General features: G+C 43.3%; 47 protein-coding genes (2 of these 47 running past the window's edge). 31 read left to right on the top strand and 16 right to left on the bottom strand.

What is annotated here, in order from left to right:
- The 12 genes from HUW51_RS19230 to HUW51_RS19180 all read left to right on the top strand — a co-directional run.
- Positions 1 to 147, top strand: the final stretch of a protein-coding gene (locus tag HUW51_RS19230; RefSeq protein ID WP_185271254.1) for a trimeric intracellular cation channel family protein. The gene continues 501 nt to the left of window position 1, outside the view; only the last 147 of its 648 coding nucleotides appear in the window; the start codon falls outside the window, past its left edge; it ends in the stop codon at positions 145 to 147.
- 37 nt (positions 148 to 184) lie between these two features.
- On the top strand, positions 185 to 655 hold the full coding sequence (locus HUW51_RS19225) for an SRPBCC family protein (protein ID WP_185271253.1): 471 nt from the start codon (positions 185 to 187) through the stop codon (positions 653 to 655).
- 178 nt (positions 656 to 833) lie between these two features.
- Complete coding sequence (locus tag HUW51_RS19220) at positions 834 to 1160, top strand: DMT family transporter (RefSeq protein WP_185271252.1); 327 nt, start codon at positions 834 to 836, stop codon at positions 1158 to 1160.
- Between the two features lie 92 nt (positions 1161 to 1252).
- Positions 1253 to 1768 (top strand): GNAT family N-acetyltransferase, encoded by a 516-nt coding sequence (locus HUW51_RS19215; RefSeq protein WP_185271251.1) that lies wholly within the window; start codon positions 1253 to 1255, stop codon positions 1766 to 1768.
- A 261-nt stretch (positions 1769 to 2029) separates the two neighbouring features.
- Positions 2030 to 3427: a DUF1593 domain-containing protein gene (locus HUW51_RS19210; protein ID WP_185271250.1), complete on the top strand. Its 1398-nt coding sequence runs from the start codon at positions 2030 to 2032 to the stop codon at positions 3425 to 3427.
- A 208-nt stretch (positions 3428 to 3635) separates the two neighbouring features.
- Entirely contained in the window at positions 3636 to 4211 is a 576-nt protein-coding gene (locus HUW51_RS19205) for a DUF4256 domain-containing protein (protein WP_185271249.1), read from the top strand.
- A 20-nt stretch (positions 4212 to 4231) separates the two neighbouring features.
- Positions 4232 to 4759 carry an AAA family ATPase gene (locus HUW51_RS19200; RefSeq protein ID WP_185271248.1) on the top strand — a complete coding sequence of 176 codons (528 nt, stop codon included), beginning with the start codon at positions 4232 to 4234 and terminating at the stop codon, positions 4757 to 4759.
- A gap of 214 nt (positions 4760 to 4973) precedes the next feature.
- The gene (locus HUW51_RS19195) at positions 4974 to 5795 is read left to right on the top strand and encodes an alpha/beta fold hydrolase (RefSeq protein WP_185271247.1); all 822 of its coding nucleotides are present in this window, start codon (positions 4974 to 4976) and stop codon (positions 5793 to 5795) included.
- A 115-nt stretch (positions 5796 to 5910) separates the two neighbouring features.
- Positions 5911 to 6267 carry a bleomycin resistance protein gene (locus tag HUW51_RS19190; protein WP_185271246.1) on the top strand — a complete coding sequence of 119 codons (357 nt, stop codon included), beginning with the start codon at positions 5911 to 5913 and terminating at the stop codon, positions 6265 to 6267.
- Positions 6268 to 6386: 119 nt separating this feature from the next.
- Positions 6387 to 6716, top strand: coding sequence for a hypothetical protein (locus tag HUW51_RS24640; protein WP_228466742.1), 330 nt, complete (start codon positions 6387 to 6389; stop codon positions 6714 to 6716).
- An 18-nt stretch (positions 6717 to 6734) separates the two neighbouring features.
- Positions 6735 to 7547, top strand: a complete 813-nt coding sequence (locus tag HUW51_RS19185) for a DUF3179 domain-containing (seleno)protein (protein WP_228466740.1) — start codon at positions 6735 to 6737, stop codon at positions 7545 to 7547.
- Between the two features lie 58 nt (positions 7548 to 7605).
- The gene (locus HUW51_RS19180) at positions 7606 to 8079 is read left to right on the top strand and encodes a GyrI-like domain-containing protein (protein ID WP_185271245.1); all 474 of its coding nucleotides are present in this window, start codon (positions 7606 to 7608) and stop codon (positions 8077 to 8079) included.
- Positions 8080 to 8231: 152 nt separating this feature from the next.
- On the opposite strand, the gene HUW51_RS19175 is transcribed toward HUW51_RS19180, so the two are convergent.
- Complete coding sequence (locus tag HUW51_RS19175; RefSeq protein WP_185271244.1) at positions 8232 to 9581, bottom strand: NAD(P)/FAD-dependent oxidoreductase; 1350 nt, start codon at positions 9579 to 9581, stop codon at positions 8232 to 8234.
- A gap of 591 nt (positions 9582 to 10172) precedes the next feature.
- Between HUW51_RS19175 and glgX the strand changes: the two genes are divergently transcribed.
- The 4 genes from glgX to HUW51_RS19155 all read left to right on the top strand — a co-directional run bounded on the left by glgX (position 10173) and on the right by HUW51_RS19155 (position 20169).
- Entirely contained in the window at positions 10173 to 12317 is a 2145-nt protein-coding gene (gene glgX / locus HUW51_RS19170; RefSeq protein WP_185271243.1) for a glycogen debranching protein GlgX, read from the top strand.
- 130 nt (positions 12318 to 12447) lie between these two features.
- Complete coding sequence (gene treZ, locus HUW51_RS19165; RefSeq protein WP_185271242.1) at positions 12448 to 14286, top strand: malto-oligosyltrehalose trehalohydrolase; 1839 nt, start codon at positions 12448 to 12450, stop codon at positions 14284 to 14286.
- Positions 14287 to 14552: 266 nt separating this feature from the next.
- Positions 14553 to 18776 (top strand): malto-oligosyltrehalose synthase, encoded by a 4224-nt coding sequence (gene treY / locus HUW51_RS19160; RefSeq protein WP_185271241.1) that lies wholly within the window; start codon positions 14553 to 14555, stop codon positions 18774 to 18776.
- A gap of 421 nt (positions 18777 to 19197) precedes the next feature.
- Entirely contained in the window at positions 19198 to 20169 is a 972-nt protein-coding gene (locus HUW51_RS19155) for an SMP-30/gluconolactonase/LRE family protein (RefSeq protein WP_185271240.1), read from the top strand.
- 76 nt (positions 20170 to 20245) lie between these two features.
- Here HUW51_RS19155 and HUW51_RS19150 read toward each other — a convergent pair whose 3' ends face one another.
- Entirely contained in the window at positions 20246 to 21238 is a 993-nt protein-coding gene (locus tag HUW51_RS19150; protein ID WP_185271239.1) for a hypothetical protein, read from the bottom strand.
- Positions 21195 to 21812 carry an RNA polymerase sigma factor gene (locus tag HUW51_RS19145; protein WP_185271238.1) on the bottom strand — a complete coding sequence of 206 codons (618 nt, stop codon included), beginning with the start codon at positions 21810 to 21812 and terminating at the stop codon, positions 21195 to 21197. The genes HUW51_RS19150 and HUW51_RS19145 overlap by 44 nt, the downstream gene beginning before the upstream one ends.
- A 281-nt stretch (positions 21813 to 22093) precedes the next feature.
- On the opposite strand from HUW51_RS19145, the gene HUW51_RS19140 reads away from it, so the two are divergent.
- Both HUW51_RS19140 and HUW51_RS19135 read left to right on the top strand, forming a co-directional pair.
- The gene (locus HUW51_RS19140) at positions 22094 to 23386 is read left to right on the top strand and encodes an amidohydrolase family protein (protein ID WP_185271237.1); all 1293 of its coding nucleotides are present in this window, start codon (positions 22094 to 22096) and stop codon (positions 23384 to 23386) included.
- A gap of 547 nt (positions 23387 to 23933) precedes the next feature.
- On the top strand, positions 23934 to 25529 hold the full coding sequence (locus HUW51_RS19135; protein ID WP_185271236.1) for a sensor histidine kinase: 1596 nt from the start codon (positions 23934 to 23936) through the stop codon (positions 25527 to 25529).
- 66 nt (positions 25530 to 25595) lie between these two features.
- Here the strand turns inward: HUW51_RS19135 and HUW51_RS19130 are convergent, their stop codons facing one another.
- Positions 25596 to 26918 (bottom strand): acetylxylan esterase, encoded by a 1323-nt coding sequence (locus HUW51_RS19130; RefSeq protein ID WP_185271235.1) that lies wholly within the window; start codon positions 26916 to 26918, stop codon positions 25596 to 25598.
- A gap of 453 nt (positions 26919 to 27371) precedes the next feature.
- On the opposite strand from HUW51_RS19130, the gene HUW51_RS19125 reads away from it, so the two are divergent.
- Entirely contained in the window at positions 27372 to 29312 is a 1941-nt protein-coding gene (locus tag HUW51_RS19125) for a PAS domain-containing sensor histidine kinase (protein WP_185271234.1), read from the top strand.
- A 289-nt stretch (positions 29313 to 29601) separates the two neighbouring features.
- On the opposite strand, the gene HUW51_RS19120 is transcribed toward HUW51_RS19125, so the two are convergent.
- Complete coding sequence (locus tag HUW51_RS19120; protein ID WP_185271233.1) at positions 29602 to 29829, bottom strand: hypothetical protein; 228 nt, start codon at positions 29827 to 29829, stop codon at positions 29602 to 29604.
- 71 nt (positions 29830 to 29900) lie between these two features.
- Here HUW51_RS19120 and HUW51_RS19115 point away from each other — a divergent pair, with 71 nt between their 5' ends.
- Positions 29901 to 31145, top strand: a complete 1245-nt coding sequence (locus HUW51_RS19115; protein WP_185271232.1) for a serpin family protein — start codon at positions 29901 to 29903, stop codon at positions 31143 to 31145.
- An 84-nt stretch (positions 31146 to 31229) separates the two neighbouring features.
- On the opposite strand, the gene HUW51_RS19110 is transcribed toward HUW51_RS19115, so the two are convergent.
- The gene (locus tag HUW51_RS19110) at positions 31230 to 31445 is read right to left on the bottom strand and encodes a hypothetical protein (RefSeq protein ID WP_185271231.1); all 216 of its coding nucleotides are present in this window, start codon (positions 31443 to 31445) and stop codon (positions 31230 to 31232) included.
- A 250-nt stretch (positions 31446 to 31695) separates the two neighbouring features.
- Here HUW51_RS19110 and HUW51_RS19105 point away from each other — a divergent pair, with 250 nt between their 5' ends.
- The 5 genes from HUW51_RS19105 to HUW51_RS19085 all read left to right on the top strand — a co-directional run bounded on the left by HUW51_RS19105 (position 31696) and on the right by HUW51_RS19085 (position 37612).
- Complete coding sequence (locus HUW51_RS19105) at positions 31696 to 32127, top strand: cupin domain-containing protein (protein WP_185271230.1); 432 nt, start codon at positions 31696 to 31698, stop codon at positions 32125 to 32127.
- Between the two features lie 526 nt (positions 32128 to 32653).
- A complete protein-coding gene (locus HUW51_RS19100) occupies positions 32654 to 33217 on the top strand; it encodes a hypothetical protein (protein ID WP_185271229.1) in 564 nt (187 codons plus the stop codon).
- Between the two features lie 342 nt (positions 33218 to 33559).
- Complete coding sequence (locus HUW51_RS19095; RefSeq protein ID WP_185271228.1) at positions 33560 to 33898, top strand: PadR family transcriptional regulator; 339 nt, start codon at positions 33560 to 33562, stop codon at positions 33896 to 33898.
- On the top strand, positions 33895 to 36573 hold the full coding sequence (locus tag HUW51_RS19090; protein ID WP_228466738.1) for an ABC transporter permease: 2679 nt from the start codon (positions 33895 to 33897) through the stop codon (positions 36571 to 36573). The genes HUW51_RS19095 and HUW51_RS19090 overlap by 4 nt, the downstream gene beginning before the upstream one ends.
- Positions 36574 to 37162: 589 nt before the next feature.
- Entirely contained in the window at positions 37163 to 37612 is a 450-nt protein-coding gene (locus HUW51_RS19085; protein ID WP_185271227.1) for a hypothetical protein, read from the top strand.
- A gap of 69 nt (positions 37613 to 37681) precedes the next feature.
- On the opposite strand, the gene ltrA is transcribed toward HUW51_RS19085, so the two are convergent.
- The gene (gene ltrA, locus HUW51_RS19080) at positions 37682 to 38998 is read right to left on the bottom strand and encodes a group II intron reverse transcriptase/maturase (protein ID WP_185269894.1); all 1317 of its coding nucleotides are present in this window, start codon (positions 38996 to 38998) and stop codon (positions 37682 to 37684) included.
- An 800-nt stretch (positions 38999 to 39798) separates the two neighbouring features.
- Here ltrA and HUW51_RS19075 point away from each other — a divergent pair.
- The 5 genes from HUW51_RS19075 to HUW51_RS19055 all read left to right on the top strand — a co-directional run bounded on the left by HUW51_RS19075 (position 39799) and on the right by HUW51_RS19055 (position 42702).
- Positions 39799 to 40215 (top strand): energy transducer TonB, encoded by a 417-nt coding sequence (locus HUW51_RS19075; RefSeq protein ID WP_185271226.1) that lies wholly within the window; start codon positions 39799 to 39801, stop codon positions 40213 to 40215.
- Positions 40216 to 40293: 78 nt separating this feature from the next.
- Positions 40294 to 40755 carry a hypothetical protein gene (locus HUW51_RS19070; RefSeq protein WP_185271225.1) on the top strand — a complete coding sequence of 154 codons (462 nt, stop codon included), beginning with the start codon at positions 40294 to 40296 and terminating at the stop codon, positions 40753 to 40755.
- Between the two features lie 86 nt (positions 40756 to 40841).
- A complete protein-coding gene (locus HUW51_RS19065) occupies positions 40842 to 41609 on the top strand; it encodes a hypothetical protein (RefSeq protein WP_185271224.1) in 768 nt (255 codons plus the stop codon).
- Between the two features lie 86 nt (positions 41610 to 41695).
- Complete coding sequence (gene imm9 / locus HUW51_RS19060; RefSeq protein ID WP_185271223.1) at positions 41696 to 42178, top strand: Imm9 family immunity protein; 483 nt, start codon at positions 41696 to 41698, stop codon at positions 42176 to 42178.
- A 116-nt stretch (positions 42179 to 42294) separates the two neighbouring features.
- Complete coding sequence (locus tag HUW51_RS19055) at positions 42295 to 42702, top strand: SMI1/KNR4 family protein (protein WP_185271222.1); 408 nt, start codon at positions 42295 to 42297, stop codon at positions 42700 to 42702.
- 225 nt (positions 42703 to 42927) lie between these two features.
- Here HUW51_RS19055 and HUW51_RS19050 read toward each other — a convergent pair whose 3' ends face one another.
- Positions 42928 to 43968, bottom strand: coding sequence for a sialidase family protein (locus HUW51_RS19050; protein WP_185271221.1), 1041 nt, complete (start codon positions 43966 to 43968; stop codon positions 42928 to 42930).
- A gap of 317 nt (positions 43969 to 44285) precedes the next feature.
- On the opposite strand from HUW51_RS19050, the gene HUW51_RS19045 reads away from it, so the two are divergent.
- Positions 44286 to 45926, top strand: a complete 1641-nt coding sequence (locus HUW51_RS19045) for a M28 family peptidase (protein WP_185271220.1) — start codon at positions 44286 to 44288, stop codon at positions 45924 to 45926.
- A 110-nt stretch (positions 45927 to 46036) separates the two neighbouring features.
- Here the strand turns inward: HUW51_RS19045 and HUW51_RS19040 are convergent, their stop codons facing one another.
- The 8 genes from HUW51_RS19040 to HUW51_RS19005 all read right to left on the bottom strand — a co-directional run.
- Positions 46037 to 46618 carry a DinB family protein gene (locus HUW51_RS19040; protein WP_185271219.1) on the bottom strand — a complete coding sequence of 194 codons (582 nt, stop codon included), beginning with the start codon at positions 46616 to 46618 and terminating at the stop codon, positions 46037 to 46039.
- Entirely contained in the window at positions 46602 to 47039 is a 438-nt protein-coding gene (locus HUW51_RS19035; RefSeq protein WP_185271218.1) for a DUF4345 domain-containing protein, read from the bottom strand. Before HUW51_RS19035 ends, HUW51_RS19040 begins: the two co-directional genes overlap by 17 nt.
- A 74-nt stretch (positions 47040 to 47113) precedes the next feature.
- A complete protein-coding gene (locus tag HUW51_RS19030; protein WP_185271217.1) occupies positions 47114 to 47698 on the bottom strand; it encodes a Crp/Fnr family transcriptional regulator in 585 nt (194 codons plus the stop codon).
- Between the two features lie 246 nt (positions 47699 to 47944).
- A complete protein-coding gene (locus HUW51_RS19025) occupies positions 47945 to 49219 on the bottom strand; it encodes a polysaccharide lyase (RefSeq protein ID WP_185271216.1) in 1275 nt (424 codons plus the stop codon).
- A gap of 1230 nt (positions 49220 to 50449) precedes the next feature.
- Positions 50450 to 52972: an IPT/TIG domain-containing protein gene (locus HUW51_RS19020; RefSeq protein WP_185271215.1), complete on the bottom strand. Its 2523-nt coding sequence runs from the start codon at positions 52970 to 52972 to the stop codon at positions 50450 to 50452.
- Between the two features lie 131 nt (positions 52973 to 53103).
- Complete coding sequence (locus HUW51_RS19015) at positions 53104 to 54831, bottom strand: protein phosphatase 2C domain-containing protein (protein WP_185271214.1); 1728 nt, start codon at positions 54829 to 54831, stop codon at positions 53104 to 53106.
- A gap of 16 nt (positions 54832 to 54847) precedes the next feature.
- Positions 54848 to 55828: a vWA domain-containing protein gene (locus HUW51_RS19010; protein ID WP_185271213.1), complete on the bottom strand. Its 981-nt coding sequence runs from the start codon at positions 55826 to 55828 to the stop codon at positions 54848 to 54850.
- Between the two features lie 169 nt (positions 55829 to 55997).
- Positions 55998 to 57671: the 3' portion of a contractile injection system tape measure protein gene (locus tag HUW51_RS19005; protein WP_185271212.1), read on the bottom strand. It continues 900 nt past the right edge of the window; only the last 1674 of its 2574 coding nucleotides appear in the window; its start codon lies beyond the right edge, outside the window; its stop codon occupies positions 55998 to 56000.

Below are 57671 nucleotides of genomic sequence, written 5' to 3'. Positions count from 1 at the left end.
TTTAAACTTCCGGTTGGTTTAACCGAATTAATGGCCGCGGTAACCATAATTGTAATCCGGGTAATTGCGCTTAAATTCCATATCCATTTACCGGTTTTAGGTTCTATTTCGCCCAAAGCAGAAAAAGCAGAAGATAAAGATAGGTAACTTATTTCCTTGCCTTTGGTTTAACCTTTCGCCCCTTATGAAAAACCACGATGTATTTGATTTAACCGCCACCATAGAAATTGCTAAAAACCCGGAAATAGTTTTTAAGTACCTGGCTGATTACACCAACGACTGTAAATGGCGTCAGGAAATTAACCGGGTAGAAATCAACATCGGTACGGTAGCCCCAGGAAGTTTAATTATCGAAGATTCTTTTTTGTCGCGGCGGGTGCCGCATTATATTTCTAAATTACAGTGTCAGGAATTTTGGGAAAACCACCGGATAGTAAGCGAAACCATTCAAGAAAACCTTTTCTGGGCCAAAAACACCCGGGTAGTAGAGCCACTTCCGAATAAGGCCATCAAAGTAACGTACCAACTGCAATTCGACCAAAGCATCGTAAAACATGGCCTGGGTTTTCAGTTGCCTAAAATCCTGGTAAAATTTTACACGCTGGTTACCATGAAAAAGTACTTACGCGTGCTCCGCAAAAACTTAGAAATTTAAAAAAACTACTATCGACCCCGGAAAATAAATTCGATTGCCGCAACTAAACAACTGATTTTAGAAAATTTACCCGCATAAGAGTAAGTCAAAACCGTACCGAAACTTAGAAAATGGCTTAGCCGATAGTATTTGTTATTTGCTGCTTCGGGATAAATCCTGAACTTTACTCAAAAAAAGCATGAACTGGATTATCTTAATTATTGCGGGCTTGTTTGAAGTTGCTTTTGCGTCTTGTTTAGGCAAAGCCAAAGAAACTACCGGCACCGAAATGTATGCGTGGTACGGCGGCTTTTTAGTTTCGCTTACCGCCAGCATGTTATTGCTCATGAAAGCCACCCAAACCTTACCCATCGGAACTGCTTACGCCGTCTGGACCGGCATTGGCGCCGTTGGTACGGCCATTATCGGTATTTTGGTTTTTAAAGAACCCGCGCATTTCTGGCGAATTTTCTTTTTAATTACTTTAATCGGCTCTATTATCGGCTTAAAGTCAGTTTCGCATTAACTGGTTTTTTATTTTTTAAAAATTTTAATTTTCGGCAGCCTTACCTGAGCCTTGCGTACGCTGCCACTTCCTCAAAACTCAAGTAAAATTTTATGGCACCCTATCAATTCCGCCAAGCCAACCCAACGGATTTGCCGCTAATCTGGGAAATTCTGCAACAAGCCATTATGCGCCGGAAAGCAGATGGCAGCAACCAATGGCAAGACGGCTACCCCAACCCGGCAGTTATTCAAAAAGACATTGAACAAGGCCATGGGTTTGTTTTAATCGAAAAAGATACTGTTGTTGGTTACAGCGCAGTAATAATTAACCACGAACCCGCCTATGCGGCCATCGAAGGTAAATGGCTGACAAATGCTGATTTTGTGGTGGTGCACCGGGTGGCCATCGCCGTGACGCATCTGGGTAAAGGCTTAGCTCAAAAAATATTGGAGTATGTAGCAGATTTTACCCGCCAAAACCACATCTATAGCATTAAAGCCGACACTAATTTTGACAATCCGGCCATGATAAAAGTTTTTGAAAAACTGGGCTATTCTTACTGCGGCGAAGTCTATTTCCGGGGTAGCCCCCGCAAAGCTTACGAAAAGGTTTTAACTTATAAATAATCTAAAATAGCCAGGATTGCCCCATACTTTCTATCGCATTCAGTAGCGCCCTTCTCCAGCGGCTCCTCATCAACTTTTACCGGTATAAAACCGGGCTGCAATATTATAAAAGGTAGCAGCCAATTCCCGGAGTAGAAACTAAGCTATTTTCTTCTATTTTCGGGTTTGCAAAGGCCGGCTTTAGGCGCTGCAGCCAGGGCGAACTTTGCTTTTAAACTAACTCCTGGGTTCTGGTAGTTTTATTTACTCACTCCAATAAACATGAATAAAATCTGCTTACTGTTTTTGCTTTTTTACGGAATTACGTCGTTTGGTCAGGCCCAAAATACCGGTTCCCGGCCCCGGGTTTTTGTTTTTACGGATGTAAATAACGAACCCGACGATGAAGAATCTCTGGTCCGGTTTTTAGTTTACAGTAACGAGTATGATATAGAAGGACTAGTGGCTCATACTTCTTGTTGGCTGAAAAAAGGAATTCGGGAAGACTTAATCCGGAAACAAGTGGCGGCTTACGGCTTGGTGCGCCCCAACTTAGCGAAACATGCCAGCGGCTTCCCCACCCAACAAGCTCTGGAAGCGGTAATCTCGTCGGGGCAGCCGGAATACGGGATGGCCGCTACGGGCAAAGGAAAATCTACGCCTGGTTCGCGGTTGTTAATAAAAGCGGCTCAAAAACAAGATAACCGGCCTTTATGGGTGCTGCTGTGGGGCGGGGCCAACACCTTAGCCCAAGCTTTACAAGATGCCCGCGAAGAACTATCGGCGGCCGAGCTAAACCAACTCATCGCCAAATTAAGAGTGTATTCCATCTCGGACCAAGACGATGCCGGGGCCTGGCTTCGCCAAGAATTTCCCGCTTTATTTTACATCGCCGATCCATCTAAACAAGATCATTTAAGCTATTATGCATCTACCTGGAACGGTATTTCCGGAGACCAGGAAAATAATACCGGCGTTAATTACTTTTTTAATTTAGTAGACAATTCCTGGTTAGAACAAAATATCAGTAAAAATCATGGTCCGCTCGGAGCGCTTTACCCGCCTTTAACGGTTATTATGGAAGGCGATACGCCGTCTTTTCTGGGGTTAATCAACAATGGTTTAGGTTGGGCCGAAAGTCCGGCTTTTGGAGGTTGGGGCGGTCGTTACCATTTGTATCAGCCCCACGGCGAAACCCGGCCTTTATGGACCAGCAATTTACTGAGTCGCGACACTTTTGAATACGAACCCGGCAAAAAGTTCACTTCAAACGGTACCACCATCTGGCGCTGGCGCGATCATTTTCAATATGATTTTGCTGCCCGCATGGACTGGTGCGTAGCCGATAGTTACAAAAAAGCCAATCATAACCCCAACTTGGTAGTAAATAACGACCAGACTAAAAAAGTGCTTTATATAAATGCCAGCGGCCGTAAAAAAATAACCTTATCGGCGGCGGGCACCAAAGACCCCGACGGTCAGCCAGTAAACCTGAAATGGTGGATTTATCCGGAAGCCGGAACCGTACAAAACGCCACTTTAACAATCACCCAGGGCGAAACTACCGAGGTAGATTTATCCGGGGTAAAAGGCTCCGGAACCGTGCACGTTATCTTACAAGGCAACGATAATGGCAGCCCTAATTTATACGCCTATCGTCGGGTCGTAATTACATTATAAGTTTAGATTGAAGAGAATTTTTAAATTTTTCATTTTCTGAAAGCACCAGATCTGTAAAATTTAACCTGGCTTTATTTGCTAAACCGGAATAAATTTTAAATTTTTAAAAATTGGCCATTTATCAAATTACTGCTTCTCCGGAATTATTGGTGATAATTAGCCAAATTATAGAAGTAGCGGTCAATTGTCCCTTAAAACCTATAAAACTATGATTAACCTAAACCCTGATGCTAAAGAGTTGTCGCTGGAACAACAGGAAGAACTGCTGCAAACTTTACAAGTGCGCTTTGAAAAAAACAAAAACCGCCATCCCGCTATAGCTTGGGCAGAGGTACAAGCCCGAATTGAAAATAAACCCGAAAAATTGTGGTCGCTGTACGCTATGGAAGAAACCGGCGGTGAACCGGACGTGGTGGGTTATGATGCCGAAGGACAAGAATATCTGTTTTACGATTGTTCCCCCGAAAGTCCCAAAGGCCGCCGCAGTTTGTGTTACGATTTAGCCAGTTGGGAATCCAGGAAGCAATTTAAACCCGAGAACAATGCTATGAATATGGCTGCTGAACTGGGCATTGAACTATTAACCGAAGAACAATACCGCGAATTACAGCAACTAGGCCATTTCGATACCAAAACCTCGAGTTGGATAAAAACCCCGGCTGCCATCCGAAAGTTAGGCGGTGCCTTGTTTTGTGATCGCCGGTACAACCAGGTTTTTGTATACCACAACGGCGCCGAATCGTATTACGCCGCTCGTGGCTTCCGGGGCTCTTTAAGAGTTTAAACTTAGTTTAAAGTGAATACATGGAAGAAGCCCGGAACCAAACCATTTACTTTATAACCGGTGCTTCGGGGGTGGGCAAAACCACGTTGGTGCACCTGCTCCGGGAGAAATACCATAACCAGCCGTGGTCGTTTTTTCATTTCGATTCCGGGGGTGTTCCGTCGCTGGCGCAAATGGAAAAAGAATACGGCTCGCCCGCGGCCTGGCAAAAAGCCAAAACCCTGGAGTGGATTCATTTACTGGTGCAGGATGGTGTTAGCACCAAAATCTTTATGGAAGGCCAAACCAATCCGCAGTTTATTCAGGAAGGATTTGCCCAACAAAATTTTAAAAATTTTAAAATTATTCTCCTGGACTGCCCCGCCCCAGAAGTAAAACAAAGGCTTACTATCCGGAGAAACCAACCCGAACTTTTTACCCCACACCTGGTAAACTGGCTTAACTACCTCCGTGCGCAGGCCCGCGAACAGCAAATCCCCATTATCGAAACCCAGCACCTGACGCCCCCACAACTCCTGGCTGCTTTCGAAAAAGTAATAGCGCTGTAAAGTTTACCAAAGTCTTGTCTCTACCCGCGTACTTAAAAAGGTTTCTTTAAAAAAAAACCATTTTCTAAGTACGCTGTTATTTTACCTGCTTGTTAACTCCATATAACTTATTATCATACAGTTGTAGCACCTGCTTAATTATTTCTTTATAATTACTCAGACTTACCATTTACTACCTTTACCCAATTTAAACGAACCTTATTATTTAAAAACTATGAGTAAAATAACCGTAGCCGACGGCACCGAAATTTTTTACAAAGACTGGGGTACCGGTCAACCTATATTTTTCCACCATGGCTGGCCTTTGTCCGGCGACGACTGGGATGCACAAATGATGTTTTTTCTGAATCAGGGCTACCGCGTAATTGCCCACGACCGCCGCGGACACGGCCGCTCCTCCCAAACGCCTAATGGCCACGACATGGATACCTATGCCGCCGACGTAGCCGAACTTACCAAAGCCCTGGATTTAAAAAATGCCATTCACGTGGGCCACTCCACGGGTGGCGGCGAGGTTATCCGCTACGTAGCCAAACATGGCCAAGGCCGGGTAGCCAAAGCCGTATTGATTAGTGCTGTTACGCCCATCATGGTGCAAACCGAAAATAATCCGGATGGTATTCCGCTTTCGGTTTTTGATGAGATTCGGGAAGGCACCGCAACCCGGCGGCCACAGTATTTTCAGGATTTTACCATGGCTTTTTACGGATTTAACCGCGAAGGAGCCCAAGTATCGCAGGGCATCCGGGACAACTGGTGGCGCCAGGGCATGATGGGTGCCGTAAAAGCCCACTACGATTGCGTAAAAGTATTCTCGGAAACTGATTTTACCGATGATTTAAAAAGCGTGGAAATTCCGGTATTGGTAATGCACGGCGAAGACGACCAGATAGTACCGTTTGAACTGACCGGCGCAAAAGCCGTGAAGTTGCTTAAAAATGGCAAGCTTATCTCATACCCCGGTTTTCCGCACGGCATGCCCACCACCGAAGCCGCTACCATCAACGCCGATTTGCTGGAATTTTTCCGGTCGTAGCTGTTACCCTTAGTTTCTTCTACCCTTTTGTAAAAGCTGTTGCTGTAACCGGCAACAGCTTTTATGTAAACACAATTTTTAAAAATTTTCGTTTTCGCCGAGTAAGCACCACAGCATGATTTCGAAAGTAATACCCAAACTGCCTTTTATTGATAAACAACAAACCCTTGCCTTTTACGTAGATCAATTAGGCTTTCAGTTGCAGTCTGATTACGGCGATTACCTGATTATCGACTTGCATGAAGTAGAACTGCATTTTTTTGCTTACCCAAACCTAGAACCCGCCAAATCTGATTTTATGATTTACCTGCGCGTAGATACCGCCATTGAAAAATTGTACCAGCAAATCCAAACAGCCGGCGTTCTCATACACCCGAATGGTTCGCTGAAACGGAAGCTCTGGCATCAAAAAGAATTTTCTGTTATCGACCCGAACGGCACTTTATTAACTTTTGGACAAGCTGCTGTTTAAGGGTAATATGGGTAACAAAACCTTGTAGAAACAAATCACAAATACGCTTAAATTTTTATTATATTTAAAAAGAACTAAGCCAAAACCGCTTAATGGATGCACCTCAGTAATTGTTGTTTATGAAAAAACTGTTTTACGCCAGCGTGCTGGGCTTCATCTTATTCGAAATTGCCAACATCTACTTTATTATGCCTATGCCGGGTAGTCAGCAGATGAACAGCATTGATTTGGCTTACCAGCTTTACTCCTGGCGTTGGTTCATCCGGGGCTTATTTTTGGCGGGCATGCTGGTTGGTTTCAGGAAAACGTGGTTGACTTACCGGTATTTTACCATATTCGCTTTAGTGGTGGTGGCGGGCATCGCGTACCTGGCAAATTTTAATATGGCCGCCGATGCAATGTTTTTACCAACCACCCATCTAACCATGGTGCCGGCCACTGCCAATTAAGTAAAATCCGAAAGGCTGGTGTTGGGAATTAGTGTTCAAAACCAGGCACGCGCTTACCCCATTCAATATTTAGGTTACCACCACCAGGTACTGGACTCAGTGAATAATAAACCCATTATGGTTACCTATTGCACGGTTTGCCGCTCGGGCCGCGTGTTTGAACCTATCGTAAACGGAAAACACGAACAATTCCGGCTCGTGGGTATGGATCATTTTAATGCTATGTTCGAAGATAAGACTACCGGCAGTTGGTGGCGCCAGGCTACCGGCGAAGCTATCGCGGGTAAACTAAAAGGTCAAAAACTGCCGGAAGTAGCCAGTGCGCAGGTAACATTAGCCGAATGGTTAAAGCTGTACCCCCAAAGTTTAATTATGCAACCCGACAAAACTTTTACCGCCGAGTACGATAGTTTAAGCAATTACGAAACTGGTAAACGCAAGGGCTCCCTTACTCGCCGCGATACATTGTCGTGGCAACCCAAGTCGTGGGTGGTGGGTGTAACCTTGGGTCCAGCCAGCAAAGCTTACGACTGGAATACCTTACGGAAAGAACGCATTATTTACGATGAGTTAGATCAAAAACCCATTGCCGTAATTTTGGGAGATGATGACCAGAGTTTTACTGCCTTGCAACGAACCAACAAAAATCAAAAATTTACTTTAACCGGTAATATCTTATATGATTCGTTTAATCAATACCATTTACTAGGCACTGCGCTTAACCCGGTAGTTCCTGCTTTACCTAAACTAAACGCTTACCAGGAGTATTGGCACAGTTGGCAATCTTTTCATCCGGAAACCAAAAAATACGAAGAAACTATATCCCGCTAAACCGGATATTGCCCGGCAACCTCGCCCAAAACAGATTTTTTAAAATTATTAATTTCAAATGTACCTCCGAAATGAATGGCTCCCGGAAAAGTTTATGCTGGAAAAATCCCGCCGAATGACTTTTTCAGAAAACCAAACCCCGGAACTATGGCGCTCCTTCATGCCCCTCCGGGGGCAAATTAAAAACAAAGCCAACGCTAATTTATATTCGGTGGAAGAATACGATCCTGGCTTTTTTGCCGCGTTCAACCCAAAAAAAGCTTTTATTAAATGGGCGGCTCAGGAAGTTGTTAGTTTATTGGATGTGCCCTCCGGTTTAGAAACTTTAATTATACCTGCCGGACTATACGCTGTTTTTCTACACCGCGGATCAGCCAGTACTGGTGCCGAAACCTACGCGTTTATTTTCAACCATTGGCTTCCTGCGTCCGGTTATCAATTAGACCAGCGGCCACATCTGGCAATTATGGGTGAAAAGTATAAAAACGAAGACCCTAATTCGGAAGAAGAAATTTGGATTCCGGTAAAATAGAAATTTTTAAAAATTAAATTCTTTGCAAGCGCCACACTGCGGTGCTATCAGATTTGATTACTTGCTGATTAATTGCATGGCCTAATTTGGAAAACTTGAGCTAGAGATTTATTAAACCTGATTCCAGCTAAAAATTTGAAATTTAAGCCCGATTAACCAACCGCCTTTTCTGTTACCGCTTCTACCGGAATGTTTTCTTTGGGTTTTCCCAGAATCAGGCGGATGCCTTTGTCGTAAGTAAAATAACTGCCAATCCAGTTAACCAGCACAAACAAGCGGTTCCGGAAACCAATAATGGAAATCAGGTGAATAAAAGCCCAGATAAACCAGGCAACAAACCCTTGGGTTTTAATTTCTTTTTTAAAAATTTTTAAATCCGCTACGGCCTGGTTGCGGCCAATGGTGGCCATGGCACCTTTATCGTGGTAATGAAAGGGGTGCAAAGGCTGGTTTTTTATTAGCCTTTTTAAATTTTCGCCGAGCAATTTGCCTTGCTGCATGGCGGGTTGCGCCAGCATGGGATGACCTTCAGGGTGATCCGGGGTAACTATCGCGGCAATATCGCCAATGGCAAAAATGTTCTGGTAACCGGTTATACGGTTGTATTCGTCGGTTTGCAGGCGGTTGCCGCGCAGTAAACTTTCTTTGCGCAGTCCGGCTATGGGCGCGCCAGTTACACCGGCTGCCCAGATTAAAGTTCGGGTAATTAAGGTATCGCCATTGTCCAGGGTTACGGTATAGCCATCGTATGCTTTTACCTTGCGGTTAAACAAAATTTTTACGCCGAAGCTTTCCAGGTATTCCCGGGCTTTCTGAGAAGCTTCCGCCGACATGCCTTTGAGCAACAAATCGCCGCTTTGAATCAAATGAATGTCCATTTTTATAAAATCCAACTCTTTGTAATCCCTCGGGAAAACGTGTTTGCGCAACTCACTCAATGCACCAGCGAGTTCTACGCCAGTAGGTCCGCCCCCCACGATTACGTAGTCCATTAAACTGTTTAGTTGCTCGTCGTCGTCTATTTGCAGTGCTTTTTCAAAATTGCTCAAAATAGTGTTGCGCAGCGCCAAAGCATCCTGAATGTTTTTAATGGAAATGGCGTTTTTCTGAATTACTTCGTCGCCGTAAAAATTAGTGGTAGCTCCGGTGGCAATTACCAAATAATCATAGCGCAGCAAACCAATCGACGTTTCTACCATTTGGTTTACCGTATCTACGGATTGCACTTCGGCCAGCCGGAAATAAAAATTCTGCTGCTCATCAAAAATTTTCCGGAAAGGGTAAATAATGGAATCGGCTTCTACGGCGGCGGTGCCCACCTGGTACAACAAAGGCTGAAACGTATGAAAATTTTGCTTATCAATTAAGATTACCTGCAGTTCGGTGCCGCGTAAAGCTTTTACCAATTCCAGGCCGGCAAAGCCGCCGCCCACAATTACTACCCGCGGTTGCCCCGTTTCGGCTATTTTGGCATTTCTTGAATTATCTATAATGGTAGCCATGCATGCGCTCAATTAAACTATTCTGCCTTGTTTCTTTTGTTTGTTTTCCAAAAAATGGGTACTGCTTTCTTTACTTCCAAGATGGGTTAAAAGTTTTGCTAAGTCATTTTACCCAGTACCGCGCTGGTTTACTCTTAATTTTTAAATATTTTAAGTTAGCCGCAGTTTTTGTTTATTAAGAATCAATGATTGGTTAAGACGCTTGTGCTCCGGTTTGCAGCCCGCTCATTTTTTAAAATTTAAATGAAAAGCCTTAATCAAGCTAGCTCCTACCTGTTGTAAGGTATAAAGTTAAAGCCGTATAAATACGCAATGTTCCTGAAAACGGCTCATTAAATACGGAATTTCACCGCTTTCGCTAAGCTTTGCCGTTGCCGGATTATATTTTACGTACAAGACGTATTTTAACGCCAATACTATTTTTTAGTAAGTTTTGGGTGTATTCTCTTGATCCTGAAGTGCTAAAACTTTATAGAGATACGCCGGTTACCGGACAGTTTGACCATTTTACAATTTTATACGTACACGCTTTCCAAGGTCTAATTTGTTCATCTAAACCAAAGCCGATATACTTATTTGTACTAACCATTTATGATTAAAAATCCTGTTGTGTATCCCGGAAAACCGTATCCTTTAGGTGCTACCTGGGACGGGGAAGGGGTTAATTTTGCCCTGTACGCCGAAAACGCCACCGGCGTGGAACTATGCTTATTCGATAACGATACCGATCCGTCGGAAAGTTTAATTATTTTAATTGCCGAACGCACCCACCAGGTGTGGCACGCGTATCTGCCCTGGGCTAAACCGGGCCAGTTGTATGGTTACCGGGTACACGGTCCTTTCGACCCGATGAATGGCCACCGTTTTAATCCGAATAAAGTTTTGATTGATCCGTACGCCAAAGCCATTTCGGGTACCATTCAGTGGCACGACGCCATGTTTGGTTACGATTTACACGCCGAAGATCAGGAAAACCGCGATTTAAGTTTTAACGATCAGGACAACGCCGCCTATATTCCCAAGTCGGTAGTAATTGATCCGGCTTTTAACTGGGACGGCGATGCGCCTCCGCGTACTCCGTACCATAAATCGATTATCTACGAAACCCACGTAAAGGGTTTTACCATGATGCACCCGGCCATTCCCGAAGAAATCCGGGGTACGTACGCAGCGCTGGTGCACCCGGTAACCATTCAATATCTAACATCCCTAGGCATTACGGCCATTGAGTTAATGCCGGTTCACCATTTCGTGAACGACAGTATTTTACAGGACAAAGGCTTATCGAACTACTGGGGCTACAATACCATCGGCTTTTTTGCACCGGATGTGCGCTACTCCAGCAGCGGCACCTTGGGCGAGCAGGTCTCCGAATTTAAAAATATGGTGAAGGAGTTCCACAAAGCCGGCATCGAGGTTATTCTGGATGTGGTTTACAACCATACCGCCGAAGGCAACCACTTAGGGCCAACTTTATCGTTCCGGGGGATAGACAATGCGGCGTATTACCGTTTAATCCAGGAAGATAAACGGTATTACATGGATTATACCGGCACGGGTAATACCTTAAACGCCATGCTACCCAGTGTGCTCCGTTTAATTATGGACAGTCTGCGGTATTGGATTACCGAAATGCACGTAGATGGTTTCCGGTTTGATTTGGCTTCGGCGTTGGCCCGGGAGCTGCACGACGTAGACCGCCTGGGTTCTTTCTTTGATATTATTCACCAGGACCCAGTTATTTCCCAAGTGAAATTAATTGCCGAACCCTGGGATATTGGCGAAGGCGGCTACCAGGTAGGTAAATTCCCGCCGGGCTGGACCGAGTGGAACGGCAAGTACCGCGACTGCATGCGCGATTTCTGGCGCGGCGAAAAAGCCATGTTGCCCGAATTTGCCAACCGTTTAACCGGCAGCTCCGATTTATACCTCGACGATTACCGCCGGCCTACCGCCAGCATTAACTTTATTACGGCCCACGACGGTTTTACCCTGAACGACCTGGTTTCTTATAACGAGAAACACAACATGGCCAACGGCGAAAACAACAACGACGGCGAAGATCATAACCGTTCCTGGAATTGCGGCGTGGAAGGACCAACGGATGATGAGTGGGTAAACACGCTCCGCAACCGGCAAAAACGCAACTTTTTAACAACTTTGTTTTTATCGCAAGGGGTACCCATGCTGGTAGCCGGCGATGAAATTAGCCGTACGCAAAACGGGAACAACAACGCGTATTGCCAGGATAACGAAATTTCGTGGCTCAACTGGGACAAAGCCGACGTGGAATTACTCAACTTTACCCGCAAGCTGATTCACCTGCGCAAAAACCACCCGATTTTCCGGCGGCGCCGTTGGTTCCAGGGCCAGCCTATTAAAGGTATAGGCGTGGAAGATATTGCCTGGTTTTTACCCGATGGTTCTGAAATGAACGAAGATCATTGGAACCAGGATTTTGCTAAATCATTAGCCGTTTACTTTAGCGGGGTTGGTTTGCACTCCAAAGGGCCTAAAGGCGAACACGTTTTCGACGATTCGTTCTACATTATTTTTAACGCCTCCGATATTCCCCTGGACTTTAAGTTACCGATTAAAAAATACGGCGATAAATGGACCAAAATTCTGGACACCAGCTTAAATCAGGTAGATGAACCTACCGACGTATATAAAGACGAAGACTTGGTTCATGTTGATTCACGTGCCATCGTGTTGTTACAACATCCGATTATTTAGTCCATAGTTGATGGTTCACAGAATACATCAAGGGGTACCTGGCTCAAAAATTTAAAATTTTAAATATTTACTCTAATCAGTTATATGTAGTCCATGGTCCGTCGACTATGGACTAGGAACTATCCATAAAATGAACGCAATATCTACCAATAAACGCTCATTGGGCGTTAACTTTACTCCTACCGGCGAAGCTTCCGTAGTGCTGTGGGCACCGCTTTTAGAAAGCGCCGACATCCGGGTGGCAGGTAAAAATAAAATACCGTTAAAAAAACAAGAATTTGGTTACTGGCAACTTACCACTACAGAGTTACAACCCGGCGACCAATATAAATTTGTCCTGAACAACGAGCAAGAGTTTCCGGACCCTGCTTCTTTATCGCAACTCGACGGCGTACACGGCAATTCCGAAGCTATAAATATTTCGGATTTTAACTGGACGGATAGCAACTGGAACAACCTGCCCTTAGCGGATTATATTTTATACGAACTGCACACCGGCACTTTCAGCCCAGAAGGTACTTTTGCCGGAATAGCCGAAAAACTGGATTACCTGAAATCGCTGGGAGTTAATGCCATTGAAATTATGCCAATTGCGCAATTCCCGGGTTCGCGTAACTGGGGCTACGATGGCGTTTTTCCGTATGCGGTACAAAATTCCTACGGCGGTGCCTGCGGTTTACAAACCCTGGTAGATCTTTGCCACCAGAAAGGTATTGCCGTGGTGCTGGATGTAGTATATAACCACATGGGTCCGGAGGGCAATTACCTGGGCGCTTATGGCCCGTACTTTACCGATAAATACAATACACCTTGGGGCAACGCTATTAACTTTGATGATGCCTGGTGCGACGGCGTGCGGCAATATTTCGCCGAGAACGTGCTGATGTGGTTCCGTGATTTTCACGTGGATGCCTTACGCCTAGATGCGGTGCACGCCATTAAAGATTTCAGTGCGGTACATATTCTGCGCGAAATTAAAATGCACGTAAACCAGCTCATGAAAGAAACCGGCCGCACGCACCACTTAATTGTAGAGCTGGATTTAAACGATCCTAAATTCATTAACCCCCTGGAAGAACAAGGCTTTGGGATGGATGCCCAATGGATTGATGAGTTTCACCATGCTTTGCGGGTAACTGCCACCGGCGAACGTACCGGCTATTATTCTGATTTTACCAGCATTAGTCATTTAGCCAAATCCTACCAGGACGCCTACGTTTACGATGGCCAGTATTCGCCCCACCGTTTTAAAAAGTTTGGTTTAAAAGCTCAGAACAACCCGGGTCAGCAGTTTATTGTGTTCTCGCAAAACCACGACCAGGTGGGCAACCGCATGTTGGGCGAACGTACCAGCCAATTGGTGAGTTTGGAAATGCAGAAGCTTATGGCGGGTGCCGTGTTGGTGAGTCCGTTTTTGCCGATGTTGTTTATGGGTGAAGAATTTGCGGAGCCGCACCCGTTTCTGTACTTCGTGAGCCACACCGATCCGGATTTAGTGGAAGCCGTACGCAAAGGCCGCAAAGCTGAATTCGCGGCTTTTCACGCCCTCGGCGAAGCGCCCGATCCGCAATCCGAAGAAACGTTTACTCAGTCGAAGCTGCAATGGGAGATCCTGAACCAGGAACCGCACCAAACCATGCTGCGGTACTACCAGGCATTGATTCAGTTGCGACAAAATACGCCGGCTTTAAAAAATTTAAACCGCCAAAACCTGGATGTGGTGAGCAACGAAGAAACCAAAACCTTGCTGCTGCACCGCTGGCACGAGAATCAGCACGTGTTATGTATCATGAATTTTACGCAGGAGGTACAACCGGTTACGCTCCCAACCTACGCCGATAACTGGCAAAAACTGTTTGATTCGGCCAGTCTGGAATGGAACGGACAAGCCGCCGCCCCAGATGCCATCTCCAGCGGAATTCCCGTTAATCTACAACCCGAGTCGCTGGTGATTTATCAGAACAGTTGACCCTTCCGCCTACGGCACCTTCCCTAAAAACAGGGAAGGAGATGCGGTTACTGGAGCAAATTAGAGGTAATGCTTATTTAAGCGTTAGAAAATTTTTAAAATTTGATTCAGCACACAATAGCATTTAGTTGACTAATTACCCAAAGTCAATTCTCATATAAAACAAATATCATATTAGTAATCAACTATTCTCAACGCCAAAAGCCGCATCTCCTCCCCTGTCTTTAGGGGAGGTGCCGCAGGCGGAGGGGTAAAATTTTAAAAAAATGCATAATCCTGTAGCTACTTACCGACTACAATTTCATAAAGAATTTACTTTTGCCGATTTTGAAGGTATTATTTCGTACCTGCAGAAACTGGGGGTAAGCACCATTTACGCTTCCCCGGTTCTGGAAGCGACACCCGGCAGTACGCATGGCTACGATGGCGTAAATCCGTACCACGTTAATCCGGAGATCGGCACCGAAGAGCAACTCCGGACCTTAAGCAAAAATTTAAAAGAACAAGGAATCAGTTGGCTGCAAGACATTGTGCCGAACCACATGGCTTTTCACTCGCATAACCCTTGGCTCATGGACGTGCTGGAAAAAGGCCCCCAATCGGCTTACGCCAAGTTCTTTGATATTACCCAGAACAGCGACACCATGAAAGGCCGCCTGATGGTGCCTTTTTTAGGCGCACCGCTGGAACAAGTGATTCAGAACAAAGAATTAAAAGTAGCCTACTCCGAAGAGCAACAACGTTTTGTGTTGCAGTACTACGACAGCGCTTACCCGCTGGGCTACCATTCCTACGAAACCATATTAACTTCCGGCGAACCTACACAGGCCATTCAGCAAGTTTTGGCCACGGTAGAACAACTGCATCAAACCGAAGATGCAACGGCTTATACGGCGGCGTTTTCGGATTTTCAGCAACAACTGGCCGGGCTCATGAAAAACGAAGCAGTAAAAGCTTCGGTGGAAAAATCGCTGGCCGAAATCAATAATAACCCGGAAAAACTGGCCCAAATTGCCGATGAGCAAGCCTACCGTTTATGCCATTGGCAGGAAACGGACCAGCACATTAACTACCGCCGTTTTTTCACGGTAAACGGGCTTATCTGTTTAAACATTCAGGATCCGGAAGTTTTCCAGACGTATCACCAGTACATTCAGGCTTTACGCGAAGAAGGTATTTTCCAGGGTTTACGCATCGACCACATCGACGGCCTGTACGACCCTACCGGGTATTTAGAGCAACTGCGGCAATCTACCGGCGAAGAAACCTACCTGATCGTGGAGAAAATTCTGGAACCCGGCGAAGACATTCCAAAAAACTGGCCCATCCAGGGTAACACCGGTTACGACTTTTTATCGCTGGTTAATAATTTGTTTACCCAGAAAAGCAGCGAAAAAGCTTTTACCGATTTTTACCACCAGTTGGTAGGTGAAGGTGCCGAAGTGCAGGAGCAAATTCACGAGAAAAAAGCCTATATCCTGGAGCATCACATGGCCGGCGAACTGGAAAACTTATACCAGTTATTCCGGGATTTAAACCTGCAGGATGATCCTGATTTAGAAGGTAAAAATGCCGAAATTTTAAAAAAAGTCATTGGCGAGTTTCTGGTGCAATGCCCGGTGTACCGTTTCTACGGCAATCAATTCCCGTTAAGCGAGGAAGAAGCCGCCGAATTGAGTAAGGTTTTTGAGCGCATCCGGAAAGGCAAATCCGAATTAAGTCCGGCGGTGGATATTCTGGAAAAGGTACTTTTGAATAAGCCGCAACAAGGCGATGAGGCTTACAACCAACGGGCGCAGCAATTCTACCAGCGCTGGATGCAGTTTAGCGGTCCGCTTATGGCGAAAGGCGTGGAAGATACGCTTATGTACACCTACAACCGCTTCGTGGGCCACAACGAAGTAGGCGATTCCCCGGAAGCTTTTGGGCACACCCCGGAAGAGTTTCACGCGCGCATGCAGGACCGGCAGAAGAACTGGCCTTTAACCATTAACGCTACCTCCACCCACGATACTAAACGCGGCGAAGACGTTCGCGCCCGCTTAAACGTGCTCACCGATTTACCCGAAGAATGGCTCCAGAAAGTGCAGGAATGGCAACAACTGACGCAGGACTTAATTAAAGAACATAAACCCGATGTAAACGATGCGTACTTTATCTTCCAGACTTTAGTGGGTGCCTACCCCATTCTGGCGGAAGAAGAAGCCAGCTTTGCGGACCGTTTACAAGAATATTTACAAAAAGCTTTACGCGAAGCCAAAATTAACTCCAACTGGACTACACCCGCTGAAGATTATGAACAAGCTACCAAAGATTTCGCGGTGGCTTTGCTGGATAAGCAATCTGGTTTCTGGCAGAGTTTTGAGCCGTTTTTTAAAAAAGTAGCCGATTTCGGGATTGTAAACTCGCTGGCTCAGGTACTGTTAAAATTTACCTGTCCCGGCATTCCCGATACGTACCAGGGAACCGAGTTGTGGGATCTAAGTCTCGTTGATCCCGACAACCGTCGGCCCGTGGATTATGAGCAACGCCTGAACTACCTCGAAGAACTCGATGCGTACGACCTGAACAAACAAGAAGCGCTCTGGACCGATTTATGGCAAAACCGCAACGATGCCCGCCTGAAACTCTGGCTTACCCGCAACTTGTTGCTGGAGCGTCGCAACAACGCCGATTTGTTTGCCAAAGGCAAGTACATACCTCTGGAAGTAACCGGTGAATATAAGGCTCACGTTTTTGCCTTTGCCCGCCAGCATTTGCGCACCTGGTACGTAGTAGCCGTGCCATTGCACTTAGCCGCCATCAGCTCCGGCGAAACGGTAGATTTATCTGCCATTGATTGGAAAGACACTAAAATTGTATTGCCGAAAGATGCTCCCGCCGATTGGCAAAACATGTTGCTCCGGACTTCGGGTAAATACGCCCACGAACTTCTGGTGCAGGATTTATTTAGCGTGTTGCCGGTATCGCTTTTAAAATTACAAGCCGTTAACGAACGTGGGGCTGGTATTTTGCTGCATATTACTTCGCTGCCGTCGCCGTTCGGTATTGGTGATTTAGGTCCTGAAGCGCGTAACTTTGCCAATGTCCTGAACCGAAGCAAGCAAAAATACTGGCAGTTGCTGCCGCTTAATCCTATTGAACAAGGTCAGGGTTATTCGCCATATTCTTCTATTTCGAGTAGAGCCGGTAATCCTTTGCTGATTAGTCCGGAGTTGCTGGCGAAAGAAGGATTGCTCCCGGATGTAGATCTGCAACAATACCACTTACCGCAAACCGGGTCGGTAGATTACCAGGAAGCACAACGCGTAAAAGATGAAATTCTGGACCTGGCCTGGCAAAATTTTAAAAATAATGATTTCCCGACTTTGCAGCGGCAGTTTCTGGATTATTGCCTCACCGAAGCTGCCTGGCTCGATGATTTTGCCTTGTACATGGTATTAAAAGCGCAAAATGGTGGTTCGGCCTGGTTCCAGTGGCCGGAGCAATTTAAGCAACGCGAACTGCAAGCCCTGGCCGATTTAACGGAGCAAAACCAGGAAACACTCGACAAAATTAAATGGGTACAGTTTATTTTCGCTAAACAATGGAAACGCCTGCGCACCTATTGCAATAACCGCGGCATCCAACTGTTCGGCGATATGCCTTTCTACATTTCCTACGACTCCGTAGATGTGTGGAGTAATCCTGAAATTTTTGCCGTGGATGAAGCAGGGAACATGACGGGCGTAGCCGGGGTTCCACCCGATGCTTTCAGCGACGATGGCCAGTTGTGGGGCATGCCTGTATTTCGTTGGGATGTTTTAAAAGAACGCGATTACGACTGGTGGGTAGGCCGCTTGCGCAAAAACATGGAGTTGTACGATCTGGTTCGGCTGGATCATTTCCGGGCTTTTGCCGATTACTGGGAAGTACCGGCCGGCGAAACTACCGCCCGCAATGGCGTGTGGCAACCCGGCCCGGGCGCTGATTTCTTTACCTACATGGAAAAAGAATTAGGCAGTTTGCCATTCGTGGCCGAAGACTTAGGCGAGATCAATGACCTGGTTTTAAAATTACGCGACGACTTTAACTTGCCAGGCATGAAAATACTGCAGTTTGCTTTCGGCGACGAAATGCCACAGAACGATTACATTCCGCACAACTACGCCCGTAACTTTATTGCCTACACCGGCACCCACGACAACAACACCGTGCTAGGCTGGTACCGCCAAGAAGGCCACAAGTACCATCAGCAAATCGAACACTATGTGGGCCGCGACCTGACTGAAGATGATATGTACTGGGTGATGAGCCGTTTAGCTTATGCTTCAGTGGCAAAAACTGCCATTCTGCCCCTGCAGGATTTGCTGGGCATCGACGAGCAAGGCCGCATGAATACGCCTGGCCAGGGCGAAGGAAACTGGGGCTGGCGCCTGTTACCCGGCCAGCTCACCCAAGAAGCAGAAAACGTCCTGAAAGAATGGACTTACCTCTATAACCGAACCTAGAATTAGAAATTTTTAAAAAGCCGCTTTTCTCCGTTAAAGGAAAGCGGCTTTTTTGTTGGTTTATATTAACGTGAGTTCGAGATAAGCCATTCTGCCTCATTTACGTTATCCTGGAAGGATCTAATCGACAGCCTATTAGTTAAATTCTTCCATGATTACTTAAATAGAAAGAAACTGACACTTACCTAAATACAAGTCACGGAAGTAAATCCGCGCCATAGTGAAAATGTTGGTTTATATTAGGATTACCCATACTACGGATTGAAAATCGGAAATCTTCTGGCTTTTTACTTGGAATCTTTTTAAGCCTTCAATAAAACCTGTCGCTTGTAATACAAATAGTTCATGCACAAATATTTTAAAATTACATACCTTTTAGCTTTATTGCGAAGTTAAAACAATCAGCCGCTAAACTTTTTGCATGAAACTAACCTTTAAATCAACTTTAGGCCTGTTGGGTACTTCGTTGGCAATAAGTTCTTTTATTATTTTTAATCCGGTTTATAAACCGGCTAACGGCAACACGGCAACTTCTTCCGGCACAACTACTACGGCCGATTCGGTAAACCATAAACTGTTTGCCCCCGGCGCCCAGGTTGAATTAATTGCCAAACAATTTAAGTTCACGGAAGGTCCTGCCGCCGATAAACAAGGCAACGTTTTTTTCACGGATCAACCGAACGATAAAATCTGGAAATACAGCACCGATGGGCAGCTAACTTTATTTATGGATAAAACTGGCCGCTCCAATGGCATGTACTTCGATAAAAAAGGCAACCTGCTTTCCTGCGCCGACGAGAATAATCAGATTTGGGCTATTAGTCCGGATAAAAAAGTAACGGTGCTCCTGAAAGATTTAGATGGAAAAAAGTTTAACGGCCCTAACGATTTGTGGGTGCACCCCAAAACCGGCACCATTTACTTTACCGATCCGTTTTACCCGCGCGATTACTGGACCCGCAAAACCCCTGAACTAGCCAAGCAAAACGTTTACTACTTACCTCAAGGCAAGCAAGAACCCGTTCTGGCCGATGATAACCTGGAACAACCCAACGGCATTATTGGCTCTGCGGATGGTAAAACCTTGTTCGTTGCCGACATTAAAGCCAATAAAACCTACAAATACCAGATAGCCCCGGATGGCAAATTAACTAACCGCCAATTATTCGTTGAACAAGGTTCCGACGGCATGACCCTGGACAGCCAAGGTAATTTGTATTTATGTGGCAAAGGAGTGACGGTATATTCCCCCGCTGGTCAAAAATTAGTACATATTCCCGTACCTGCCGGCTGGACGGCCAACGCTACTTTCGGCGGCAAAGATCGCAATATGCTTTTTATAACGGCCATGGAAGGCGTTTACAAACTACCAATGTTGGTGAAAGGCATCTAATTTAAAATTAAACATAAAAAAAGCGCTCGAGTTTTAAGTTTCCCGAGCGCTTTTTTTATAGTAAATTTTTAAATTTTTACCTTAACCGAAGCTTTAGGTGATTTCCCTTTTGGTCGTCGATGGCGATGAGAATATCCTGGCCTTGGCGGGTAATTTTAATATCGTCGGGGGTAAGTGGTAAAGCCGGATGGTCGCGGATAATAACTTCTTTAATTTGCGCATCGGTCATATTTTTAAAATCAGGAGTATTGGAGCCCGGGTTAAATTTCTTTTGCTCCCGGATGCGGGTGTGGCGTTTTCCGTCTTTTAATAGCAGGTCAAAGTTTTGATTACCCACCGGAACTTCGGGTAGTTTAGTTGTAACCAGGCGCTGACCATTGTCATCTTTTTTAATGGCAATATCCAGGTTGGTTAATCCTTGCTGTTTCAATTTGGCTTCTACGGCTTTCTTCAAATCAGCATCCGAAATGTTGGTTACATCCATTTCGATTTTCAGCATGTTTTCCAGGGCAGCTTCGTACAAAGGCTGTGAAGTTTTATGCGTAATTGGTAAAATTTTTAAATTTTGAATACCAATTAACTGTTGTAAACTTTGCTGGTAAGCTTGCAATTGATCTTTTTTTAAAGCAGGTAATGTAACCGTGTACTCCAAAACTAGGTTGCCATTGATATTTCTGCTTTCGGCCAGTAATTGTTCTTCTTTTAACCAAGGTAAGCCCGAAATAGCATTAATGGTGGCTTTATCCTGGGCATTTACCTGCCAGGTAAGCACCGATGCCACGGGCTCGTTTACTTCTACAGGGTAATTACAAGCGCCTACCATCGTAATAAAAAAAAGCACGGTATAAGCTACACGTACCGATGAACCAAATAAAAACAAACGTAACCAATGCGGCCACGAAATTACAGTGGCACCGACAGTTCGGGGCTGATTTTGGCGCACCCAAACAGCGGTTTTATTAAAAGTATCAGCGTAGTCGGTTTCCTGTAAAGTTTTAAAATAAGCGTCCATATCGGGTTCGGGTTTAGCGGCGGCCGGTGAAAAGGGCTGCCATTTTTTCGATTTCATGGGTAATTTCTTTAGTAGGGTTAATAATTTTTTCTTTGTTTTTTTCGGCCGTCAGAATTAAGTCTTTTAGCTTTTGGCGGGTGCGGCTTAACCGCGATTTTATGGCTGATAAACTTTTCTCTTCCTGAATTTCGGCAATATCCGCTATGGTAAAATCGCCCAGTTCAAAAAGCAGTAAAGCGGCTCGTTCTTTCGGCCGAAGTTTAGCTAGCGCTTCCAGCAAACGGGTGCGGCGCTCGTTGGTGGGCTCCTCTGTCCCCGGAAAAATAACGGGAAAGTCCGGCTGATCATTTTCTAATTCGAATGTATGATTGGTACTCTCCAGGGGCAGAAAACACCGCCAGAATTTTTGCCGGCACTGGCGGTAAAAGGCGCGGGTAATAATCTGGAAAAACCAGGCTTTAAATCGGGTGGGGTCGCGCAAACCCGGTAGCTTTTCCAGAGCCAATACCAGTGCCTGCTGCAACAAATCCTGGGCATCGTTCGGCTCGCGACACAAGGCGCGGCAATACTGCAAAGCACTGCGGTAATGCGGTTGCAGCAGGTTTAAAAATTCATCCGGAGTCTGGGGCATATTGCTTGCATGTTTAATTTGCTACTAAGAGCCAAAGCCATCAGGTAAGTCGCAGAATTTACAAAATTTTTTAAAATTTTGCTTTGGACTAATACCCGAATAATCTGGTTTTTCATTAAAGCTTTAGAAATTGAAAGAGCAATCCGGCTTGTTGATTTGATAAAAATTTCCCTTCGGAAGAAAGCTGATTAATCTGGTTTAGCTCCTAATTTTAAAAATTTAAAAATTCAGCTTTTCAATAATTCCCTGCTTATATTGCCAAACGCCTTTATTTTTAATAAATGAAAAAGTTTATTCTAGTCCTGGCTTTACTGGCCGGCAGCTTGACCAACTACGCGCAAAAAAGTACCGCTGGCTTTTATTTAATTAAAGCCGGCAAAATGTATGATGCTGAAACTAATACCTTTGTTACCGACCAGGAAATTTTAATTTCGGGTAATACTATTCAAGCAGTAGGCCCACGCCTGAAAGTACCCAAGAACGCCCAAATTCTGGATGCCCACAACGCTACTGTTACACCTGGCTTAATAGACGCGCACACGCATTTACTGTTTAAGCAAAAACAAAACGAAGGCCTGGAGGTAGGGTCTAAAATTCCGGAGGCGAAGCGGTTGCAGCAAGGCCAACAATTTGCCGATGCATTATTACGTACCGGCTTTACTACCCTCCGGGATTTGGGCAACTCTGGCCAATACCTCGATCAGGAATTACAAAAACAGTTAGCCCAGGACAAAAAGCCTACGCCCCGCCTCTACTTATCGGGTCCTATTTTGAGTCCACCGGGCGGGCAATTTTTTAAATTACCACCCGCCGACAGCTTTATAATTAAACAGGAATATTTAATTATAAAGAATAAAAAAGATGCATACCAGGCCGTGACTCAACAAGCCCAAAAAAAGGTGAACGTAATAAAAGTTTGTCTGGATACCGATTACCGCCAGATGGGTGCCGAAGAAATAAATGCCATTGTTGCCGCCGCCAAAGAAAAAAAATTACCGGTAACCGCCCATTCCACTTCCGATAAAACTGCCCGCTTGGCCGTACTAGCCGGTGTAAACGGTATCGAACACGGCTATAGCTTATCCGATAGCACCATTATGCTCATGGGCCAGCGTGGGGTTTACCTGGTTCCCACGGATGTGTCGCGGGAAAAAGCCATGCTGCTGGTAGCTGGCATTGGTCTGAAAGGAAAAGAAGCCGAAGATGCAGCTAATAACTTTTTACAAACGAACCACGACCGGATTAAAAAAGCGCGGCAATATAAAGTAATGCTGGTGGCCGGTTCTGATTTTTACTTCGATATGCCCAACCTTACCCGCGCCGAAGGCTCGAAGGATGTGTTAGTCGCTTACCTGGAAGCCGGATTAACCCCGGCCGAAGTATTGCAAACCGCCACCATAAACGCTGCCAAAGCCATAGGCAATGCTAATAAAACAGGAATTTTAAAAAAAGGCATGGCCGCCGATCTGGTAATCTTTAACGGCGATCTGGAGAAAAACTTTACCCAGGCGCTCAACGATGTGCAACTAATAATAAAAGACGGCCAAGTGGTTAAACCAGAAAATAAAGAATAAAGCATTCAACCTCTCGACTTAGTATTCCGCAGTATTTCGATTTTAGCCAATAATGATCTATTAAACCGGATACAGTTATTTTAAATTATTCTTTTTAACGTGAGTTCGAGAAAAGAAAAGAATACAGGGCTATTCATTCTTCAGAATGACCAAAATGAATAAGGAAAACCTAAAATGTACTTGCGTCGAACTCACGTTTTTTAAATAAAACCCACTTAGTTTTTAAATTTTTTATCCTGTTCGGTGTCTACGGCTGGTAGTATGGTAAATACAGAATTATTGAATCAACTTGCCCCGGGGTGCAGGTTAATTTTTAAAAATTCTAATTATTCTGAAGTATTTTACCGCGATTACAACAAAATATTGCTTGTTTAGCGGTAAACAGAAAAGATTTTCCGTTAAAAACGTATTTCCGAAGGAAAATAGTAGATTTATAAATACTACCCTGCCCCAGGTTGGACTAGTGTGGCCGGAAGATAACCGGTAATACGCTTTTCCATTCCTGAATTAGAATATTTATCACCTATGATATAGGTTCGTTCATTTTATGGAAGCAACTAAAATTGCCTTACAAAACCGATTACAATTACTTTCCATAATTTTAGCCTGGTTTGCCCTTGTTATTGCTGTTCTTAGTTTAACCGGTTGGTTTTTCCAGATAGAGTCCCTACGCAGTTCGTTTGGCGCAGCCGGCACCATGAAAGTAAATACCGCGTTATGTATTTTGGGCTGTAGTCTGTCCATTATAAGTTTACGACTCAAAAGAACCGGTATAACCCGCTTGCTGGCTATCCTGGTATTTCTGATCTGCCAAATTTCTATCTTGGAATATTTTTTAAACCAGAATTTAGGTATCGATCAGTTATTTTATACTGATGTAGTAACTGACCCCACCCTGGAACCGCCGGGCCGAATGTCGCTCCTGTCGGCTTGTAATATATATATTATAACTTTGGCGTTGGTAGCATTTACTTACCAGCGGTACGGTTTAGCCCAATTACTAGTAGCCTTCTTTTTTATTTTAACTTATGCCTCTTTTTTGGGCCATTTATACGGTATCACTCAGTTTTACCAGTTTGGGCGCTTTTCTACCATTGCGGGTCATACGGCTTTGGCTTTATTACTTTTAAACTTAAGTATACTGCTTTATTGCTCCGAGTCGGGTTGGATGAAAATATTTTCGAGTCCGTACATGGGGGGCAAGCTGGCCCGGACATCTTTTGGCTACTTTTTGCTAACCGTTCCGATTTTAATGGGATTTTACCTTTACGGATTAAACCAATGGAACTTTACACCTACCTCCAGCTTGGTTAGCTCCTTTCTGGTAATCTGTTTAATTACCCTGCCGATTGCTCATATTTTTCTAAACCGTTTGGATAAACTGGATGCGATTTTGCAAAAAACAAACAGTAATTTAAAACAAACCAACGCCGATTTAGCGGTACGCAACCAAGAGCTTACCAACATTAATCAAAGCCTCGATGATATTGTGTACATGGCGAGCCACGATTTAAAAGGCCCCATCAATAACCTGGAAGCTATTTTCCGGGAATTAAATGTGCTGATTAAGTCGCAATTGCCACCCGAAGATCAACAGCTAATTTTTTTTGGAGCCAATTCAGTTAATAATTTAAAAAAAACTATTCAGGATTTAACCCAGATCATACAATCGCAACAAATAGATACCCAGGAACCTGAGCGTATTCAGCTGGTACCGCTACTCACCGAAATTCAGGATGAATTACAATCTGAGATAAATGAATCGGCAGCTACTTTTTATTTAAATTTACAAACCGAATATGTTTTTTTCTCGCGCATCCACCTGCGCAGCATCTTTAGCAATTTAATTTCGAATGCCTTAAAATACCGCTCCCCCGAGCGAGCCCCCGAAATAAACATCAGCGCCGAACCTGTGCCGGGCGGCGTGCAATTGCGGATTGCAGATAACGGACTTGGATTAACTGAAGTGCAGCAAGCTAAATTATTTACGCTTTTTAAACGGTTTCATAACCACGTAGCAGGTAGCGGCATTGGCCTGTATTTAATAAAACGCACCATCGAGAACTACGGCGGGCAAATAGCGGTAACCAGTACAATAAATACCGGCACCGCTTTTACTATTTTTCTGCCGCAGCAAACTTAATTTTTAAATTTTGCCGCAATTTTAAAATCCTGATTTTATCTGGGGTTTTAAAATCTCGTTTTGAGTTTATTTTTTCTGCAATTTAGAATACAGCCAGGGATTGGTTTTCTCGTATTGCTCCGGGTAAGTCCAGTGGCCAGTTTCCAGGGCTAAGTACAATTCTTTGGGAGCCGTTATAACGTTATAGGCCGCGTACATGGAAGTGGGCGGACAGGTTTCGTCGTTAAAACCCCAGGAGTAATAGCCGGGCACTTTTACCAGCCGGGCAAAGTTTACCACATCGTAATACTTCGAGGTTTCAATTTTATCTTTTTTGCCGTTAAAGGTATAATTGTCTTTACTGAATAAATGCGGCCAACCGCCGGCGCGTTCGTGCAAATAACCGGTTAAATCGCTCAGGGCAGGATAATAAGCTACCAAATACTTCACGCGATTATCAAGGGCAGCGGTTACAATACTTAAAGCGCCCCCTTGGCTGCCCCCAGTCACGGCTAAGTTTTGCCCATCGAACTGCGGTAAGCTAAAAATAAAATCGTTGGCGCGCACGCAACCCAAATACACCCGTTTGTAATAATACTGGTCTTTATCATCGAGGCCGTGGGTCCAGTAATTACGCAGGGCACCGGCCATCAGATTGGTATACACACTCGGCTCCATAGTTACCGGTACCCCATGAATGCCAATTTCAAAAGTGATAAATCCTTTTTCGGCACCGGCAATATCGCCATTATACGGCCGGGCGCCTGCGCCGGGCACTTTTAAAATGGCCGGGTATTTTCCTTCTTTTTTAGGTACGCACAAGATACCGTACAGCCGGGTATTTAGGGCATAATTCTGTAGGTTTACGTGGTACACATTCACGGTTTCGGTGCAACGCTCGGGTAGTAAAGTCAGGCGGGCATCCAGGGGTATTTTAGCGGCCTCAGTTTTGGCTTTGTCCCAGAATGCCTGAAAATCGGCGGGTACGGTGGTGGTGGGTTCAATTTTTAAAGGCTCAAACCCGGCGGTTGCCAAACCTACATATTCTTTACCGTCTACGGTAGCGGTAGCGGTGCAGCGCAGAAAGCCGGGCTTTTTCATGGTTCCGGCTACTACTTCTTTGGTACCATTGGCCAGGGTTAGCGTTTCGGTTTTAGTAGCGGGCATTTTTTCAGGCATTACTTCGTACTTAAGCCGGGCACTTTTTAAAGGATTGCCGTTTTGCAATACGGTAATGGTAAATTTAACCGGCTCCCCGGTTTTGTACTGCCAGTTGCTGTGGTCGGGCGCCACCACCACTTTTATCATTTTTTCGGTAGGCTGGGCATGAGCCCCGGCGTACCCGATCAGCAACCAACAAAAAAGAAAAATTTTAAAAAAAGAACGCGAATAAGGTAAGGTTTTTAACATGTAAAGTAGCGGGTTTAAAAGTTTAAGCTTGAATTGGCAAAATTTTTTCTTTAGGATTCCGAAGAGATTTCCAGCGGTAAAAGATTACAACTTTCAGAAACAATTAAAAATAATTTTTAAAATTTCTTTTCGGGCAAGAGTAAACCCGGCGGAGACTACCAAAATTAAAAAATCAAATTTTGCTATTTAATAAACCCGTTTGCCAACAAGACTTTAGCGGAACTGCCAGAATTTGTTTTATTATAAGAAACATCCCGGAAAAGCTGTTTTGCGGGGTAAAAACAGGTTGTTAGCAAGAAACTTTATTAACCCAAATACGCTAAAAGGCTCAAATTAGGTATTTATTGCATATGCTAAAAAGCTGAATTAAGTATTAATTGGCTATTGTAATTCTTAAAACGGTTATATCTTTAAACCAAAACTTTTCCAGATTCAGTAAATTTCGTAGGTATAATGAAGGCAGAGACCGATAATTTTTCCGTATTAAATCCTGAAAACCTGACGAATGACAAATATAAAATACTGGTTAACAGCATCACCGATTACGCTATATTTTTATTAGATGCCACGGGCCACGTAATTACCTGGAACCCCGGCGCACAGCTTATAAAACAGTATAAACCGGAAGAAATAATAGGCAAGCACTTTTCTACTTTTTACACCCCCGATGCCAAAGCCAGCGATTACCCAGGCATGGAGCTGCGCGAAGCCCAACGTTTAGGTCGCTTTGAAGACGAAGGTTGGCGGGTGCGAAAAGATGGTTCCGTATTTTGGGCTAACGTAATTATTACGCCCATTTACGATGCGCAACATAAATTAATGGGCTTTTCTAAAATAACCCGTAATTTATCTCAAAGAAAAAAAGCCGAAGACGATTTATATAAGGCTTACGAAGAGTTAAAAGACAGCGAAGAACGTTTCCGGCTGTTGATAGAAGGCGTAACAGACTACGCTATTTTTATGCTCGATCCGGCGGGCAATGTGGCTACCTGGAACGAGGGTGCTCGTCGCATGAAAGGGTACGAAGCCAGCGAAATTATCGGTAAGTTTTTTTCAAAATTTTACAGCCAGGAGGCTGTACAGCAAGGGTATCCGGAGTACGAGCTAAGCCGGGCCAAAGCCGAAGGGCGATTCGAAGATGAGGGTTGGCGTTACCGCAAAGATGGTTCGGCTTTTTGGGCCAATACGATCTTAACGGCCATTTATAATCCGCGCAAGGAGCTTATTGGTTTTTCTAAAATTACCCGCGACTTAACCGAGAAGAAAAAACTGGAGCAGCAATTGTTCCGGATGAACGAAGACCTGAAAGAGAGCGAAGAAAAAAGCCGTTTGCTGATTAACAGCGTAAAAGATTATGCCATTCTGATGTTAAATCCGGATGGTATTATTGTGAGCTGGAACGTGGGCGCCGAACGCTTAAAAGGCTATAAAGCGCCAGAAATTATCGGCAAGCATTTTTCTATTTTTTACCCTACCGAAGCCATCCGGGAAGGATTTCCGAAGTTTGAATTAGCAAAAGCCCTGGAGAACGGTCATTTTGAGGACGAAGGCTGGCGCATTAAAAAAGACGGTACTGCCTTTTGGGCCAACGTAGTAATTACGCCCGTTTACAACGAAGCCCACCGTCTTTTGGGCTTTGCCAAAATAACCCGTGACTTAACCGAACGCCGCCGGAACGAAGATTTAATGCAGAAAAACAAAGAACTGGCCCGCATTAACAGCGACCTCGATAATTTTGTTTACACCGCTTCGCACGACCTGAAATCGCCGATTGTGAACCTGGAAGGCTTACTGTCGGCTTTAACCGAAGATTTAGGCACGGGAAAAGAGATGCACCAACAAATTCTGCGTTTAATGCACGGCTCCATTACTACCCTAAAAAAAGTAATTTCGGATTTGGGCGAGGTTAGTAAAATTCAACAGGAAAAAGAAATCAGCGAAAGTATTAACCTATTGGAGTTGCTGGATGAAATAAAAGAAAGTTTAAGCGAGGTAATTAAAGCCAGTAAAGCCGAAATACAAGCCCTGGATTTAGAATTTGAGGTAATTCAGTATTCCCGCAAAAACCTCAGGAGCATCTTATACAATCTGGTAAATAACGCTATTAAATACGCCTACCCCAACCGCCCGCCCGAGGTTAACATTAAAACTTTTATTAACCCGCACGGCGAATACGTGATTTCGGTAGCTGATAATGGCTTAGGTATTGCGGAAAGCCAAGTAGATAAAATATTCCAAATTTATAAAAGGGCCCACTCGCACGTAGAAGGCTCTGGTTTAGGTTTATATCTGGTTAAAAAAATTCTGGATAACTCCGGCGACCGAATTACCGTGGAAAGTGTCGTGGGAGAAGGTTCGGTATTTACAGTGTACCTCAATCAAAACCAGGAATAAGCTTAACTAGCTTTTAATCAATATAGATAACCAGATACTTAGTCCGAAGTACCTGAACAAATTAAAACCTCCATTCGCAACCACTGCTTTTGTAAAAAAACAAGCTCCTTCCTGCTTTTAGGAAGGGGCTTGTTTTTATCCCAATTTATCCATTCTGTTTAATCCAAATCGTATCAAAGAGCTTACATCATCTGCTTGATAATATGCTTATTATAAGGCGCTTAACATAGGCTTCATAGAATAACATCAAAGTCTGCTGTAGCAGCTACTTCTTTCTATCTGGCATTATTTACTTCTCTACTGATAGAGATTTCATCTTTCGAGCTGTAACGCTTTTGGTATTAGATAGCAATACCTTTGTCTTTAAAGCGCAGCCTGCTAAATTTAAAATTTTTAAAATTCCTTCAAGCAGGATAGAACGATATAAACTCGGGCATTCTTTGCCACCGGTTAGTGAAAAAAACAATCCGGGAGATTTTACTTTAGCCTGCAACCATTTCGGGAGCAGGTGGGTCATTTAACAAAAAAGAAAACCTAGCTGGATTGGGTTTACTCTTTACTTTCCCACAAAACGTAATTTTTAAAAATATGCATTTTCAAGCCGTTAAGTTTTTGTTTTTAGGAGCGGCTGGCGCCCTGCTTTTACTGAGTTCCTGCCAGAAAGAAATAGCTGCTCCTGGTGGCCCTAATACTCCGCCCCTGGTGCGACCGCTGGCGGCGCAGGAAGTAAAAATTGTAAACAGCGCCAATAACTTTGCTTTTAAATCGTTTGAAACGCTGCGCCAGAAAGAAGAAAATCAAAATATCTTTATATCGCCTTTCAGCATTTCTTCGGCCCTTACCATGACCTACAACGGCGCGGATGGTTCTACCAAAGAGGCCATGCGGCAAACCCTCGGGTTTGAACCCCAAACCGATGAGGAATTAAACCAGGCTTATAAAACTTTAACAGAACTATTAACAAACCTGGATTCGCAAGTAAAATTTACCGCAGCTAATTCTATCTGGTACAGCCGTCATTATCAGTTACAAGCCCCCTTTGTGCAGAACAGCCAAAACTACTTTAATGCTGCCTTAAAAGATTTAGATTTTGATTCGCCCGCGGCGAAAAACATTATTAACGATTGGGTGAAGAACAATACCCAGGGTAAGATTACCAATATGGTGCAGACAATCCGGCCAGACCATGTCTTGTTTTTAATAAATGCACTTTACTTTAAAGGCACCTGGACTTACCCTTTTAATAAAAAGCTTACCCAACCGGCTCCTTTTCAAAAAGAAGATGGCAGCACCGTAAACGTAAATTTAATGACCTTGCAAAATGGCCGTTACCGGTATTACCAGGATGCCAGCAAACAAGTAATTGACCTGCCCTACGGTAATCGCCAGTTCAGTATGACGCTAATCGTGCCCCGGGGCCAACACACCGTGGGCGAATTAAGCAGTAGCTTAAGCAGTACGCAATTAACCGACTGGCTCAATAATGCCGACAGCTCCCGCCTGGAATTAAAAATGCCAAAGTTTAAGCTGGAATATGAAAAAAAATTGAACCTGGCTTTAACTCAATTGGGTATGGGCGAGGCTTTTGGTAACCAGGCCAATTTTAGTAAAATGCTACAAGATGCCAACCAGCACCTGGCTATTAGCGAAGTAAAACACAAAACCTTTGTGGAAGTAAACGAAGAAGGAACCGAAGCCGCTGCCGCTACTTCCGTGGGCATGATGCTTACCTCAATGCCCCAATCAATTCAGGTAAACCGGCCATTTTTGTTTTTAATCCGCGAAAAATCGTCTAACGCTATTTTATTTATCGGGCAGTTGATGAATCCGTAATCGTAGAAAAGTAAAATTTTAAAAAAGCGCCAACTTCTTAATAAAAGAAGCTGGCGCTTTTTGTTTTAGGCAGTTACTTCCGTTTTATTTATCAATTTCAATGTTATCTACATCGCCATCAAAAGTATCATCTACCCGTTCTACACCGTCGTGGGTGGTATTGTCGTTGTCGGTATCGGCGGTAGAGGTGGTAGCGCTATTACGCAGGGCAGCATCGTCGCGTTGGTAGGTTACGTCGGTTTCAGCGGTACTTCTTTTTCCCTGATCAGAAGTAGAAGGATTATCTTGATTTTCGGCCATAGTTTTATTTCTGATTAATTTACATGTTTAGCCCATAAGGCTGTTCTATTCTTACGCATCCGGAGTTGTCTGGTTCGTGGTAGCGGGAAAGTAATTGCCGAGCGGTTTACTTACCTGGTTAAAGATGAGCAGCTTATATTTTTTAAAATTTTGGCCCGTCCTAATTTTTGCTTTTGATTTTCTGGTTTAAAAATTAACCTTTATCTTATCAGATTCTCAGTTTTTGATATTTAGCTAAACCAGGTGTATTATGTCCATTAAATTACTTTTTGGCTTACTCTTTATTATAGCCGCTAGCTTAGTTACCCAGCCAGTATGGGCGCAAACTACGTCTACAGTTCCCTACGTTTTAGAACAAGATGCGCAGGTAGCCAAAGAACAAACAGGTCCGCACGACGGGGGCGGCAAAACCGTGGGGTATAGTTTTTTTGATGGCGTAAAAGATTATAAAACCGCTTTTAAGAAAAGAACTTTGCTGCCTGGTTCGGCTATTGGTTACCACTTGCAACAAGAAGATGAAGTGTATTACATTATCAGCGGAACTGGCGAAATGACAATGAACGGTAAGACTTTCCTGGTAAAACCCGGCGACGCTATTCTGACCCGGCCAGGCAGCTCCCACGGCATAAAACCCACTGCCAACCAGGAATTAACCTTGATTATTGTATATCCTAAAAATTAATCATAATCCGATATAGCTTTTAAAAATGTACTGTTATTCTGCTGTGAGCGAATGGACAAAAACCAGGATGGGTAATATTGCTTATACGAATTAAGTACTACCACTTATTTCCTTCAACTTTTACTTCTTTTATTTTTGCTTTATCAATATTATTAAAGTTAAACTCTAGCAAAATTTAAAATTTTTCTTTAAATTAACATATAAATCAATTTAAGTAGAAATGTTTTTAACACATTGGCTTACAATATTTTGTCTATTTTAACCAGCAACGTTAATCTATTGAATGAGTAAACAACGGAGTGTCAGAAACCGGCCCGGTGGCAACGCTGCACTTTGATAAGTAAGCTTTTTTATTGTTGTAGGATTTATAATTGCGTTGGGGTTTAGATATTGATTTTGCCCCGGCTACCCTATTTAACTTTATACAAAAGCTTACGGGGTATTATTAAGATAAACTAAAAGCATTTAGCTGGATTTTACTTTTTCCGGACGATCATTTAAAAATTTGAGTTTAAAATTTTAATCCATGAAAAGTATCAGTATACAAAAAGTTACGGCTAGCGGCATTATAGCTGGGTTGTTCGGACTTTGTTTGCTGCTGTTTGCTTGTTCGCAAGATTCTAAAATAGCACCGCAGTACCCAGCTAAAGTACCACCAGCTTTGGCTAAAAAATGGATTTCGGATCAATTCCCGATAAATGATTTTTGGAATTACACCGGTACTTATCCCGGCAAAATGGCTCCAGGCAGCCTAGCACTAGCAATTAACCCCGATGGGGATTGTGAACTTTACCAGATTACCGGTCAGAGGAACGCTGGTGGCCTTACCGAAGCATTTACTTACCAAAAAGGAAAAGTGAAGTTTCATGCAGATCATTCTTTTACTTTTTACCCCAGCCAGGGTAATATCCGGGAGTACATAAAAATATGCGATGCGGCTCTTAAAAATTCGGAACACCAGGCCACCCATTCGGAGCTTACGCCGCGTACGTTTTATTACTCGTTTCAAGCCAACCAACAAGACCAGCTCCTTATCCGGGCGAATCATCCAGCCATTGCTGCCACTACTTTGCATACTTCCCAATGGTAGTTGATCTATCAGAATAAGTTTTACTACTCTTCCTAAATACCCTACCCCAAATCAGTTCCGGCACCTGGAAAACAAAAATTTTAAAAAATCTAATCAACTCCGAAAGTACATCCGGTAACAGATAGTATCGATAGTTTCTCAGCATTCTCGCTTCTCATTAGCTAGTAATTTTAAATAAAAAATGTCCGGAAAGCAGACACTAAAGTGTATTGTTTCCGCACACTTTTGTGCGGTTCGTGCGGCATAAAACACGCCGATTAAGCTGTAAAGCGGCTTTTCGGCACGTGGCAAAGCATTTGCTCAGCAAAACTAGATATAATAATTAATCCGCCAATATACCGCATGAAACGAACGTACCTGGGAGAATTTGAAGAAATAGTGCTGCTGACGGTGGTGGCCCTGGAAGGCAACGCCTACGGGGTAGCGCTTACCCACTACATAACCGAGCAAACCGGCCGGAGCGCGCGGCTAAACCAAGTGCACGCTGCCTTGCACCGCCTCGAAGAAAAAGGCATGGTAACGTCTTGCCTGGGCGAAGCTACCGCCGAACGGGGTGGCCGGCGCAAACGCTTGTTTACCATTACGGCCTACGGCGAGCAAACTTTACTGGACATTCAGGCGGTGCGTTCGCAGTTAATCAATCAGTTGCCCCGCACCCTTAAACCGAGCCTGAACTTATGAAAAATTTTAAAAATTCACCGCAACCGCCCCGCTGGGCCGACAGGTTACTTGCCTGGTTTTGTGCGCCGCATTTATTAGAAGAACTGCTGGGCGATTTGCACGAAGAATTTTTGTACCAGGTAAACCAGGTGGGCGAAAAGAAAGCCCGCTGGCGTTACATCCGGGAGGTGCTGGGCTTTATTCGTCCGTTTGCCATGAAACGTAAACCAAGTTCTTTTACTTTACATAATAATCCAAACATAAACACTTTATTCCCGAACTATATGCTCAAAAACTACCTGGTTATTGCCTGGCGCAACATTTGGCGGCACAAAGGTTACACTACCATCAACGGCCTGGGGCTGGCAGTAGCGTTTTGCATTTGCGTGTTCTTATTTTTAATTGCGTACCTGCAACTCACCTTTGATTCTTTTCACCCAAATAAAGACCGCATTTATCAGGCTTATTTGTTCGCCAACGATCCTGAAAAAATGACCCGCAGCGGCTCCCTGCCCCTGCCCCTATCGCCTAGTTTAAAAAGCGAATACGATGAAGTAGAAGCCAGCACGCGCATCCTCTCTACCCGAAAAAGTACGGTAGCGTATGCCGATAAATATTTAGATCAGGATGTGGTGCTCACGGATGCGGATTTTTTAAAAATTTTTAATTTTCCGCTCGTAAAAGGGAATCGCAACACGGCTTTGGCGAATGTCAGCAGCATGGTTATTAACCAGGATTTAGCGCAGGCCTTGTTCGGCCACGAAGATCCTTTGGGTAAAACCGTGCAGCACATACAAGAAGGCCGAAAGAAAACCTACCTGATAACGGGCGTGCTGGCCAACGCCCCCACCAACTCCAGCATCCGGTTCGAAGCCTTAATTCGCATCGAAAATGCTCCTTTTTACCAATCTGATCAAAATAACTGGACGGCTTTCTCGCACAAAGTTTTTGTAAAATTAAAACCCGAGGTCAGCCAGGCCGCATTCGAGAAAAAGCTAAGTTATTTTACGCAAAATTATTTTGCCGCTACTTTACAAGATTTAAAAGCTAAAGGTGCCAAGCCAGATGAACAAGGGCAAATATTTGCCCTCCGGTTGCAATCGCTGCCTAAAGTACATTTTGATACGGCTTTATCTAACGGACCACCGCTTGCTATTATTTACGTTTTGCTGGGCATTGGTTTGTTTATTATGATTATTGCCAGCATCAACTTTATAAACTTAAGCATTGCGCGTTCTTTTACCCGGGCCAAAGAAGTGGGCGTGCGCAAGTATTTGGGAGCTTTAAAAAGCCAGCTCTTTGTACAGATTTACCTCGAATCGGCTTTAATTTGCTTTTTTGGTTTACTACTAGGAGCGTTACTAGCTTACCTGCTTTTACCGGAATTTAACGCTACGTTTAATACCCGTTTAACTTTGGGGCATTTGCTGCAACCCGGCTTTTTAGCATTTATTGGCGGCATGTTTCTGGTGGTTACCTTAATAGCAGGTGGGTATCCGGCCTGGCTCATGGCTAAGTTTAACGCGGTAGCCGTTTTAAAAGGTAAAATCTCGCTCAAGCGCCCCGGTTTTCTGCGCAACTCTTTACTGGTAACCCAATTTGCCTTGTCGTGTTTGCTCACCTGCTGCACCCTAATTGCGCTGCAACAAGTCGATTATCTCCGGCAAAAACCGTTAGGCTTCGAAAAAGAACAACTTATTAGCATTCCGGTGGGCAACCAGGTAAATGGCCGGCAAGTTTTAGCCCGACTGCGGCAAAAGCTGGCTTCCGATCCCTGCATCCGGGCGGTTACCGGTTCTAACATTAACCTGGGCAAGGGCAAAGATAACGTAAGTTCCCGGACTACTATTGGCTTTACGTACCAGGGCCAGGATATTCAAACCGATTGGGTGGGGGTAGATTACGATTATTTAAAAACTTTACAGATTCCGTTAATTAACGGCCGCGAGTTTGAAGTAAGTTACGCTGCCGATTCTGTTAACCGGGTAATTATAACCGAAAGTTTGGCGGAGCAAATGGGCGAAAAACAAGCCCTGGGCAAATTCCTGGATATCAACGGCCAGAAACAGCAAATCATTGGCATTATCCCGGATTTTAACTTGTACTCGGCGGCCGCCGAAAAAAGACCGATTACCTTGCACTTGTCGGCTTCGGAACCGATTAACTACTTATTGGTGCGGGTTTCGCCGCAGAGTTTAAAAACCGCCATGAACAAGATGCACAAATTATGGCGCGAGCTAGCGCCCGGCACGGAGTTTACCGGCTCTTTTATGGAAGAAAACATTGATGCCTGGTACCAGGAAGAAGAAAAAATGGCGCAAATCTGCAGCCTGGCTTCCGGTATTGCCATTGCTTTATCGGTGTCGGGTTTGTTTGCCGTGGCTTTGCTGGTTATGGAACAACGCACCAAAGAAATCGGCATCCGGAAAGTACTGGGCGCTCAGGTATCGGATATCTTGTTTATTTTATCAAAAGACTTTGTACGCCTGGTGATTTTGGCCTTACTCTTGGCCATGCCGCTTGCCTGGTTTCTGATGCACCAATGGCTAAACCAGTATGCCTACCGCATTACCATAAATCCTTTAATTTTTTTGGGTGTTGGTACAGCAGCCATTCTCTTAACGTTGGTTACGGTGGGTTTCCAGAGTGTGAAAGCGGCCGTGCAAAATCCGGTGAAAAGTTTAAAAACAGAATAAGGTACGCGTTTACGGTAGCTTATTTTGCTTTTATAAAACACCTAAGCAAAAGTATAATAGCACCAGGTAACTTCTGACGCTATTGTAAAGAAAGCCGCTTAATTTCTTTAAATCCCAGATAATACAATAAAATTTCACTACCATTTTTCTTTTATCCAGTACCTCCTAGTTGCTACCGGGAAGATTACTTATCCGATTAATAAACGTTTATAACCGGTTATAAACGTTTATTAATTGGATAAGCTTTTTATAAAAGCAAGTACATATCCTTTCCCTCCCTTATTTTGACCCAAAGTTTATTTTGAATACTAAGAAAAAACTAACTAATCGGTAGCTATAAACTGCAAGAAGATAATTTGCACGGGGTAGCAATACTTTTTAAAAGAACATCTCCAACTGGCAAGATAATTGGTAAATTTTCTATATATTACTTCTACCATGAAACGAGCAGTTAAAACCAGGAAAATGGACTCTAAATACTTCCTTAAAGCAGAAATAACTACTCCACACATAGTGCAGATAACCGGAACAACTCCGTTTATCCGGTAGTTAGCGGTAAATTTACAGAAATGAATAAAAACCAAAGAGTATGTTAAACATAACGAGATTTACGCACCTAGTAATTATTTTTTCGATGGCTTTGGCTCTTGCAAGTTGTAAGAAAGACAGCGAAAGTGCTCCAAATTTATGGAAATCCAAAACTTGGAAAAGAGGCCTAATTGACAAAAACCCATCCACTAATCCACCTGGCGCAAATGTTTATTATTCTGTGCATGATTGTGAAAAAGATGACACTTTCAAATTTGGTTCAGATGGAAAATTAGAATGGTTTAGAAATAATGACCACTGCGGAATAAACGAAACACCAATGGTAACTCAAACTTACACTTTTAACAGAAAGACAAAAGAATTATTCATCGACAGCGATAAATATAGCGATACCTATATTGTGGTGGAAGAAACAAATACTCAGATTAAATATTATATTCCAATACAAAGATCATATGGAGTTGAGAACTTGATTTTTTTATTGCAATAAATTAAATAACAAAATCTGCCGCTAATTGAGTAGACGGCCCCACCAGTGTTAGCTGATGGGGAGCGCCTCTCACACCACTGTACGTACGGGTCTCGTATACAGCGGTTCGTTTAGTTGTGGGGATACCTGTTTGTAGTAATCGAGCAACGATTCATAACCTTTCTTTACCAACCGTTTCAGCGTGATAGTGGTCACCAGGATGGGGCTTTGCGCTACTGCCCAGCCCCCTTTCCTGGTCTGGCTCCAGGCATAAGCCTGATCCATAGAAACACCTAATCGGATCAGGTTCTTTCTTTTCCGATCGGCTTTCTTCCAATCATGCCAGATGCAATGTCTGAGCCGGTTTCTGAGCCAACTATCTACCTGCTTTAACTTCCCTTGAATACTAGCCAGACGAAAGTAATTCACCCACCCCCGCTGCACCTCTTTGAGTTGCTGAATACGCTGCTCCAAAGCACTGGGCGCGGTCTTACGGGTAATCCCTTTCAGGTTCTGCTTGAGCCGGACCCATGCCTTTTCTGCTACTACCAACTGATATTGGCCTTTGTCCCCTTTCCGGTAAGTTGGTACAAACCGGTGGCCTAGTATCTGAAAATCGACGGGTCGTCTAATGCCGCTCTTTTCCCGGTTGATGGGTAGCCTTAGCTTATTCTTCAGGAACAGGAAAAGGTTGTTGCCCACCTGCCGGGCCTCCGATTCACTTTTGGTATAAACACTAAAGTCATCGGCATAGCGCACGTACCGCAAGCCTTGCTTTTCCAGTTCTTTATCCAGTTCATGGAGCAGAATATTGGAGAGCAGTGGACTCAACGGACTGCCCTGTGGCACACCTTTGCGGCGTTTGGTTAACATTCCCCCAATAAGGATAGGGGCCCGAAGCCATTTGCGGATCAGGCGCAACACCAGCGGGCAGGTTACCTTCCGGTACACCAGTTGCAAGAGCAGACAATGGTCTACTTCATCGAAGAAATTCTTCAGGTCAATATCAATAATATGTTGGTAGCCTGCATGGATGTTCTTCTGGGCCTGCCATACTGCCTGCTGGGCGTTACGGTTCGGCCGGAAGCCGTAGCTGTGTTGTTTGAACTCCAATTCAAACAAAGGAGCGATGGTTTGATTTACCGCTTGTTGCAGTAAGCGGTCGGTGACGGTGGGAATGCCTAAGAGGCGCTTCTGGCCGTTACTCTTGGGTATTTCTACCCCTAAGATGGGTTGAGGTAAGTACTGGCCACCCCGGATAGCCAAAGCTAAGGCATCCTGGTTTACGCGGAGATGGGCCGCTAGTTCGTGTACCGGCATACTGTCTACGCCAGCTGAACCTTTGTTGGCCAGCACTTGCCGGTAAGCCAGCAGCAGGTTGCCTTGGTGCAATACTTTCTCTATCATCTTATTACTACTTAAATGGTAATCCCTGTTCCGCTTACGGTAAGGCTGGCTAAGCCTCCTTACCCCATTTGGAACAACTTCACGTTCCGCCCTTCATTGGTTTGTGAGGCCTCCACCTATCTATGATGGCTCGTTACTACCAACTACTATGGCTTCTGCTGACTTCTCCCCGTGTTCGCGACACCGGGAGACCTCCCCAGGTAAGAGCATATTCCTTCCTCCGATGCCTGGTACATCTACCTACTAACGGTTGTTGGTCAGAGGCTTTGCAAAGAGGTGCTTGCTTACCCGCGTTAATAGGCCTCTTATGTACTTTCTGTTCGTCAGTACCGGATTTTGTAGTCCCGCTTTCTTCACTGCTTACCTCACGGTAAACCAGCTTGCGGCTTACTAACAGGCTTCACCAACTCGCCTGTAAGGGATTTGCACCCTCTGGAATAATTTGATACCTTTCAGTACCTGATGCCCATACTGGGCGCACACCACACCTAAAGCACACTAAAGCGTGCCTTAGCCAAGTAGGTTAGCAAAAACAATCAAAGAATAAAATGAGAACAAACCTATTAACCTTTATCCTATTTATAATAACGATTATCTGTCATGCATAAACAACCAAGACACGGTATTATAAAGATGAATATTTAAGGAAAGAAGTACCACAAGAAAATGCAAAATATGCTGAAATAACAATTGAAAATGCAGATGGAAGTTTAACAACTACAGTTAAAGATATAAAAAAGAATGAAGTTAGAAGAAGCCAAACCTTTAAAGGAAATGAGCCTGTTGGTAATTGGGTTTATATGTCTGGTAGTGGGCCTAAGCAATTAGCTTACTCTTTTCCCTTCAAATATTCAGACCAAAAGTGCGATAGTTTTAATTTAAATATAACCGACTACTTTATTAATAATGAAGCTATAGGATATAAAGCTCCCCAAATTTCAACTGGTGAAAAGACGTTCAATCAGTTCATAGCTAAAAACATAGTCTATCCTGGAGATGCAGTAAGAGAAAATATTCAGGGAACAGTAAAGTTAGTATTTACCATTACAAAGGATGGGAATATTGAAAATATCTATGTTCAAGAGGGAAGACATATTCTTTTGGATAAAGAAGCTGTTAGAGTAGTTAGAAAATTAAAATTATTAACACCTCCAATAATTAAAGGGCAAAATCAAGACTTATGTGTATCAATGCCTGTATCGTTTAGGCTACAATAAAAATTGCTATTGCTAATAACCTATACGGCAGCGCCGCCGCCGCATAGCCGCAGCCCGTTAGGGCACATTAAAGAAGAAATGATAATAGGAATATTAAACTTACTTGACTTCAGGACTAAAGAAAGTTTAGATCCGATAAATATTAGTGAACCTATTAATTCCAGAATATTTAAATTTTTTAAGTTTTATTTCATTATCTGCATTATAATACCAAGTGCTTTTATTATTGGGTTATATATTTTTACTCCACTTCAGCTTACTGCACTATTAACAGAAATATTAAGAACGATAGGTTATGAAGGGGTGATTATATTTTATGCGCTTCTTTTCTTTCTGACCGAATCTTTATTCAACCCAAAACTTATAATCTGCATTCTTCAAATTCCGATGTTTATAGCAAATCCAAGATTTTTACGAAAGGAAAGAAGAAGAAAAAGACTTATAGAAATAAAAGAAAACTTTTATGCCTTCCTATATGGAAGTATTAGAATTAGCTTGAAAATGGCTATAGTTATATGTTTAATAAATGCATTAAAATAAAGAAAATAACATGCCTTAACCACACCTAAAAAGCACTACGCGCTTTTTAGCCAAGTTCGTTATGGGCAAGTTCTAAACCAACTATAGTGAAAAATCTCATCTTAATATTTTCAATTTTTCTTTTGGCTTGCACACCGCGAGAAAAACCATTGTTTAAAACATTAAGAATAAAACACACTTATGGTGATGAGAGTTATTCCGTAAGGGAAATGACGTTCAATTTGGAAGAAAATGCCGTTGTCGGAAAAATCACAATTCCAAATTCAGATAAACTCTTTTCATCCAGAACAGAACTCAATAACAAATCAATTTCAAATCTAAACTCTTTCGTGAAGTTAGCGGAAAACTATTCTAAGAATTGCGAGGAAAGTAACGAAACTTCGTATGTTCAATATTACGAAGTTGAAATAGACAATAGAAATTTGAAAATCTTTAAATTTTGCGATTGGAAATCATTGACATTTCAAAATTTAGAAAAGGAAATTTTTGAAAGCTATTTTAAGGAAATGCCAAACAAGATAAAAGAGTTTAATGCTTCTCTTTCAAAAAGATTAGTCGGTAAATGGATGGAAAATGAAAAGCTCGAAAATCTAAAATTAGAATCAGAATGGATACTAGAAAAAATTCCAGCAAATTCTGAAGCACAGGAATATTTTGAATTTTTACAGCCTCAAAAGGCCATACTGAATCGCAAAGGGGAGAAAATCTATTACGATTATCAATTTTATATCGATAATGGTGTAACCAATTTGGTTATGAATGGAGACGATAAAAAGAATGGTGAAGAATTTATTTATGGTCAACATTTTAAAGTTGTTGAACTTACAAATAGCCAAATCAAATTAGTTCATTAATAAAACACCTACCCATAACCACACCTATACGGCAGCTTTTCCGCCGCATAGCCAAGTACGTTGTGGTACATAAAATTTAAAGCTAAATGAAATCCCGAATATTACATACCTCTTATGTGATAGACTTTTTAGATGTAGAGTTTGATTCTGATAAGTTGTCTGAAATTTTAGAAGTAGAAGCAGATAAGGTTTTAGACAAAATAACATCTAAAGACTTAAGTGATTGGGAAGTTCAATTTAAGGGGGTTTATGGGAAAGGAGAACAAATAAAAGTATTTACGGGAAATCGGTCTTATACATCTGATAAAATTAAATTGATTGTAATCCATATCCCTATACCAACAAAGCAAATATCGTCTTGGGGTGTTGAAGATAAGCAGCATATTTCTATTGGTACACCGCCAAGTGGCGACAAGTATTTTAAGTTACTTCCAGTTAATTATGGGGACTTTACAAATAGATTTGATTATATATTGAATTCTTTCAGGAGAGGTATAGAACTTAGCTTCAAAGAAGGTTTTAAGGTGAATGGACAATTAATTGCTCTTAAACCACAAGTAAAGTCTTGAGAATAATAGAATTACGCACCACAACACCACCTAAAAAGCATTAAAAAGAGGCCTCACATAGGGTATACACAAGACGTTGTGCGGCATATACAATTAAAAGAAATTTTGCGCTTCAAATGACAAATTATTGGGTAGGGAAAACCATTGAGCAATGGGAATTTGATGGTGTAGAACTTAATAAAGGCACTTCAATTGAAACAATAAGGAGTGCAGAACGAATTTTAGGTATTACATTTCCATCACAGTTTCAACAGCTATATGAAAAAGTAAATGGCTTTAAAGACCTAGACTGGATAGAAAATACGTTTTCAATCTGGCCCATAGAAAGAATGCTGGAGGAATATAAAGAAAGCACAAATAAAAAATTTATCGGGTTTGCAGACTATTCATTGGATGTACATCAAATAGGTTTTTTACGGGGGGAAGAAGGTGTTTACAAATATTGTGACAATCCTGTTAAGTTTGCCAATACATTTGAAGAAGCTATAACTCTGATAAATTCAGATGATGAGTCTATTTATTAAATGAATAACGTGTTTCAACATAACCTATAAAGTAGCTACGCCACTTTATATACCTACCCGTTGTATGCAAGGCGTACTAAAAAGGCACATTCGAACCCTAATGTCTTGATTTTCCAACAATTTAATTCATGACTTATGCATTTTTCTTTGATTCGGTTCCTAATCCCAGTTAGAATAATCGCTCCATAAATTTTTTAAAAATCGAATTTCCTACAATTTTAAATTTTACTTCGATTTACCTTCTGTAAGCACCACGTGTTTGATGTTTTTGCGATCGTAGGTATAAGTAATATGCACTTTGCCGTCGGCCGCTTGAATAACGGCCGGGTAGCTGAATTCACCTTTGGGTTGATCTTCTAAAGTCAAAATATCGGTCCATTTTTTACCATCCTGCGAAATAGCCACCGCGAGTTTGGCCCGGCCATCGGACCAATCTTTGCCCCGGGTAGTGGGGTTATACACGAGTAATTGCGTTTTATTTTTTAAAGTAACCGCATCGGTGCCGGAGTTTGGGTTCAGGATAGTGGTTGGCCGCAAGGGTTCCCAGGTTTTGCCGTTATCCCGCGACCACGATTCTACCAGGCGGTCGTGCTTGCTGCGGCTCAGTAGCTGCAGGTGGTTGTTGGGATAAACTAATACGCTCGGCTGAATCACATCCAGGTTGGTGCCGGGATCCACGGGAATAAGTTGCCAGGTTTGACCGTCGTCCTGGGATTGCTCCAGGTGAATGCGCCATTTTTCGTTGGTTTCGGTGCTGGACGGAGCCAGGATAGTACCGTTGGCTAGTTGCACGGGCTTATTTTTGATGGGCCCTAAAATTCCTTCGGGTAATTTCTCGGCAGGGCCCCAGGTTTTGCCATTATCCGTGGAGGTACGCAGCATCCCCCACCAGGTACTCGGCGAAGGCCCTACTTTATAGAATAACAATAATTTTCCGGCGCGGGTTTTAAAAAGTACCGGGTTCCAGCAAGGGTACCGCAACGTATCGTTTATTACGCCATCGGCCACCAGCTCGGGTTTGCTCCAATGGCCGTTTTCTTGGCTAGCCACATAAATGCCTACATCGGGGTGCCGTTCGTGGGTACCCGCAAACCAGGTAGCTAAAATTTTACCCGGACTTACTTCTACTAGTGAGGAAGCATGGCATTCGGCAAACGGCGGATTTTTAAAAATTAATTCTTCTTGGGTTATCTGCCAGGAACGCTGCGCATTTGCCGCCATTATGGTTGCTAACCAAAATCCGATACAAGTTATAAAAAGCTTCATAGGTCGAGGAGGTAGTTCGTAAATTTTCCCGAAACTAAGTTGTTTTGTGCAATTTAATAGCGGTAAATAAATTATTATATCCGAAATTATTTCGAGTGTGGTTAAGCAAACAACGTTTTAGAATCCTAAAAAGAGATTTTTAAAATTTTCCTCAATCAATTAATAAAGCCAAAGGGAACCAAAAGCACCGAGCAAATCATAAACCTCTTTTGTGGATTAGAGTATAGAAAATGTAAATTTAAAATTTTAAAAATTAATTGGTTGCGGTAGCTTTGATGTTTAATCGCTAATCAGCAATAATATATTACATTAATTTCATGAAGTTTTCTTTTGCTTTAATTCTTACTGCTTTACTAGGTCTGCGGATTTCCGCGGCAGAAGCGCAAATATCAAAAAAAGATAAAAACGTAAGCTCGATTTTAAAAAATGTAAACCCCTCCGACTTAGAGGCCCACGTAAGGTACCTCGCCGACGACAGATTACAAGGACGCTTGCCGGGCACTCCTGGCTACCAAATTGCCGTAGATTACGTGGTTAATCATTTTAAAACGGCTGGCGTTGAGCCCGCCGGCGAAAACAACAGTTACTTGCAAACTGTGCGGTTACGTAAAGCTTTTACCAACCAACAGGCCGCTATAGCCTTAAACGATGGCCGCGGGAATGAAGAAAATTTAAAAAACGGGGAAGATTTTATTTTATACCCGCACTTCGAAGACCCGCAGGTTAGTTTACAGGCTCCATTGGTTTTTGTGGGTTCCGGCATTAGCGCCCCCGAGTTAAACTACGACGATTACGCTGGCATAAATGTTCGCGGCAAAATTGTGGTAATCCGGCGCGGAGCCCCGCAAAGTTTTCCGTCGAGTGTGGCGGCCAGCAGCATGAACCTAAATACGCTTTTACAAACGGCGCTGGACCACGGGGCAATAGGCGTAATTATTGGAGCGCCCACCAACCACGTAACCGCTCCCAAAAGAATTACCGGATTGCGCTTACCTGATGGTAAAATGGCGCCTTCCGGCAGCTACATTTCCGATAAAATAAAGGTGCTAAGTGTGTTTAACCGCCAACGGTTTAATCAGTTATTGCAACAAGCCAACTTGGACACTGCCCGCATTTATACTTCCCTGAGAACAGGTAAACCAGCCTCCGCCGAAATGCCCCAGGTATTAAAAGCCACTTACACCAACACCTACCAGGATATTACCAGTTATAATGTAATCGGGAAGATCACGGGTTCGGACCCGGTCCTTAAAAATGAGTATGTGGTGCATACGGCCCACCTGGACCACATGGGCATCAGCACGCCGGTAAAAGGCGATTCTATTTACAACGGCGCCCACGACAATGCCTCGGGCGTGGCTTGTTTACTCGAAATTTCTAAATTATACACGCAGTTAAAAAATAAACCCAAAAGATCTGTTTTGATTGCCCTGGTTACCGGCGAAGAAATGGGTTTGCTGGGATCTTCTTACTTTACAATGCGGCCGGTGGTGCCGGTTAATAGCATCGTGGCTAATATTAATACCGATATGCCCACCTTAATTGCGCCCTTGTTATCGGTGGTGGCCTTGGGGGCAGAACATTCGTCGTTGAGTAAGCAGGTAAAAGAAGCGGCCAATTATTTAAATTTAAGCGTAGAATCAGACCCGGAACCGGAACAAAACCGCTTTGTGCGCAGCGACCAGTACAGCTTTGTGAAGCAAGGGATTCCGGCATTGCACATTAAGTACGGTAACAAAACCGCCGATGGCGCCAACAACTTAAACTTAACTGTGCAGCAATGGCGCGAAACGTATTACCACAAACCACAAGACGATATCAATGGTATTTTTGATTTTAAAGCCGGAAAAACGTACACGCAATTAAATTTTTTAATCAGTTACCAGGTAGCGCAAAATGTTAACCAGCCAACCTGGAACCCCGACAGCTTCTTTTCTAAAACTGCCACCGGTAAATAATTTATAAACCGCATTTAGTAACAGCGGTAGTCCATATTTTTAAATTTTTAATATTCCGCTAGTCTTTAAAACACCACGGCCTTTCCTAATCCAGGAAAGGCCGTGGTGTTTTATGCGGTATGGGTTTGATTTTTTACAACTGGTGCCAGGTTGCGTTTGGCTTGTAACAAATGCCTTTCGTTGTGAGCAATTAAAAACTGAAACACATCGCCCAACTTCAACTTAATTAGTTTGGTAATGGATAAAGGCAACTTAATGGTATCTAAATCTACGTGGCGGGCTTGTTTTAAGTAGGCTAATAAGTTTTCTTGCTGCTGAATAAACTCCGCCACTACGACGGGGGCATCTAAATTAGGGGGCGGCACGTGGTTTTTAAAAGCTTTAAATTTTTTGGTACCGGTGCTCGGTTCCATCATGCGGGTAAAATAACTGCCCAACCAGCTGCTTTTAAAAATTTCCGAAGCTGGTTTTAACTGTGGCTTCTGCAATTCACTAGCAATTAAGGGCAAGTAAAAATGGCCGTACCCGTTTAAATGGTCTAAACATTGGGCAATGCTCCAGCCGCCGTTGGGCGCGGCTTGCAGTAAAACGGCCTCGATTTCATTCTGAAAAATTTTTATGGCCTCCTGCAGATGGCCTTCTACCCGGCTTTCCAGGTAATCTAAAAACTGGTATTTATTTACTGGTGCCATACTGTATACTGGTTTGTGGGTTAGTTGATTTTTTAACTGCCAGAATCAAGCTAATGGCTATTACAAAAAACAAAGTTTCTATTAAAAGCCATTGCTGCCCAAAATCGCCGAGCGGCCCTTCGGTAAAAACAGTAACTACCCGGGATACCGCGTAAAAACCCCACAAAAGGCCCAGAAAGGCTAAACCTTTTAATAAATCGCGACGCATCAGGTAAATTAAACTGATAAATAAGGTAAGTCCTACGCCTCCGTATACGCCCCGTATAGAGCTAAAAGCATCGGTGTTGGGCAGCTTTACACCTACCAGGTCCATAACAGACTGCGGATTTAAAAAAGCCATGACACTAACAGACAACAGGCTTACCGCCGATAAAGCAATAAACGATTGGGCGGCTAGTTGGGTAATTTTTTGCGTTTTCATAATTCGTTGGTTTAGAAGTACGTTGCAAAGATGCGGCCGCCCGGATTAAAAAATATTGGTAAATACCAACATTCTCAGATGCGTACTTTATTAATTAATTTACTGAAGTTAGTGGCTTCTATACCCAGGTAATTAGCCAGATACTTGTGCGGCACTAATTGCAAAATGTGCGGACTGCGCCGCAGCAGTTGCCGGAATTTTTCTTCTGAAGTAAAGCACTGCAACTCTACCAGCCGCTCTAATACCCCCGAAAGCGCATGAGTAACCCCCTGCCGGATTAAAAAACTTAAAGCCGGCCGTTGATTGGTAATAGGTAATATATCGCTGATGGCCGCCCTTAAAAATACCGAGGGGGTCAGGGTTTCGTAATAATACCGCGAAGGTTGTTGCAACAGCAAAGCATCGAGCACCCCGCCAAACGAAGGCGCGTAAGTAAAAACCAAAGTAGCTTCGCGGTTTTGATCGTCGTAATAAAAAATGCGTTGCACCCCTTCCGTTACAAAGTACAGGTATTTTTCAGTTTCGCCGGCTTTAGTTAAAACTTCTTTGCGTTTAGCGGCAAACGGCTTAAAAAAACTTGAAAATTCTTCCCAATCTGTTTCCGGCATGGGAGCCGTGGCATTCATAACTTGTTTTAGTTGCAACAATGGGTCTGGCATATAAGGTATATTATTAAGTGGTTTTGTCTTTTTGTTTTAATCTGAAAGCCTCCTAAATATACACTTTATTTAAAAACGGAAAAGCTGCCGTAACAAGCAAATACCTAGTTCTTACCTTATGTATTACTGCAGCAGCAGGGTTTGTAGCACAAAAGAAAAGCCGCTAAATAGTTTAGCGGCTTTCTTGAGCATTAGTTGGGTTGGGTGTTATAGTATGTAGGTATTTTAATTTTTGTAATCTCTTTATTATTCCTGCACCTTAAAGCTAACAGTTAAAGAAGTGCCTGCGGATCCACTTTTATTTGTACCAGAATACGGCGTAGCCTTTAAGGTGTAGCTACCTACGGCTGGTCGCCAGGCGGCATAATTTAAGTTAGTATCACCGAACAAAGCATAAGGAGCGCCTCCCTCTACTTTAGTAAAACTCTTAGCCCCGGAAAGTGCAAAGTATACGCTGCCAACGGTTGTATTGGTATTCGCCCGGATGTTCAGGTTGCGGGTTGGTAAATTAGATAAATCTAAAGTTTCGCCGTTGGAGATGGTTTTTATGTCGCGGTCAGTGTCGGCGTTGATTAAGGTAAAGCTTACTACCTGCTGGCCACTGGTTCCTGACGTGTTATCAGTTGGAGTTGGACTTGGCGAAGGAGATGTTGGCTGATCTACGGGTTGGCTGCTTCCTGAACCAGATGGGGCTACGTCGGCGTATGAGGAATTACCATCACCAATCCGAACATCATCTACGTAAATAACGCGTTTCGATACATAGTCCCAGTTTCTTTTATAAACACCCATTTTCAAGTAGGGAGTCACCGCATCGTTGTAGGTATTTGGTCCGGTGTAGCTTACTACTTTGCTACCGTTTTTCCATAATTCCAGCTTGCCATCAGACTTGTAGGAATATTTAATATGATACACAAAATCTACCCATTTATCTTTTACAACCGGACCTAAATCAAATCTTTTCCGGCCATCAGGATTTTTGTTGTATCGTTTGGATGAATAATTAACGGTTAAAACAAGTCTACCCTGGATTACTGACATAGAGATGGGGGGTACCCGGGAACCATCACCACTGTCGGGGGTGCCATGAAACTGTGTAATAATGTCCCAGCCATCGCCATCTTTCTCGGTTTGCCAGTTACCGCTAGGCATGTAAAGGCTCATGCCGTACCAGCCGTGCGAGGGAGTGGGTTTGTTAAAAATTATTTCTGATCTAACGGCGCTACCTTCTTTTCTTAATTCGAGCCGGGCAGAACGCGAACCGCTCCGGGATACCGAGGTAGTTGCCCCGAAGCCATACGAAGTGTAAATCTGGCGCCCAAAGGCTCCACTTAAACTAGGTTCAATTCTTTCTTCCGCTACCAGGTTTCGCCGGTTTTTATCTGCCGAGGTTATATACGAAAGATCTTCGATACCCGACGTTAGCCGAGCAACCTCTTTAGGCTCAACTATTTCTTCTGTTTCGCAGGCAACGGTAAACAATGAAAGTAAAGAAATGGAGAATAGTAGTTTAGTTTTCATAAGGTTGGGTTAAAATGGAACATGTACTACAAAAAATTACTAATCAGATGAAATCTTTTAAGGCCGTTTAAAACGACTATTAAATTGGATACTTATCTTTTTTAACGCTGCAAATTCAATTAAACCCAGGTATTAAGAGTCGCTTATAATTTGCATTAATTAATTTTTAAAATTTATAATTAGATAAAAACAATATAAAATATCTAATAAGATGCAACCTTTTTGTTTCTGTCTTATTTCTGGTTCAAACTTAGATATAAAATTTTATAACACAAATTTTAAGCAAATTTTATTAGTATTTTAATATTAAAAGATCTAATTTTTATATAAATTTTAAAATTTTAACATATATCTATTCATATGTAATCTTCCAAACTCCAGCCTAAAACAGACAAACTTAGTTATAATAATATTAAATAAACCAGAAAATAAACATACAAACTCTAATCTAAATATTATAATTATTTTTATTTTAAAAAGAGAAACACGAAGCTTATATCAATAATACATTATTGTATTATTTAAATAACAATCAAGCAAGCATAGATTATTAAACAAGATTTAAAATCTTGTTTTTAGAACAAATTGCGGCAGCTCAGCTAGTTTCGTGCCAAAAAAGTAAAATGATGTTTTTGTTTACAGACAAGCGGGATGAGGGACATGATTGTACCCACTTAAAAAGAAAAGTGTAGAAAAATTACCCACCTTGTAGAATGACTCTACAGGAAAATAGGGCAACAAAAATTGCTAAATTTTAAAAATCAAGGTATTAGCTTTAGAAACCCTTAAATAGATTTAGTATTTTTTTAGCATAAGTATAAAACCACGCCGGAGAATTAGCCTAAAAATTAGTTCTTGTAAATTAGACATTATATAGATGTGCCCGGTTGAGATTCCGGTAAACGAAGAAATTAGAAGAAGCACCTGGTTTACAGTCGAAAGATATTTTTAAAATTTAAACAAAGTTGGGCGAAAATTCTACCGCTATTGTGCCGGTAGAATTTTCGCCCAACTTTGTTTAATTAATTTAGAGAATTACTTTATCCGATATTTTGCTGATTTATAAAATAAGATTTATCTACCAAAATGTAGTTATCCGTTCAAACACAATGCTTTAAGTATATTCTACCCGCTATAATTAAATAGATTGCTGAAACTTAGCCAGAACAAACAACCCTCCGAAATCTGCCGAATTATAATCTCAGGGCACTTTAAGCAAACTTCTGCTTTTTAATAAGCAGTGGCTTGCCCGTTTATGGCAACAATTTTAAAATTTGCTTTCTTGGCTTTTTCGTTATCGGGAGCGGCTAAGGTTTGGCTTGAATGCGCGCGCACCCGCACAAAGGTTAAAATTTCTTTTTTTAAAAATTTATCATTTCTACGCAGGTATTCTATTTCTACCCGCACATTATCGAGGTTGTAAGCCGAACTGTTCTGGACGGTTATTTGCAAATTTTTAGTTCCGTCCCGTTTTTGATTAATAACCACATTGCTTTTAACTGTCACTAGTTTGTAAATATCGGGTGGTAAAGTACCAGTATAGGAAGAATGCGTAGTTGGCTGTGGTTTTTCGGGAGCTGGCTTGGGCGGCAAAGTTACCGGTTTATCGGGTTTAGAATGGGGCGGAGTTTGCCCGGGTTTACTGGTTTTATCTGGTTTATCCAGTTTCTCTGGTTTATTTCCCGGGTTAGAAGAATGAGCGCCAAGGCCGCCTGGTTCCGCCACTTCCGCAAGAATGGTGTCCAGCTTATTTTCCGTTTGGCTGATTAAGTTATTGTCTGGCTTTGGTTTTGGTGGTATTACAGTAGAGTCCGGAGTAGTTATGGGAGGAGTGTTTAACGTTATCTTTCTCTTTACAACAAATTGCCGGGCGGTATACACGGTATCTGTATCGATTAATAAAGCCAGTGTAACCGGCGTGATATCGGAACCGGTATTGACAACGGGCACGACAACACGCAGCAATTTAGCAGAAAGGCTTAGCACGGTTCCGGGCTGTTTATTAAAAAACACGCGTACGTTCTCTGCGGCCCTTGTAAAATTTTCTCCCGCAATAGCTAATGTATCTCCTTCGGTAGCGTGGTTGGCTACGGCATACACTTTGAGGTTTTTGGGGAAAAATAAACTGTACGCCCCTACCGCTATAATGCCCAAAATAGCTAAAAACAAAACCAACACCGCTAGCTGAATGTAGCGCAACCGGCTCGGGTTAGGATTTATGGGTTTAATTACTTGCACAACAAGCGCATCGCTTTTAATCTGTACTTGGTTATTAGCCGCCACCAGGTGATAACTTATTATGGTAGTTGCCGCATTGTATTGCTCCGGAACAGATAAGCTTTGTTGATTTTTTAAATTTCGGGCGTAAACCTGATTGTTGCGGTATAACGTTATTTGGGTAGCCGGTTCTACTTCCCATTCTAATATAAGCGACTGCCCTCCTACTACCTGTTTCGCATCCGACCGAAAATACCAGATTATGGGTGCTGCCGGCTTGTCTGGGTTTAAAGGATTTAAAATAGGTGGCTCCGGGTTATCTACCAGAACATGCTCCGTAATTGGGGAAGATTGGCGGTTTTCTTGTTGCTGCTCGGTTTGCTCCAGGGGCAAGGCAGGTTCAGGAATTACTTTTTCCGCGATGGTAATTGTTACCGGCATACTGCTTTGTTCACCGGCCTTGCTGGTGGCCCGTAAGGTAAATTCTACTTTTCGGGTTCGGCCATCGTAGTTTTCTTTTATTATTAACTGGTAGGTTTCGGGGATAACTTCCTGGTATAAATTGCCGTTGCGGTACAGGGCCAGTTGGTGCGCGTGCGCTACCTCCCAGCTTAAGGTAAAAGATTGGCCGGGCTCTACTTGCGAAGCGGAAGTTGCAAATTTTAAAATTTCGGGTAGCCGCTGGGTAGGCTGGTAAGGCACCTGGTTGTTTTGGGCAATATGCCGGATAATGTTTTCTTGTACTTCGTGGGGCTCTAATAATTCCGGGGCTTGCTGTTTTTCGGTTAATGCCCGCCGGAATATTTCAGGAAATATTCCGGCGGTGTCGGCAAGTAAAGCTGGCAAATTATCATAGAGCTCCGTAGCTTTATAATCGAATCTTTTATCCGAGAGGGCTATTTTTAAACGCAAAATTAAAAATACAATTTGCAAGTAATTCAGCATGGGCCCGCTAATGTCGGCAGGTCTTAAATCTTTGTAACCGAGCTGTATTTTGTAAAAATTTAAAACCAAGGCCCAGTATTGCTTGTCGCCGTACATGCTGTTGTGCGGCAGATGGGCATTGGGCTGCACGCTATCCAGGTCAATTAACAAGAACCGGCCACTGCTTTCCTTAAAAATATTTTTCTCGCAAAAATCCGAAAACCAAAAGTTGCGGGCGTGCAACGCTACTGCGGCAGTAAATAAATCTTGGGTAAGCCGTTGTAAATCCAGGTCGGCGTTGCGGTTAACGGCGGCTTCCAGGGTTTCGCCAGTTAAAAACTCGTAGAATATATAATGAATAAACTTGTTGTTTTCTTCTACTTCTACAATATCGTAAATGCGGGGCAGGTTGGGGTCGAACTTGCCTTTTAGCTGCAGTAACAAATCCCAGCCCGATATATCTTCCGGGCTTTTTTTCTCGAACCGTTTTACAAAGCAGGTATACTTGCCAATGGTTACCGGAAATTTATACGGATCGCCGGAGGCAAACAGCCAGCCATTGGGGTAATCGGAGAAATAATCGTACTCCTTTTCTTTTATAATTACTTTCATAACACGGATAGTAATTTTATTGGATGGAACACCTGGCTATTTTTAGGGCTACCGGAAACCTTACCTATCTGGCGGATGTAGGTTCTTTGTGCTTGTAAATGCTGATTTTTAAAAAATACCGGGGCGCGAAACTAAGCAATGGATTTATTAGAGTTTATCTCCGGCCATTCCCGGATTTCTACAAAGCAAATAACTTTGTCGTCGTCAGTGCCCTGTAGCTGATAGATTAAATCTTGCCGGATGGTATCTAAAGTTTTACCCGAAAGCGCTTGCAAATGCGTTTCCGTTTCTGGGCCAATGCCATCGGAAAAAGCGGCCAGCGCGCAAACCTGATCTTGCTCCACAATTTCGAAGCGGGGCGAATTATGTAAAATCTCAAACCCGCCGGCCGCATCCAGTACCAACCTAAAAAACAATCGGTCGTTGCTGGATTCGTTTTTCTGGTGCAAAGAAGTTTCCAACACGGCCAGTTGGTTGGGGGGGTGCCGGGTGTACAGCACCATTTTGCAATCGCCGGATCGGTAAGCCACCAGGTGGCCGGTTAGCGTTAATGTGCCAAATAAAATAGTGGTGGCGCACTCCGGAATGTTCTTGTTTAAAATATTGGTGCGCAAAATTTCTTGTTCTTCCAGGGGCAGCGCTTGCACGCTTTGCAGCCAATCTTCTTTTACTTCTGCTACAGCCTGGCTCAGCCATTTATCTAGGGCCAAAGTTGCTACTTGCGCATAAGCAATTCTTAGTTTATTTGCTACGGATTGTGCCAGCAAGCGGCTCGAGAAATATTCTTTTTTACTATGAGGGTGGCGCAAACAATATTGGTCGGAGGTGCCGTCGAGTACCCAAAGCAAAAGTTGATCGCGGAGGGCCACAAAGCCGCAAACATCTTCGCCTAAATCTTTATCCGCTTCGGGGTCGCTCATGTATTTTTTTCGAGGCCCCGCCGTTAACAACAACTCCGTGAAAAAGTAAAATTGCGTATCCGGCATTTGGGCTCTTGACTCTGTGTCAGGAGTACTTAAAAGCGGCTCGGCCGGGTAGTTATTGCGCAGGCTTGGGACAGCAGGCTTAGGCGTTGGTGTAGTGGCATTATTATGTAACAGCAATTCAGTGGGGGCACTTGCGGGTAGGTCCGGTTTGCTTTTTTTAAAAAATTTCTTTTTGGCGGGGCTTAGTTTTACCGAAAATACCAGGAAACGGCTGGCGACCCACAACAATCCAAATACGCCCAACAGAGCGCTCAGCAAAAAAGCATAAGGTTGCCAAGAAAAGCTTTTCTTATCAACCAAGTCATTTTGAGAATCTTTAGCCCCAGCCGGAGTAATGGCGGTTAAATTTGCTTTGCTAAACTGAATGGCGATGTTTTTTGCTGCTTGGGCTTGCCAGCGGGCTTGTAATAAAGTTTGACTCGTTACAGATTGTGGTTTGGCAAAATGGTGGTTCGCCTGCATTATAAGCCGGTAGTCGTGGTTTCGGGTAATGCCGCTATCTTGGCCAATAAGGCGCAACTTGTAAACTACCGGTAATTTTTGGTTAGTCGTCAGCCGTGGCAGCAACACGTACATCGAATCTGTAATTGGCAAACCCGAAGCATTTTCCAGGGGTTCTAACCGGATAGTAAAATCAGAAGGCGTTGCTAATTTTAAAAAAAATAAATTTTGCCGGGTGGGGTTTGAGTTAGGTAACGAAACGCTATCCTGGTTTTGTTTTTTTACCGGGGCCGAATTGTTTTTCTTGCCTGGGACCGATGCGGAATCCGGATGTTTTTTACTTAACTCCCGGACAAAGTTATTTGCTTGATTTGCTCGGGCACCCGGCAAAAATAAAAGCCAGAAAACCGTGGTTACTACTAACAGGTGCATGCCAAGATGTAAAAAATTACCGGTACAGTTGTTTTTCGAGGCACTTGGGGCAAAAGCCGGATGCACCCGAAGCCATCCGGAACAAATATTTTAAAATATTTATTTTGGCCGGATTATTAAATAGGAAAAACTGGGGCACATCGTGAATGGGACAATTACTAAGTAAACTTTGCAGTTCCCGGCAACCTTCATCGTTTTCATCCCCGAAAAAAGCGCCAATAACAATGTCGTGGTTCAGGCCCGCAATGGGGTTTACTTTAAAAGGATTATCCTGGAGCACCTTGTTTTTGTTAGCATCGTATTGCATGCCATCGGTGTAGATTAATACCCGCACATTGGCAATAGATAAAGAATCGCCGGAGCTTTTTAAAATAATTTGTTTCATGGGGGTATAATCCCGCACCTTAAAATCGGGCAATTGCTTTTTCATGAACTTATCTACAAAAATGTAAGCTTGCTGTAAAGCGCGGTTAATGTCAGTACCTTGCTGCATCATGTACAGCTCGTCGTAGAGGTAGTTTGCAAATTTTTTTACGTCTTTATCAAAGCGCTGCAGCAAATTGGCCACCGTATCCATAAACATCAGGTCTACGCGGTCGTCGAACTTAAAAGCGGCCACAAAAGCATTAGGGTTATTTTGCATGCGTTCCAGGTCGAAAATACCGCTGGCGGCACTGGTGGCAATTAAGCGCATGCGCGTAAGTGGGCTTACCGCAAAAGCTTGATCGGTCATGGAAGAAGATGCATCCATTAATATCACGCACAGCCCTACTTCCGGCACCGGGTTTTTAGGCTTGCCTGCCGTTGTTGATCCGGTTGGGTGGTCGTACGCATCATCGGTACTTAATCTGGGCTTATCTTCTTCCCCCACAAAAACTACTCTTTCTTCCAGGATACCTTCGTAAGGCGGGCAAAGCGGACAAAAACCATCTGCGGCCGGCTCATCAAAAACGTGCGCTTCGTTTGTAAGGCAAACCCATTTTTTAGATTTTATCATACTCTATATTATAAATGCGTAAACAGTCTAGATATTAGACGCTGGACAATAGACACTAGACCTTTATTTATCTATTTTTGATTTCGCTTTTTTTAAAAAATTTGAATTTGAATAACTAATTTTAACCTGTTATTAAAAAAGTGTTTTCCTGGGCGATACCAACGTTTTTCTAATAAGCAGATCCCTCCCACTCTACTTGCAGCATTTTGCTCATCCAGGGTAATTTAATTAAAGTAAAACCCCACGGAATAGTAGTTAATAATAAATCGGGGCCGCGCGGTTCTACTTGCAAAGTCCAGTGTTTTTCATTTTCCGTGAGTATGCCGGGGCGCTGTAAAAAAGTTTGTTGCAGGCCCAGAGGCGAAGTATTTTTCAAAGCTTTCCAATGCTGGATAACGGCCTGGAGCAAGCTATCGGCCTCGGCTAATTCTTTGCTGGTTAACCGCACTTTACCGGCAGGGCTAATACCCGAATGATACCCGCAAAGTACCTTGGTTAAAGGCAAACTATATTCCGGCGCCTGGCGCTTACCGGTAACCAGGTACTGCAGCACCTGCATGGCCCGGGTGGCAGCCCTTACATTTTTAAATTTTTTATTTTCCAGGTAATCTAAATGCGTAAACAATCCGGGCAGGTACGGAGCTAACAAACACAAACCGGCATTATCGACGTAGTATTTCAAAGTCTGCTCCTGTTGCCAGATGTTCTCGGGTGGTGACTGGTTTAAAGTAGCCAGTAATTGTAAATCTGCGGTCGGCAACTCAGTTAAAGCCTGCATAAAAGAAAGGCTTTCCGGGGGCAGTTGTGACAAAATCCGGCGTAAGTTCATTTTATCTATCCAAGAGTCATCAGGAACATTTCCCAGAATATCCTGCAAAACCACCTGCTCTGGTACATGTAAATTTTGAAAAATTTCCTGCACCTGCGCTTGTATTTGCTGCATCCGTTTTACTTGTTGGTTGGCGGCGGCACGTTTCGTAAATGCGGGCGTTCCCCCCGGCTTTTGCGGCTTTTCAGTTTCAAAAAAAAGAATTTGGCAGATGCCAGATACATTGGCCAAAACCTGAAATAAAGCCGATATATTAGCAACGGGCTGGTTCATTAAAGCGCCAATCAGTACCCGACGGTCAGTGTGGGGCCGGGTAAAAAGGCGTTTAAGCTGGCGTAATTCTTTGGGGGCTAACTGGTGGCACCAGGCTTTAAGTTGCGGATCGGCAAAAGCTAATTTTTTAAAAATTGGCCCGGTAGCTTTATCAGGAATTTCTGTAGAATAAATTTTACTTGCTCCGGGCGCAGGAACTAATAGCTCCGGATTTACAATTTTTACATTTTCTTTTGCCGGTTTTAAACTAGAGAACCGGGGAGTGAGTGTAAGATTAGGGGAGGTAAAATGGTCATCTAAAGAAAGCTTTTTAGCGGGAATGGTTAAAGCCGGCTTCCCTACTATTTTAGTAGATTGCGGCAGAGTATACCTTGTATTTTCCAGGTTCAACGGCTTGGCACCCGGATTCTCCTGGGCAGGTTTGTCTGGCAAATTTTTATTGCCGGCCCACCCGAACAGGCGATTGGATTTACCCGAAAAACTGGTTGGTAAATCCTTTAATCCTCTTATTTTCTGGGGCGCACTTTGGGAATTTTTAAAAAACGCAGCGGGTTCGGTTTGTTTACTAAGTAGCGCCGGATTACCTGCCGACGGATTAGTTGGTAAAAGGCCGGGAAACAGTAAAAAATTTAATTGAAGCGGCGAAAGTAATTGCAGTGCCTGCTGCACTTTTCTTTTTTCCGGGAAACGTCGGTGAATGGTTGGTGTGGCAAAATAAGCTTGCACTATTTTAAATTCTGC

The sequence above is a fragment of the Adhaeribacter swui genome, assembly GCF_014217805.1.
GTDB classification, from domain to species: domain Bacteria; phylum Bacteroidota; class Bacteroidia; order Cytophagales; family Hymenobacteraceae; genus Adhaeribacter; species Adhaeribacter swui.
The sequence above is the reverse complement of the archived record's forward strand: the minus strand, read 5'-3'. Positions and strand labels throughout refer to the sequence as shown.

What these genes read in the sequence shown, in the direction of transcription:
- HUW51_RS19225 (WP_185271253.1), top strand. Translation starts at nt 185, where the DNA reads ATGAAAAACCACGATGTATTTGATTTAACCGCCACCATAGAAATTGCT.
- HUW51_RS19220 (WP_185271252.1), top strand. Translation starts at nt 834, where the DNA reads ATGAACTGGATTATCTTAATTATTGCGGGCTTGTTTGAAGTTGCTTTT.
- HUW51_RS19215 (WP_185271251.1), top strand. Translation starts at nt 1,253, where the DNA reads ATGGCACCCTATCAATTCCGCCAAGCCAACCCAACGGATTTGCCGCTA.
- HUW51_RS19210 (WP_185271250.1), top strand. Translation starts at nt 2,030, where the DNA reads ATGAATAAAATCTGCTTACTGTTTTTGCTTTTTTACGGAATTACGTCG.
- HUW51_RS19205 (WP_185271249.1), top strand. Translation starts at nt 3,636, where the DNA reads ATGATTAACCTAAACCCTGATGCTAAAGAGTTGTCGCTGGAACAACAG.
- HUW51_RS19200 (WP_185271248.1), top strand. Translation starts at nt 4,232, where the DNA reads ATGGAAGAAGCCCGGAACCAAACCATTTACTTTATAACCGGTGCTTCG.
- HUW51_RS19195 (WP_185271247.1), top strand. Translation starts at nt 4,974, where the DNA reads ATGAGTAAAATAACCGTAGCCGACGGCACCGAAATTTTTTACAAAGAC.
- HUW51_RS19190 (WP_185271246.1), top strand. Translation starts at nt 5,911, where the DNA reads ATGATTTCGAAAGTAATACCCAAACTGCCTTTTATTGATAAACAACAA.
- HUW51_RS24640 (WP_228466742.1), top strand. Translation starts at nt 6,387, where the DNA reads ATGAAAAAACTGTTTTACGCCAGCGTGCTGGGCTTCATCTTATTCGAA.
- HUW51_RS19180 (WP_185271245.1), top strand. Translation starts at nt 7,606, where the DNA reads ATGTACCTCCGAAATGAATGGCTCCCGGAAAAGTTTATGCTGGAAAAA.
- HUW51_RS19175 (WP_185271244.1), bottom strand. Translation starts at nt 9,581, where the DNA reads ATGGCTACCATTATAGATAATTCAAGAAATGCCAAAATAGCCGAAACG.
- glgX (WP_185271243.1), top strand. Translation starts at nt 10,173, where the DNA reads ATGATTAAAAATCCTGTTGTGTATCCCGGAAAACCGTATCCTTTAGGT.
- treZ (WP_185271242.1), top strand. Translation starts at nt 12,448, where the DNA reads ATGAACGCAATATCTACCAATAAACGCTCATTGGGCGTTAACTTTACT.
- treY (WP_185271241.1), top strand. Translation starts at nt 14,553, where the DNA reads ATGCATAATCCTGTAGCTACTTACCGACTACAATTTCATAAAGAATTT.
- HUW51_RS19155 (WP_185271240.1), top strand. Translation starts at nt 19,198, where the DNA reads ATGAAACTAACCTTTAAATCAACTTTAGGCCTGTTGGGTACTTCGTTG.
- HUW51_RS19150 (WP_185271239.1), bottom strand. Translation starts at nt 21,238, where the DNA reads ATGAAATCGAAAAAATGGCAGCCCTTTTCACCGGCCGCCGCTAAACCC.
- HUW51_RS19145 (WP_185271238.1), bottom strand. Translation starts at nt 21,812, where the DNA reads ATGCCCCAGACTCCGGATGAATTTTTAAACCTGCTGCAACCGCATTAC.
- HUW51_RS19140 (WP_185271237.1), top strand. Translation starts at nt 22,094, where the DNA reads ATGAAAAAGTTTATTCTAGTCCTGGCTTTACTGGCCGGCAGCTTGACC.
- HUW51_RS19135 (WP_185271236.1), top strand. Translation starts at nt 23,934, where the DNA reads ATGGAAGCAACTAAAATTGCCTTACAAAACCGATTACAATTACTTTCC.
- HUW51_RS19130 (WP_185271235.1), bottom strand. Translation starts at nt 26,918, where the DNA reads ATGTTAAAAACCTTACCTTATTCGCGTTCTTTTTTTAAAATTTTTCTT.
- HUW51_RS19125 (WP_185271234.1), top strand. Translation starts at nt 27,372, where the DNA reads ATGAAGGCAGAGACCGATAATTTTTCCGTATTAAATCCTGAAAACCTG.
- HUW51_RS19120 (WP_185271233.1), bottom strand. Translation starts at nt 29,829, where the DNA reads ATGACCCACCTGCTCCCGAAATGGTTGCAGGCTAAAGTAAAATCTCCC.
- HUW51_RS19115 (WP_185271232.1), top strand. Translation starts at nt 29,901, where the DNA reads ATGCATTTTCAAGCCGTTAAGTTTTTGTTTTTAGGAGCGGCTGGCGCC.
- HUW51_RS19110 (WP_185271231.1), bottom strand. Translation starts at nt 31,445, where the DNA reads ATGGCCGAAAATCAAGATAATCCTTCTACTTCTGATCAGGGAAAAAGA.
- HUW51_RS19105 (WP_185271230.1), top strand. Translation starts at nt 31,696, where the DNA reads ATGTCCATTAAATTACTTTTTGGCTTACTCTTTATTATAGCCGCTAGC.
- HUW51_RS19100 (WP_185271229.1), top strand. Translation starts at nt 32,654, where the DNA reads ATGAAAAGTATCAGTATACAAAAAGTTACGGCTAGCGGCATTATAGCT.
- HUW51_RS19095 (WP_185271228.1), top strand. Translation starts at nt 33,560, where the DNA reads ATGAAACGAACGTACCTGGGAGAATTTGAAGAAATAGTGCTGCTGACG.
- HUW51_RS19090 (WP_228466738.1), top strand. Translation starts at nt 33,895, where the DNA reads ATGAAAAATTTTAAAAATTCACCGCAACCGCCCCGCTGGGCCGACAGG.
- HUW51_RS19085 (WP_185271227.1), top strand. Translation starts at nt 37,163, where the DNA reads ATGTTAAACATAACGAGATTTACGCACCTAGTAATTATTTTTTCGATG.
- ltrA (WP_185269894.1), bottom strand. Translation starts at nt 38,998, where the DNA reads ATGATAGAGAAAGTATTGCACCAAGGCAACCTGCTGCTGGCTTACCGG.
- HUW51_RS19075 (WP_185271226.1), top strand. Translation starts at nt 39,799, where the DNA reads ATGTCTGGTAGTGGGCCTAAGCAATTAGCTTACTCTTTTCCCTTCAAA.
- HUW51_RS19070 (WP_185271225.1), top strand. Translation starts at nt 40,294, where the DNA reads ATGATAATAGGAATATTAAACTTACTTGACTTCAGGACTAAAGAAAGT.
- imm9 (WP_185271223.1), top strand. Translation starts at nt 41,696, where the DNA reads ATGAAATCCCGAATATTACATACCTCTTATGTGATAGACTTTTTAGAT.
- HUW51_RS19055 (WP_185271222.1), top strand. Translation starts at nt 42,295, where the DNA reads ATGACAAATTATTGGGTAGGGAAAACCATTGAGCAATGGGAATTTGAT.
- HUW51_RS19050 (WP_185271221.1), bottom strand. Translation starts at nt 43,968, where the DNA reads ATGAAGCTTTTTATAACTTGTATCGGATTTTGGTTAGCAACCATAATG.
- HUW51_RS19045 (WP_185271220.1), top strand. Translation starts at nt 44,286, where the DNA reads ATGAAGTTTTCTTTTGCTTTAATTCTTACTGCTTTACTAGGTCTGCGG.
- HUW51_RS19040 (WP_185271219.1), bottom strand. Translation starts at nt 46,618, where the DNA reads ATGGCACCAGTAAATAAATACCAGTTTTTAGATTACCTGGAAAGCCGG.
- HUW51_RS19035 (WP_185271218.1), bottom strand. Translation starts at nt 47,039, where the DNA reads ATGAAAACGCAAAAAATTACCCAACTAGCCGCCCAATCGTTTATTGCT.
- HUW51_RS19030 (WP_185271217.1), bottom strand. Translation starts at nt 47,698, where the DNA reads ATGCCAGACCCATTGTTGCAACTAAAACAAGTTATGAATGCCACGGCT.
- HUW51_RS19025 (WP_185271216.1), bottom strand. Translation starts at nt 49,219, where the DNA reads ATGAAAACTAAACTACTATTCTCCATTTCTTTACTTTCATTGTTTACC.
- HUW51_RS19020 (WP_185271215.1), bottom strand. Translation starts at nt 52,972, where the DNA reads ATGAAAGTAATTATAAAAGAAAAGGAGTACGATTATTTCTCCGATTAC.
- HUW51_RS19015 (WP_185271214.1), bottom strand. Translation starts at nt 54,831, where the DNA reads ATGCACCTGTTAGTAGTAACCACGGTTTTCTGGCTTTTATTTTTGCCG.
- HUW51_RS19010 (WP_185271213.1), bottom strand. Translation starts at nt 55,828, where the DNA reads ATGATAAAATCTAAAAAATGGGTTTGCCTTACAAACGAAGCGCACGTT.